This window comes from Robertmurraya dakarensis (assembly GCF_900156875.1).
GTDB lineage: Bacteria > Bacillota > Bacilli > Bacillales > Cytobacillaceae > Robertmurraya > Robertmurraya dakarensis.
In genome coordinates, this window is sequence record NZ_LT707409.1 from 2979758 (window position 1) to 3037428 (window position 57671).

Annotated in this window: 53 protein-coding genes, 1 pseudogene and 2 riboswitches; of the genes and pseudogenes, 4 read left to right on the forward strand and 50 right to left on the reverse strand. The window is 39.8% G+C overall.

The window, feature by feature from the left end; translation table 11 throughout:
* The first annotated feature begins 608 nt into the window (after positions 1-608).
* Positions 609-1844: an IS110 family RNA-guided transposase gene (locus tag CZ487_RS23375; RefSeq protein WP_077210804.1), complete on the forward strand. Its 1236-nt coding sequence runs from the start codon at positions 609-611 to the stop codon at positions 1842-1844.
* A 489-nt stretch (positions 1845-2333) separates the two neighbouring features.
* Here CZ487_RS23375 and CZ487_RS23380 read toward each other — a convergent pair whose 3' ends face one another.
* Entirely contained in the window at positions 2334-3530 is a 1197-nt protein-coding gene (locus tag CZ487_RS23380; RefSeq protein ID WP_077215441.1) for a PDZ domain-containing protein, read from the reverse strand.
* Between the two features lie 307 nt (positions 3531-3837).
* Between CZ487_RS23380 and CZ487_RS23385 the strand changes: the two genes are divergently transcribed.
* Positions 3838-5934, forward strand: a complete 2097-nt coding sequence (locus tag CZ487_RS23385; protein WP_077214779.1) for a transglycosylase domain-containing protein — start codon at positions 3838-3840, stop codon at positions 5932-5934.
* 110 nt (positions 5935-6044) lie between these two features.
* On the opposite strand, the gene CZ487_RS23390 is transcribed toward CZ487_RS23385, so the two are convergent.
* The 16 genes from CZ487_RS23390 to CZ487_RS23465 form a co-directional block, all read right to left on the reverse strand.
* The gene (locus tag CZ487_RS23390; protein ID WP_077214780.1) at positions 6045-7499 is read right to left on the reverse strand and encodes a S41 family peptidase; all 1455 of its coding nucleotides are present in this window, start codon (positions 7497-7499) and stop codon (positions 6045-6047) included.
* A gap of 205 nt (positions 7500-7704) precedes the next feature.
* Positions 7705-8961 (reverse strand): murein hydrolase activator EnvC family protein, encoded by a 1257-nt coding sequence (locus CZ487_RS23395; RefSeq protein ID WP_077214781.1) that lies wholly within the window; start codon positions 8959-8961, stop codon positions 7705-7707.
* 124 nt (positions 8962-9085) lie between these two features.
* Positions 9086-9979: a permease-like cell division protein FtsX gene (gene ftsX, locus CZ487_RS23400; protein ID WP_077214782.1), complete on the reverse strand. Its 894-nt coding sequence runs from the start codon at positions 9977-9979 to the stop codon at positions 9086-9088.
* Complete coding sequence (gene ftsE, locus CZ487_RS23405) at positions 9969-10655, reverse strand: cell division ATP-binding protein FtsE (RefSeq protein ID WP_077214783.1); 687 nt, start codon at positions 10653-10655, stop codon at positions 9969-9971. Before ftsE ends, ftsX begins: the two co-directional genes overlap by 11 nt.
* Positions 10656-11103: 448 nt before the next feature.
* The gene (locus tag CZ487_RS23410) at positions 11104-11523 is read right to left on the reverse strand and encodes a c-type cytochrome (protein WP_077214784.1); all 420 of its coding nucleotides are present in this window, start codon (positions 11521-11523) and stop codon (positions 11104-11106) included.
* A gap of 255 nt (positions 11524-11778) precedes the next feature.
* Positions 11779-12645, reverse strand: coding sequence for a YitT family protein (locus tag CZ487_RS23415; protein WP_077214785.1), 867 nt, complete (start codon positions 12643-12645; stop codon positions 11779-11781).
* Between the two features lie 343 nt (positions 12646-12988).
* Positions 12989-14096 (reverse strand): peptide chain release factor 2 gene (prfB, locus tag CZ487_RS23420; protein ID WP_139339604.1). Its coding sequence is split into 2 segments (ribosomal slippage): positions 12989-14023 and positions 14025-14096, totalling 1107 coding nucleotides; the frame shifts between segments, so codons are not numbered across the junction.
* Positions 14097-14302: 206 nt separating this feature from the next.
* A complete protein-coding gene (secA, locus tag CZ487_RS23425) occupies positions 14303-16816 on the reverse strand; it encodes a preprotein translocase subunit SecA (protein WP_077214787.1) in 2514 nt (837 codons plus the stop codon).
* Positions 16817-17017: 201 nt separating this feature from the next.
* Positions 17018-18205, reverse strand: coding sequence for a YecA family protein (locus tag CZ487_RS23430; protein WP_077214788.1), 1188 nt, complete (start codon positions 18203-18205; stop codon positions 17018-17020).
* A gap of 158 nt (positions 18206-18363) precedes the next feature.
* Complete coding sequence (locus CZ487_RS23435) at positions 18364-18894, reverse strand: chromate transporter (protein WP_077214789.1); 531 nt, start codon at positions 18892-18894, stop codon at positions 18364-18366.
* A complete protein-coding gene (locus CZ487_RS23440; RefSeq protein WP_077214790.1) occupies positions 18891-19457 on the reverse strand; it encodes a chromate transporter in 567 nt (188 codons plus the stop codon). The genes CZ487_RS23435 and CZ487_RS23440 overlap by 4 nt, the downstream gene beginning before the upstream one ends.
* Positions 19458-19562: 105 nt before the next feature.
* A complete protein-coding gene (locus CZ487_RS23445; RefSeq protein ID WP_077214791.1) occupies positions 19563-21035 on the reverse strand; it encodes a GGDEF domain-containing protein in 1473 nt (490 codons plus the stop codon).
* Positions 21036-21275: 240 nt separating this feature from the next.
* The gene (locus CZ487_RS23450; protein ID WP_337189779.1) at positions 21276-22259 is read right to left on the reverse strand and encodes an HD-GYP domain-containing protein; all 984 of its coding nucleotides are present in this window, start codon (positions 22257-22259) and stop codon (positions 21276-21278) included.
* A 33-nt stretch (positions 22260-22292) separates the two neighbouring features.
* Entirely contained in the window at positions 22293-22700 is a 408-nt protein-coding gene (locus CZ487_RS23455; RefSeq protein ID WP_077214793.1) for a hypothetical protein, read from the reverse strand.
* Between the two features lie 105 nt (positions 22701-22805).
* A riboswitch (cyclic di-GMP riboswitch) is annotated at positions 22806-22906 on the reverse strand.
* A gap of 134 nt (positions 22907-23040) precedes the next feature.
* Complete coding sequence (gene hpf, locus CZ487_RS23460) at positions 23041-23589, reverse strand: ribosome hibernation-promoting factor, HPF/YfiA family (RefSeq protein ID WP_077214794.1); 549 nt, start codon at positions 23587-23589, stop codon at positions 23041-23043.
* Between the two features lie 216 nt (positions 23590-23805).
* A complete protein-coding gene (locus tag CZ487_RS23465; RefSeq protein ID WP_077214795.1) occupies positions 23806-25005 on the reverse strand; it encodes a CynX/NimT family MFS transporter in 1200 nt (399 codons plus the stop codon).
* Positions 25006-25278: 273 nt separating this feature from the next.
* A riboswitch (cyclic di-GMP riboswitch) is annotated at positions 25279-25362 on the forward strand.
* A gap of 146 nt (positions 25363-25508) precedes the next feature.
* Between CZ487_RS23465 and CZ487_RS23470 the strand changes: the two genes are divergently transcribed.
* Positions 25509-25724 (forward strand): hypothetical protein, encoded by a 216-nt coding sequence (locus CZ487_RS23470; RefSeq protein ID WP_077214796.1) that lies wholly within the window; start codon positions 25509-25511, stop codon positions 25722-25724.
* A gap of 191 nt (positions 25725-25915) precedes the next feature.
* On the opposite strand, the gene CZ487_RS23475 is transcribed toward CZ487_RS23470, so the two are convergent.
* A complete protein-coding gene (locus tag CZ487_RS23475; protein ID WP_077214797.1) occupies positions 25916-26791 on the reverse strand; it encodes a LysR family transcriptional regulator in 876 nt (291 codons plus the stop codon).
* Between the two features lie 236 nt (positions 26792-27027).
* On the opposite strand from CZ487_RS23475, the gene CZ487_RS27335 reads away from it, so the two are divergent.
* Positions 27028-27186 (forward strand): hypothetical protein, encoded by a 159-nt coding sequence (locus CZ487_RS27335; RefSeq protein WP_202617868.1) that lies wholly within the window; start codon positions 27028-27030, stop codon positions 27184-27186.
* A 165-nt stretch (positions 27187-27351) separates the two neighbouring features.
* Here CZ487_RS27335 and CZ487_RS26410 read toward each other — a convergent pair whose 3' ends face one another.
* The 32 genes and pseudogenes from CZ487_RS26410 to sda form a co-directional block, all read right to left on the reverse strand.
* On the reverse strand, positions 27352-27522 hold the full coding sequence (locus CZ487_RS26410; protein ID WP_139339605.1) for an MFS transporter: 171 nt from the start codon (positions 27520-27522) through the stop codon (positions 27352-27354).
* A 128-nt stretch (positions 27523-27650) separates the two neighbouring features.
* Complete coding sequence (locus tag CZ487_RS27790; RefSeq protein WP_139339606.1) at positions 27651-27782, reverse strand: MFS transporter; 132 nt, start codon at positions 27780-27782, stop codon at positions 27651-27653.
* 441 nt (positions 27783-28223) lie between these two features.
* Entirely contained in the window at positions 28224-28571 is a 348-nt protein-coding gene (fliT, locus tag CZ487_RS23480) for a flagellar protein FliT (protein WP_077214798.1), read from the reverse strand.
* Complete coding sequence (gene fliS, locus CZ487_RS23485; protein WP_077214799.1) at positions 28571-28972, reverse strand: flagellar export chaperone FliS; 402 nt, start codon at positions 28970-28972, stop codon at positions 28571-28573. The genes fliT and fliS (CZ487_RS23485) overlap by 1 nt, the downstream gene beginning before the upstream one ends.
* Positions 28973-28988: 16 nt before the next feature.
* A complete protein-coding gene (gene fliD, locus CZ487_RS23490; RefSeq protein ID WP_077214800.1) occupies positions 28989-31196 on the reverse strand; it encodes a flagellar filament capping protein FliD in 2208 nt (735 codons plus the stop codon).
* Between the two features lie 116 nt (positions 31197-31312).
* A complete protein-coding gene (locus CZ487_RS23495; protein WP_077214801.1) occupies positions 31313-31684 on the reverse strand; it encodes a flagellar protein FlaG in 372 nt (123 codons plus the stop codon).
* Between the two features lie 453 nt (positions 31685-32137).
* Positions 32138-32380: a hypothetical protein gene (locus tag CZ487_RS23500; RefSeq protein WP_077214802.1), complete on the reverse strand. Its 243-nt coding sequence runs from the start codon at positions 32378-32380 to the stop codon at positions 32138-32140.
* A 107-nt stretch (positions 32381-32487) separates the two neighbouring features.
* Complete coding sequence (locus CZ487_RS23505; protein ID WP_077214803.1) at positions 32488-33363, reverse strand: tyrosine-type recombinase/integrase; 876 nt, start codon at positions 33361-33363, stop codon at positions 32488-32490.
* Positions 33364-33611: 248 nt separating this feature from the next.
* Positions 33612-33878: a hypothetical protein gene (locus CZ487_RS23510; RefSeq protein ID WP_077214804.1), complete on the reverse strand. Its 267-nt coding sequence runs from the start codon at positions 33876-33878 to the stop codon at positions 33612-33614.
* 15 nt (positions 33879-33893) lie between these two features.
* The gene (locus CZ487_RS23515) at positions 33894-34304 is read right to left on the reverse strand and encodes a JAB domain-containing protein (RefSeq protein WP_237562930.1); all 411 of its coding nucleotides are present in this window, start codon (positions 34302-34304) and stop codon (positions 33894-33896) included.
* A gap of 385 nt (positions 34305-34689) precedes the next feature.
* A complete protein-coding gene (locus tag CZ487_RS23520; RefSeq protein WP_077214805.1) occupies positions 34690-34890 on the reverse strand; it encodes a YjfB family protein in 201 nt (66 codons plus the stop codon).
* Positions 34891-34920: 30 nt separating this feature from the next.
* Positions 34921-35289 carry a DUF8042 domain-containing protein gene (locus CZ487_RS23525; RefSeq protein ID WP_077214806.1) on the reverse strand — a complete coding sequence of 123 codons (369 nt, stop codon included), beginning with the start codon at positions 35287-35289 and terminating at the stop codon, positions 34921-34923.
* A gap of 21 nt (positions 35290-35310) precedes the next feature.
* The gene (locus CZ487_RS23530; RefSeq protein ID WP_077214807.1) at positions 35311-35589 is read right to left on the reverse strand and encodes a hypothetical protein; all 279 of its coding nucleotides are present in this window, start codon (positions 35587-35589) and stop codon (positions 35311-35313) included.
* Between the two features lie 91 nt (positions 35590-35680).
* Entirely contained in the window at positions 35681-37423 is a 1743-nt protein-coding gene (locus CZ487_RS28205) for a flagellin N-terminal helical domain-containing protein (RefSeq protein ID WP_077214808.1), read from the reverse strand.
* A gap of 130 nt (positions 37424-37553) precedes the next feature.
* On the reverse strand, positions 37554-37796 hold the full coding sequence (csrA, locus tag CZ487_RS23540) for a carbon storage regulator CsrA (protein ID WP_077214809.1): 243 nt from the start codon (positions 37794-37796) through the stop codon (positions 37554-37556).
* A gap of 1 nt (position 37797) precedes the next feature.
* On the reverse strand, positions 37798-38247 hold the full coding sequence (gene fliW / locus CZ487_RS23545; protein WP_077214810.1) for a flagellar assembly protein FliW: 450 nt from the start codon (positions 38245-38247) through the stop codon (positions 37798-37800).
* A gap of 18 nt (positions 38248-38265) precedes the next feature.
* Positions 38266-38847: a DUF6470 family protein gene (locus tag CZ487_RS23550; RefSeq protein WP_077214811.1), complete on the reverse strand. Its 582-nt coding sequence runs from the start codon at positions 38845-38847 to the stop codon at positions 38266-38268.
* A 72-nt stretch (positions 38848-38919) separates the two neighbouring features.
* On the reverse strand, positions 38920-40701 hold the full coding sequence (flgL, locus tag CZ487_RS23555) for a flagellar hook-associated protein FlgL (protein ID WP_077214812.1): 1782 nt from the start codon (positions 40699-40701) through the stop codon (positions 38920-38922).
* A gap of 19 nt (positions 40702-40720) precedes the next feature.
* Entirely contained in the window at positions 40721-42310 is a 1590-nt protein-coding gene (flgK, locus tag CZ487_RS23560; protein ID WP_077214813.1) for a flagellar hook-associated protein FlgK, read from the reverse strand.
* A gap of 15 nt (positions 42311-42325) precedes the next feature.
* Positions 42326-42820 carry a flagellar protein FlgN gene (locus tag CZ487_RS23565; protein WP_077214814.1) on the reverse strand — a complete coding sequence of 165 codons (495 nt, stop codon included), beginning with the start codon at positions 42818-42820 and terminating at the stop codon, positions 42326-42328.
* Positions 42821-42843: 23 nt separating this feature from the next.
* Positions 42844-43101 (reverse strand): flagellar biosynthesis anti-sigma factor FlgM, encoded by a 258-nt coding sequence (gene flgM / locus CZ487_RS23570; RefSeq protein ID WP_077214815.1) that lies wholly within the window; start codon positions 43099-43101, stop codon positions 42844-42846.
* A 196-nt stretch (positions 43102-43297) separates the two neighbouring features.
* The gene (locus CZ487_RS23575; protein WP_077214816.1) at positions 43298-43735 is read right to left on the reverse strand and encodes a YaaR family protein; all 438 of its coding nucleotides are present in this window, start codon (positions 43733-43735) and stop codon (positions 43298-43300) included.
* A gap of 93 nt (positions 43736-43828) precedes the next feature.
* Entirely contained in the window at positions 43829-46255 is a 2427-nt protein-coding gene (locus tag CZ487_RS27590; protein ID WP_337189780.1) for a flagellin, read from the reverse strand.
* 471 nt (positions 46256-46726) lie between these two features.
* A pseudogene (locus tag CZ487_RS28210) lies at positions 46727-47146 on the reverse strand (flagellin N-terminal helical domain-containing protein); the annotation flags it as partial.
* A gap of 13 nt (positions 47147-47159) precedes the next feature.
* Entirely contained in the window at positions 47160-47594 is a 435-nt protein-coding gene (gene fliS, locus CZ487_RS23590) for a flagellar export chaperone FliS (RefSeq protein WP_237562932.1), read from the reverse strand.
* Positions 47595-47652: 58 nt separating this feature from the next.
* Positions 47653-47952, reverse strand: coding sequence for an EscU/YscU/HrcU family type III secretion system export apparatus switch protein (locus CZ487_RS23595; RefSeq protein ID WP_202617869.1), 300 nt, complete (start codon positions 47950-47952; stop codon positions 47653-47655).
* Positions 47949-52928, reverse strand: coding sequence for a hypothetical protein (locus CZ487_RS23600; protein ID WP_077214817.1), 4980 nt, complete (start codon positions 52926-52928; stop codon positions 47949-47951). The genes CZ487_RS23595 and CZ487_RS23600 overlap by 4 nt, the downstream gene beginning before the upstream one ends.
* 133 nt (positions 52929-53061) lie before the next feature.
* Positions 53062-53496, reverse strand: a complete 435-nt coding sequence (locus CZ487_RS23605) for a TIGR03826 family flagellar region protein (RefSeq protein ID WP_077214818.1) — start codon at positions 53494-53496, stop codon at positions 53062-53064.
* Between the two features lie 136 nt (positions 53497-53632).
* Positions 53633-54337, reverse strand: a complete 705-nt coding sequence (locus tag CZ487_RS23610) for a ComF family protein (RefSeq protein WP_077214819.1) — start codon at positions 54335-54337, stop codon at positions 53633-53635.
* On the reverse strand, positions 54334-55827 hold the full coding sequence (locus CZ487_RS23615; RefSeq protein ID WP_077214820.1) for an ATP-dependent helicase ComFA: 1494 nt from the start codon (positions 55825-55827) through the stop codon (positions 54334-54336). The genes CZ487_RS23610 and CZ487_RS23615 overlap by 4 nt, the downstream gene beginning before the upstream one ends.
* Before the next feature lie 638 nt (positions 55828-56465).
* Positions 56466-57305 (reverse strand): DegV family protein, encoded by an 840-nt coding sequence (locus CZ487_RS23620; protein ID WP_084783358.1) that lies wholly within the window; start codon positions 57303-57305, stop codon positions 56466-56468.
* Between the two features lie 164 nt (positions 57306-57469).
* A complete protein-coding gene (gene sda, locus CZ487_RS23625; protein ID WP_237562933.1) occupies positions 57470-57619 on the reverse strand; it encodes a sporulation histidine kinase inhibitor Sda in 150 nt (49 codons plus the stop codon).
* Between the last annotated feature and the right edge of the window lie 52 nt (positions 57620-57671).

Sequence of the window (57671 nt, forward strand, 5' to 3'; positions counted from 1 at the left end):
TCCCCCTCGTATAGTACTAGTAAGAGCTCTTTCTAGAAGAATTTCCAGTTGATCCGGATCCTCTAAAATTCACTCTAGATTCCTATAGGTTATCAAGGTTAGCCTTTCGGCTTCCCCATCTTAAATATTTTAGTTTTACCCTTGTTTCACCCACCTGATGGGGAAGCCGAGGTAAAGTTCAAACTATCAATAATAGATTAATGTGTTGTTCTTATTTCGCAGGGGGATAGTTTCCCTACTGCTTCTTTGAAATGCCTTTAACTGAATATCGAGAAATGGCGGAGAATGGAGGAAGCTCCAGCGTTTTACTCCGTCATTTTTTTATAGCGTTCATAGACCTGCTCATGGGACAATGGAACCGACAGGATCGTATCAGGATATTGCTTCTCCCCCTTGCGGACACTTTGGTGTACTGCTTCATAAGCCTGCTACCCATGGTTCATTATTGAAGGTCTAACCACTGGTTGCGCCGCCGTAAAAGAAGTGAGTGTAGCGCTCATGATGGACTTCTTTTCTTTGAGTGCTGATGACGAGGAAGACATCGATGATTCCCGTGGGCACCCAGGTCTGAACGTTCTTGATTAACTTACATACTGGAGGTGATTGGTATGTCACAAATGCTTGTTGGTGTAGATGTAAGCTTGAAGTCCCATCATGTCCATTTCATGAAGGAGGACGGGTCCACACTCGCCGACTTTTCTGTTTCTAATGATCAAACCGGGGCCGAAACCCTGATCAAACGAATGCTAGAAACTGCGGAAAAAAGTCAGGCCAACCAATTGAAGATTGGGATGGAAGCCACTGATCTTTACAGTTGGCACCTTGCCCATTATCTACAAGACCAAATGAAAGGCTATGAACCTAAGTTTCAAGCCTCTATCTACGTACTAAATGCGAGAAAAGTCGCTCGTTTCAAAAAAGGGTATGATTCTCTTGTAAAAAACGATCGCATAGATGCCTGGGTCATCGCTGACCACTTGCGCTTTGGCCGACTGCCAGCCCAAATGAAAGATGCCATACAATATGAAGCTCTTCAGCGCTTAACGCGAACAAGGTTTCATTTTATGCGGGAGATTGCCCGAAATAAAACGTATTTCCTTAACCAGCTCTTTTTAAAGTTCAGTGGACTGAGACAGGATAATCCATTTTCAGATAAATTCGGAGCTACGAGTATGGCTGTCATGGAGGAACTAGAGCCCGAAACGATCGCTGAAATGAGCCTCGAGGAACTCGTCGAGTTCCTGCAAGATAAAGGAAAAAACCGATTTGAAAAGCCAGAGGAAATCGCAAAATACCTTCAAAAGTTGGCTAGATCATCTTACCGGCTGAATAAGGCTATGCAGGACCCCGTAAATATTTCGATGTCTGTTACTTTAAGTACCATTCAACATATCGAGTCACAGGTAAAGCGTCTGGATAAAGAAATTGCCAAGTTAATGAAAGGCATACCGCAAACCCTAACGTCTGTAAAAGGAATTGGAGACGTTTATGCGGCAGGGTTGATAGCTGAAATTAGCGATATAAAGCGATTTAAAGATCATCATGCCTTAGCGAAATATGCAGGTTTGGTATGGAACCAGAACCAATCAGGCGAATTCGAATCCCAGGAAACGGCTAGAATGAGGACAGGTAATAAATACCTGCGTTACTACCTTATTCAAGCTGCCGATAAGATCCGAAAGTACGACTCTGAATATAAAGCTTTTTACACAAAGAAGTACGATGAAGTTCCAAAACATAAACACAAACGCGCTCTCGTCTTAACCGCAAGAAAACTGGTACGATTGGTGTTTTCGCTACTACGCACCAATCAGTTGTACACACCACCCGAAAGGAGAGATTAAAACTTCTCATTCACACCCTTTCAAACACCCAGCTTCACACTTGAAAGTATTGGTAAAAAATTGAAAATAGTGTGAGGTTTATTAGGTATACTCTTTTTTAAACACTTTTCAATGAAAGACAATATTAATTTCCAATTCATTGAATTTTAGTGCTTGACATATTACCACTGGGCTTATTCACTAGTTTCTGTAAATTGAAACTTTAATAGTATGTCTATAGGGAAAATAACCCAAGTTAGGAATGAAATGTTGCTATAAACACTCTTATATCTGTTGGTTGCTAATAAGATATTGTAGCAGGTTCTGCGGTCGAATCCTACTATTATAATAACAGTGGTGAAATCTACCACACGGGTGATAGGAACTATTTTTACAATCATAGCCACGGGTAATTCTGCCCAAAAGAAAAAGATTCATAACCAAGCTGCTAATAATAGAAGCTTAATATGAATCTTCATGCTATTATGGGCTTTTGAAGAATAGGCATCGTCAAACCGCTTCATTTCCCCATTTTTTCTCGTCTTGTACAAAAAGAACTCCCAATTGATGGTGATCTCCTTCATATAATGCACCTTGGACAAAACGGACTTGTCCATGCACATCCAACACTTCTAATTTACAATAAGCAGCGCCATTTTGTTGGATCGCTTTATAAAAAGCGTCTTCATCATGCACCTTTGTGCCATTAACCTTAGTAATCAATTCACCGACCCCAAGGGCCATTTTATGAGCTGGCGAATTTGGGATAACGCCTAGGATCATCAACCCGTTGTTTCTTCTTGAAAAGTAGAATGGCAGATTTTCTTCTGCTAAACGCTGACTTAAGGTTAATGCTTCTCTTCCGATAATCGCCAGGGCGACAACGGCAATAGACAGAAGCGGAATCCAGTAACTGCCGATTGCTACTAGTGTAAGACAAATTCCTAAAACAACCACCCTTTTTCCAAGAGTTCCAATCGCCTCTTTCGGAAGCATGCCTTGGATCTGCTGATGAAAACCAATCGCAAATGGGACGAGTAGCAGCGAATAGGTTTCCCCTCCCATGGAAAACACCGGCCACCATTCAAACGGAATCTGTAAGGCGTTACCTGGAATCACCAAGAACACGGGCACCATCCAGAGACGCTTTGCTTCATGAACGCCGACAGATAAACCGCGCTTACTTTTAATCAGTTTTGGAGAGGTCCCTTTTACTCCGTTTTTCAGAATGAGAATTCCTTCACCAATGAGTAAAAGTGCTAGCAGCGCTGCAACAGATGGATAAATTTTTTCATCTAATTGACTAAAAGCATCCGGAAAGAAAGGAATAGAGAGTTTGGATCCTCCAGCAAATATCAGTAAGAAAAATGAGAATCCCACTGTAAACACAGGAGATAACAACCTGACTCTTAAGCTAATCCCGATAACAATCGTAAATAATGCGATAAATAGAATCGCTTCAAACGGAATGACCAATCCAGCACCAACGGTCAAAATGGATATTCCTAATCCAATGACCAGTCCAAGCGGTAAAAGCTGGCGCAATTCAAAAAAAGCATTTTCAGCACGCACATGGAAGTTTTTCCGTTCCCTTTTCACACGGGAAACTCCTAGATATGCCGCTAATAAAACCGAAACATAGAACACCGGATGAAGAAATATCTTCAACGTTCCCATTAACAGATGTATCAGCCAATCCTGGACCACTTCTTTCACCACCATACAAAAAGTCTCTTACTCTATATTCTACCAAATATTAGAGTTATCTGGCACTTTTAATCTATTAAGATAAAGTTGGTAGTTTTTTACTACGGTGAGTAAAAGGGGAGGGGGCAATGCCTCGTTCTATCCCTTACGTTCAAGAATGTTATATAATAAGTCCAAATTGACGTTCTATCTGCTTGCTAGCAGGCAGATATACTTTTTTTCAACTTGTTAGATCAATGATAGAAGAATGATATCACGCGCTATCACTGTGTTAGCTTTTCATTATGGATAAAGGATAGGAGACAAAATGAACAGAGGAAAGCTTATTTGGGAAGCTGTTATTGCTTTTTGGAGGAAAAACCATTTTACGCAAATACTCTTGTTACTACTGTTAAGTATTGTGCTTCTGACGATTATTTACTTTGCCTTTCTTGCCAGTCAAGCGAATGTAGAAACATTACAAGCGGGCTTGAGGCAGGCGACCATCATTTATGATAAAGACGGCGATGTTGCCACCGAGATCACCACGAACCGGACATCCGGAGTCGATGTAGACGAAATTCCCGACCATGTCGCAGATGCAGTCGTAGCGATTGAGGACCATCGTTTTTATGAACATAATGGCTTTGATTTGCAAGGAATCACGAGAGCCTTTTTTAAAAATTTATTTGCCGGCAGAATTACGGGCGGCGGTAGTACACTTACCCAGCAGCTGGCCAAGAATGCCTTACTATCACCTGAAAAAACGTATAAACGGAAAGCAGAGGAACTATTTTTAGCCATTGAAATTGAGAAAAACTATTCCAAAGATGAAATTCTGCAGATGTATTTAAATCAAGTTTTTTTTGGAAATGGCGCGTGGGGAATCGGATCAGCGGCCAAGCAATATTTTAATAAAAACATTGATGACGTCACCATCAGTGAAGCCGCTTTACTGGCAGGTCTGCTGCAATCACCATCGGCACTTGACCCTTTCAAATATTATGACCGTGCCATACAGCGCAGAGATGTTGTTCTCAGCAGAATGAAAGAAACGGGGATGATTTCTGAAGCAGAATATAATGAAGCGAAGGCAGAAGTCATTGAATTGAAAGATGGCGGCGGAAGCTTTATTGAGCGGGACTATCCTTACTATGTGGATGCTGTCCTGGATGAAGCCGTTTCGAAATACGGACTGACTCAAGAGGAGATTTTGACGAGGGGCTATCAAATTCATACCGAAATGGATCAAGATATCCAAAGGACGCTTGAAAAAGTCTATAATCGGGATGCGCTGTTTCCAAGAAGCCGTGATAACGTGCTTGTGCAGAGTGGTTCGGTGCTGCTAAATCCGAAAAATGGCGGTGTTCTCGGACTGGTTGGCGGCCGGGGCGATTATGTATTCCGAGGCTTTAACAGGGCTACCCACTTGAAAGCACAGCCAGGCTCGACATTGAAGCCATTAGCGGTCTACACACCAGCACTTGAGGAGGGCTACCTTCCTACTTCCATGCTTGTTGACGAACCGCTATCATATGGAAAATACTCACCAACGAATCCTTCTGGCAAATATAGAGGGGAAGTTTCGATGTATGAGGCTGTTCAAGATTCTCTTAACGCCCCAACCGTCTGGCTGCTGAACGAAATTGGACTGGAAAAAGGAATCGATGCCCTCACCCGCTTCGGCATCCCGGTTCACGATGAAGACCGCTACTTAGGAATTGCCCTGGGCGGCATGCATAAAGGGATTTCTCCCCTTACATTGGCCGAAGCGTATGCGGCTTTTCCAAATGGGGGCGTGCGGAATGATGGCCATCTGATTACAAAAATTGTAGGGCCTACCGGCAATGTGATTGCCGAGCATGAAGACAAAACGGTAAAGGTGACATCCAAAACGGTTGCAAGGGAAATGACCTCCATGCTGCTGAATGTGGTTGAGTCAGGGACAGGTGAAAAAGCAAAGATTCCCGGCGTTGATATTGCCGGGAAAACAGGTTCCACTCAATTGCCATTCGCGGATATTAACGGAACGAAGGATCAATGGTTTGCCGGCTACACACCAAACCTCGTCGGCGCCGTGTGGATCGGCTATGATCAAACCGATCGCGAGCATTATTTATCCAATAACAGCTCCGCCGTACCCATTTTCCGTGCGATCATGGAGGAAGTCATCCAGTATGTTGATCCGGGAGAATTTGAAGTATCGTCTGTTAACGCAAGGCTTTCCGAGAACGAAGAAAAACAGCAGGAAAGTGCTGAACTGAAGGGACGGTTAAAAGAAAAGACAGATGAACTACGAGAAAAAACTGGAGAACTGAAAGAGATCATCATAGAAGAAAGCCCTAAATGGAAAAGAGTGCTGCAAGAAATGAAGGAAGATGTGAAGGCCTTGATTAATGTGGTGCGTGATCGTTTAGGGCAGTGAGGAGTGAGGGGTCCATGAACGGGTCATGAGGCCGTCAAATAAATAAACAATACAAGGGACTATCCAAAAAGTCGATGCAAAATGACTTTTCGGACAGCCCCTTTCTTCTGTTACTGCTTTGATAGATATCTTATCGCCGTTTGTAGCTGGAGGTCATTTTTTTCTTTTTTCATTTCTTCAATGACCGCTGCTTCGAGGGCTGAAGCTGTTTCCGCATCAATTTTCCCGCTGGCATTCAGCCCCTTCTGATTTTGAAAGGCCATAACCGATGTTTCGGTGTCAGCGCTAAAATAACCATCTGTTCTTCCTGGAGCGAAGCCTAAGCCTTCGAGCATTTGCTGTGCATTTTGCACCTGCTCGTTGTTCATTTCTTTTTCAAGCGGCTTCTCGATCTGTAATGGGTGCGTATGGAAAATGGTCGGCTGTGTTACTTCCAGATCCGGTTTGATGCCTTCATTATGAATCCAGTTGCCGTCTGGTGTCAGCCATTTAAACAACGTAAGCTTGATATTGCTGCCGTCCCCCATCGGAACTGGCTGCTGCACCGTGCCTTTTCCAAATGTTTTTTCACCGATCAATGGGTAGCCTTCTGCTTCTTTCAGTGCACCTGCTAGTATTTCAGACGCAGACGCACTGCCTTTATCGATCAATACAGCTACAGGGTATGGCTTATCTTTATTCAATGTGGAAAAATAACGAAGCTTCTCTCCGTTCCGTTTTTGGATTTGCACGTAAGGCTTTTCCTTCGAAACAAACTCTTTTAAAATTTCCTCCACGCTTGTTAACAGACCGCCTGGATTGCCGCGGACATCGATGATAAGTCCATCTACATCTTGGTTTTCCATGTCAGCAAGCTTCACCTTGAACTCTTTAGCCGTCTCTTCGGAGAATGAGGTAATCTCTAAATAACCAATTTCTTTGCCGCCAAATTTTTTGACCTCTCCATAGACAGTAATCTGAGGAATTTCATCTCGTTTTACTTCCACAGTAATCGGATTTCTAAGATTCTGCCTTGCAATTTCAAGCTTCACGACCGTCCCTTTTTCACCGCGGATTTTTAGCGTGGCTTCAAAAAGATCCAGCCCTTCCACACTTTCTCCGTCAATAGAAAGAATTTGATCATTTGGTTTTATGCCTGCTTTTTCAGCTGGAGAATCCTTAAACGGAGCTACAATCACCACTTTTCCGTCGACCATGCTGACTTCGGCTCCAATTCCTTCAAACGTTGATTCCAGCGTCTCATTAAACTGCTTCATCGTTTCCTCATCCATGTATACGGAATAGGGATCCTCCAATTTTGACAGCATGCCTTGAATGGCTCCCTCTACAAGCTCCTCACCCTCAACCTCTTCCACATAACTGCTTAAAATTAAATCATATGCTCTTCCTACTTTATCTAAAGAATCTAAATCAACTTCATCCGCCGGACTTCCCTCGTTTCCTTCTGCTTCTTCATGCTGAGCTTTTTGATTATCTGCATCATTCCATTCTAATACGGCATATGTACCTCCCGCTCCGGCGGCTATGGACCCTGCCATAAGTAAGGCAATCATTTTCTGCTTCATGCAAATCCTCCTCATGTCCTGTTCGAAAAAACGCTGCTTTTTTTAAAAATACAAGAAAAAACCGGCTGACCATGGTTCAATATATGACATAGATGGACGAGTTATGAAAACTTAAGAAGGTTTTTCGGGCGTGTTTCGAACACTGCATCCCTCATTCACTATTAAAAAGGAAAAATGGAAGAAGCATCGCTTCTTCCATTTTATTTTATAGCGGAACAATTCCCACTGGATTAATAGCATTAGATTTTGATAGATTCCAAGGTCCTCTGTGAAGTTCAAAGTGTAAATGCTGTCCGTATGAACGGCCTGTGTTCCCCATGTAGCCAATTTGCTGGCCTTTTGAGACAACTTCGCCGGCCGAAACATGACGGCTGCTCATATGTGCATAAACAGTCGTATAAATTTGACCATTGATCGAGTGAGAAATAAAGATTGCATTTCCATAACTAGATGAATAGTATGAACGAATGACAACCCCATCTGCAGCAGCTACAATCGGAACTGTGCCGCTCGCAGCAATATCGACCCCATGATGGTTTCCAAGTGAACGGTTTCCGTAGCCGGAAGAAAGATACCCTGCTGCCGGTTTTGTAAAGGTACCTCCAGAAACAGGCGGAGCAGATGCTGCACTAGCTGTGCTTCCTCCGCTGCTTGTCTTTGCAGCTGCAGCAGCACGCTTAGCTGCTTCTATACGCTGCTTCTCTAATTGAATCGCTTTTTGCATTGCTTTTTCTTGAGCGGCAAGAATACCTTTCTCCTCTTCTAAATCCAGCATCACAGCATGCATATGCTCTTCTTCTTCTTTCAGTTGTGCCATCAGCTTCTCTTTTTCAGCCTTCTGTCCCTGTAAGGTCTTGTTCATATTTTCAAGATCAGCTTTCATGTTTTCAAGGTTTGCTAATTTTTCTTTAAGGGCATTTTGTGCTTTTTCTAAGGCTTCCTTGTCTTCCTTATGTTCACGAAGAATACCCTGGTCCGCTTCAACGATCGTCGCAACAGCCCCAACACGGTCAATCAGATCACCAAAGCTTTGCGCACCTAGAACAACATCGAGATAACTAACGGTCCCAAATTCCTGAAAATTACGGGCGCGGTCTTTTAATAGCTCATTTCTCTTCTCAATGCGTTCGATTAGAACCTTTATTTCTTGCTCAAGCTTCGTAATTTCAGACTTGGTGCTTTTAATTTCTCCTTCTTTTTGACGAATGTTTTGAAGTGTTTCTTCTACTTGCAAATCAAGTCGTTTAATTTCTTCATTTACATTTTTCTGTTCTGTTTGAATTTCATTAATAGTATCACTCGTTTTATCTATCTCCGAGCTGACAGCCGATTTTTTTTCTCTAAGCTGACTCTCTTGTGCTTTTAAACTATCAATCTTTGAATTTGCCAAAACCGTATTCAACGACAAACTAGACAAACCCAAGGTAAATGCTACGGAAATGGTCAATATCGTCTTTTTCAATCCCGATTTCTCCTTCCCAAATATAATGCTATGTACCTTTTTTGTTTATCTTAGAGGAATTATGTTTAAAGGAATCTGAAAGGTCTTTCATGTCAAAGACCTTTCATTCCTCTTCGTTCAACTATTAAACCTTTAAGAACTTTCTTACTGACATCAAGCTTCCCCAAACGCCAATCAATGCTCCTAAGAGAATCAATACGGCCGCCACTTGATAAATAAACGGATTAAACTCTAAAATTTGAATGAAATGTCCCTCAAGTCTTGGAGCAATATAGCCGTATGCATAGTGGTATAAAAAGCTAATCAGAACGATTGGGATAATGGCTCCCAAGACGCCAAGCATAAGCCCTTCGAGGAAAAATGGCCAGCGAATAAAGGAGTTTGTGGCCCCCACTAATCTCATAATTTCAATTTCTCGTTTTCTAGCAATAATGGTAATTTTAATGGTATTAGAAATAAGGAACATCGCTGTGAATAACAACCCAATAATGAGGACAATTCCTACGTTCCGGCTGACATTAATAAAATCAAATAAATTCTCAACCATATCTTGTCCGTATTTCACTTTTGATGCATATTCCATTTTTTCAATTTCCTTAGCAACGGTCATCGTATCCTGTGGATTCTTTGTCTTTACGATGAATACATCGTTTAGCGGGTTGTCCTGTTCGAACAGTTTAAACGCTTCTCCCTCTTCACCTAAGCTGTCAATCAGGCCGTCTAATTCAGCTTCTTTTGGTGAAAATTCGACTGACTCGACCCGGGCAAGCTTTTCAATCTTTTCTTTCATGACTTTCTGATCTTCTTCTGTTGCTGCTAAATCGATATGAACGCGTATTTCCACGTCCTCTTCAATCGTCGTTGCTACTTGGTTGAGATTCATCATAATGACAAAAAATACACCCACTAGGATCAAGGTAACGGTGACGGCACTGACTGAAGCAAACGTCATCCAACCGTTTCTCCCAAGGTTCTTCATACTTTCCTTCATATGACGGCGCAGAGTTCTAGCTTTCATATCCGTATTCACCTCGCTGCTCGTCACGAATGATCTGCCCGCCTTCAATGGCAATCACTCGGTGTCTCATCGTGTTGACGATATCTCGATTGTGAGTTGCCATCACAATCGTTGTGCCTCTGTTGTTGATTTCATCAAATAGATTCATAATATCCCATGATGTTTCTGGATCAAGGTTCCCTGTCGGCTCATCGGCAATCATTACTTTCGGTGAGTTGACAATCGACCGTGCAATCGAAACTCTCTGCTGTTCCCCGCCGGACAATTCTGTTGGCAGCATTCTCGCTTTATGCTTTAAATTCACGAGATCCAGCGTTTCCATGACCCGTTTCTTGATCTTTTTCGGCTCTTCCTCAATAACCTCAAGAGCAAATGCAACATTTTCATAGACAGTTAAAGTCGGAAGCAATTTAAAGTCTTGGAAGACGACGCCGATATTTCTTCTTAAAAGCGGGACCTTGCTGTCTTTTAATTTTCCAAGATCGATTCCATTGATGGTAATCGTCCCTTGGGTTGGTTTTTCTTCTCTGTACATCATTTTTATAAAAGTAGATTTCCCGGCACCGCTTGGCCCGACAACATACACAAACTCACCTTGAGCAATATGCACATTAATCCCATTCGCCGCAACGACACCGTTCGGGTACTTTTTAAAAACATCTTGCATATCTATCATAAATATCACCTATATCTTATGGTTGGTAAAAAAATTAAAAATCCTAGTTTCATCATTTTTCGACAAATTTCGTCATAACCTTAACTAAATGAGTTTTTTTCTCACATCAACCATTATAACATCATAATTTGTCGATATAACTTTAAAATTATTACAGTTTCATTTCAATGATGGAAGATTCGCCGTTTTTTTCCAAAATCCATATTTTTTAATACTACAAACCGGCAAGATTTTCCTGCTTATAATCGCTTTTTGTCGTAAAAAAAATAGGACTTTTTACCGAAGAAGGGTTTTGGGCAGAAAGGTAATTGTCATAATTAGGAGTTGAATAGATTACATCATCCGACAAGTGTGTTTGAGAAGATAGTTTGAAGAAAAGGAAGTACTTATATGAAGGGGCTTTTAGAGAAAGCGTTCTGCCAAACATGACAGAACGCCTAACAAACAATTATTTCTTTTCAGCTAACCATGCAGCTACTGTAGAAGCTTCGTCGCCTTGTAAAAGTCCGCCAGGCATTGCACCTTGACCGTTAGCAATTACACTTTCAATATCTTCTTGAGATAATTTACCACCAACTGCTGTTAGATCTGGTCCAACTCCACCTGTAAGATCGCCGCCGTGACAGCTAGAGCATTTTTGTTGGTAAAGCTTTTCAGCATCGCCTGCGCTAGCAGTTGCGCCATCTCCAGCATCTTCTGTTGCAGCATCGTCGCCGCCAGCATCAGTACCAGCGTCATCGCCGCCAGCATCTTCAGTCGCAGTTTCACCGCCAGTGTCAGCAGCATCTTCGTCTCCGCCGCCGCCACAAGCAGCAAGAAGCAGCACTAGGGCAAGACCCATTAGTAATGCAAGAAGTTTTTTGTTCAACTGTGTCTCCTCCTCAGGAAAAATATACATGTACGACTATATTATACCAATTAGGATTGTCTAATAGGAAGTGATCCAGCTCACTGTCTTCTTTTAAAAACCGTGCAAACCCTTGATAAATCAAAGGTTTAAGCATTTGTTTCAATTTTGTGAACGGACGAAACTCCCTATTGTCTTGGTATTAGCCATATAATTCTAGTTTGGCTAAAAAATAAAAATTTATGTTTTTATTCTTCTTTTTTATAAAAAATATCACTACACCCTCTTGAAGCCCTCGCCAAGAACTTCGGCGGCATCCATCACGACAACAAACGCATCAGGGTCAATCCCTTTTACAAGCTGCTTTAACTTAGTAAACTCCGTCTGATCCACGACACACATGAGAACGGGGCGTTCATGGTCCGTGTAGCCGCCAAAAGCCGATAATTTTGTCACCCCTCGGTCGATCTTTTCCAAAATCCCCTTTTGTACATCCTCCTGCATCGTGGTGATAATCATCGCCATTTTCGAACGACCCATTCCTACCTGAACAAGGTCAATCGTTTTGCTTGTCACATAAAGACTGATGAGCGCATAGAGACCGAGCTCGATATCAAAGACAATCGCTGCTAATAAAACGATCAAGCCGTCAATGATCGCAACGCATGTTCCAAGCGAAAGGCCAGTGTATTTATTAATAATTTGCGCCGCTAAATCGGTTCCTCCCGTTGACGCTTTTCCCCTAAAAACAATTCCCAGTCCAAGCCCGACACCTATTCCTCCGAACAATGATGCCAGAAAAGGATCAGTCGTCCAAGGCTCAAGGTCATTAGTCAAAAAGACTACAAACGGAAGAAAGATCGTTCCCACTAACGTCTTAATGCCAAACTGCTTTCCGAGCAAAATGACACCGGCAATGAACAGCGGAATGTTAAAAGCCCATTGTACATAGGCCGGCTCCCAGCCAAATACCGCATCCGTAATTGTACTGATTCCACTAACCCCTCCGGAAGCGACTCGATTAGGAAGCAAAAATACATTGAAGGCCAGAGCCACAAAAGCCGACCCGACCAAAATATACAAATACTCTATGATTTTCTCCATATGAGGATGCTTTTGCTTTGTTCTTTTCCGTTTCACCATGCTGATTTCTCCCTTTACTGCCAAAATTTTCACGCCCTCGAGTATAGCATGTGCAAAATATATTGTGAATACCAATAAAGTGAAACTTCCATCAGTGGGGGTTTTCCTTCATCCCCCACTGATGGTTAGTTGAACCAATCGGGCTTTTAGGGGCAGTTGATCTCCCACTTATCCTTCTTCAATTCCTCTAAGTCTTGAAGTGGGAGTCTTACTGCCCCTTAACCTGCGATAAACTGCCGTGGTAAAGGAGTGAAACGCATTTCTCCTATTTTAAACCTTCCCCTTTTAAGAAAATAAAAAGCCTCCACCAAGACAATCCTTGATGAAGGCTATTAAATAAAAGTTACTCCATGATTAATTTCGAACGTAAATATGCATTGATAAACGGATCGATGTCTCCGTCCATCACTCCTTGAACATTCCCGCTTTCGGTGTTTGTTCTGTGATCCTTCACCATAGAATACGGGTGGAAGACGTAAGAACGGATTTGGCTTCCCCAGCCGATATCCTTTTGTTCACCGCGGATTTCCGCTAATTCAGCTTCCTGCTCTTCAATTTTCTTTTGATAAAGCTTTGCTTGAAGCATTTTCATCGCCGCTTCACGGTTTTTGATCTGAGAACGTTCATTTTGACATTGAACAACGACTCCCGTTGGGATATGGGTAATCCTTACAGCAGAGTCAGTCGTATTAATATGCTGACCGCCCGCGCCGCTTGCACGGTACGTATCTATTTTCAAATCCTCTGAACGGATATCAATTTCAATTTCATCATTAAATTCAGGCATAACCTCACAAGAAACAAATGAGGTATGACGGCGGCCTGAAGAGTCAAATGGCGAAATCCTCACCAAACGGTGGACGCCTTTTTCCGCTTTTAAATAGCCGTAAGCGTTATGGCCTTTAATGGAAAGTGTCACACTTTTAATCCCCGCTTCGTCACCTGGCAGGTAATCAAGCGTTTCTACCTTAAAGCCGCGTTTTTCAGCCCAGCGTGTGTACATACGAAGAAGCATGGAGCCCCAGTCCTGTGACTCAGTACCGCCTGCACCTGGGTGAAGCTCAAGAATCGCATTATTTTTATCATATGGTTCACTTAAAAGCAGCTGTAATTCATATTCATTCATGCGCTGCAATAAATCTTTCAGCTCAGTTTCCAGGTCAGATTGAAGTTCAGCGTCGCTTTCCTCTTTCACCAGCTCATAAGTCAGCTCAAGATTTTCAAACGTTTCACTTAAATCATGAAATTCATCCACCTGGCTCTTCAACCCGTTAGATTCATTAATCACCGCTTGAGCACCCTGCTGATCATTCCAAAAGTCAGGATGAAGCATCTCATCTTCAAGCTCAGCGATGCGCGCCTCTTTGTTTTCTAAGTCAAAGAGACCCCCTAAAGTCCGCTAATTTCTTAGCTGTTTTCTCTAATTCATTACGTATTTCTGCTAATTCCATTCATGTCACCTCTATTAAATTTTAGGCTTGCTAATATTAAATGTTAATGAAACCGCGGTGCGGGATTCCTTCCACATGCTGGTATTACTATCGTAATAATAAAGGCACGTTCCAGGAATTCCCGCCCTGCTTAGTATCATTTATCAACAACGAACCTTAACTCAGCCAAATTTTAAAAAGGGCCGGTCAAGCCGACCCCCTAATTATTACTGTGCTTTCCCACAGCAGTTTTTATATTTCTTGCCGCTTCCGCAAATACATGGGTCATTGCGGCCGACATCCATTTGCTTCACAACTGGCTTTTTCTTAAGCTTCTCGCCGTCTTCCTTCGGGTTGACCGCCTGCCCTTTCGCTACTTCCTGACGCTCAAGGTTGTTGCGGATTTCAGCCTTCATGATATATTTCGCGGCATCATCTTCAATCGCCATGACCATTTCTTCGAACATCGCGAAGCCTTCTTTATTGTATTCGCGCAGCGGATCAATTTGACCGTATGCACGAAGATGAATTCCCTGGCGAAGCTGATCCATCGCATCAATATGATCAATCCATTTCGTATCAACCGCACGCAGAAGGACAACCTTTTCAAACTCGCGCATTTGCTCTTCAGAAAGCTGCTCTTCTTTTTCATCATAGCGTTCTTTCACTTTAGCGTAAATCAGATCAATGATTTGCTGCGAATCTTTGCCATGTAAGTCATCAACAGTGACCATGCCTTCTTGAAGAAGATTTCCGTTCACATAATCGATAATCCCTTGCAGATTCCATTGCTCTTGATCTGAGCTTCCAGCTGTATGGGCTTCGATATTGCGGGTTAATGACGAGATAATCATGCTTTCTAGAATCTCGCGAAGTGATTCCGCTTCAAGCACTTCATTACGCTGCTTGTAGATGATTTCACGCTGCTGGCGCAATACATCATCATATGATAAAAGCTGCTTACGAGCATCAAAGTTATTACCTTCTACTCGTTTTTGCGCAGATTCAACGGCCTTTGAAACCATTTTACTTTGGATTGGCTGTGTGTCATCCATTCCAAGCTTTGACATCATGTTTTTCATATTATCTGAACCGAAGCGGCGCATCAATTCATCTTCCATTGATAGATAGAACTGAGTGATACCAGGATCGCCCTGACGTCCGGAACGACCGCGAAGCTGATTATCAATCCGTCTCGATTCGTGGCGCTCTGTGCCAATAACGGCCAATCCGCCGAGATCCTTCACACCTTCACCTAATTTAATATCGGTTCCGCGTCCCGCCATATTGGTTGCGATCGTCACAGCCCCTTTTTCCCCAGCATGGAGAATGATTTCAGCCTCGCGACCATGGTTTTTCGCATTCAAGACATTGTGGTGAACGCCTTTTTTCGTGAGATATTTGGAAATAATCTCTGACGTTTCAATCGCTACCGTCCCGACTAGAACAGGCTGCCCCTTTTGATTACGTTCAGCGATATCGTCGACAACAGCACGGAACTTGCCATCCATTGTGGCATAAATCAGATCCGGACGGTCATCACGGGCAATCGGCTTGTTCGTTGGGATGACGATAACATTCATATTATAAATGTTACGGAATTCCTCTTCCTCGGTTTTCGCTGTACCGGTCATACCGGAAAGCTTCTTGTACATCCGGAAGAAGTTCTGGAACGTAATCGATGCCAGCGTCATGCTTTCATTTTGTATTTCAAGGCCTTCTTTTGCTTCAATCGCCTGGTGAAGACCATCGCTGTAGCGGCGGCCCTTCATCAAACGGCCGGTAAACTGGTCAACGATGACGATTTCGCCTTCCTGAACCACATAATCGACATCAAGATGCATGCTGACATGTGCCTTTAGAGCTTGGCCAATATGATGGTTTAACGCAACATGCTTAATGTCAAAGAGGTTCTCGATTCCAAAAGCTTTCTCAGCCTTGGTAATTCCACTTTCCGTTAATTGCACACCTTTTGTTTTTTCATCATACGTAAAATCATCTTCTTTTGTTAACGTACGGACGAATGCGTTGGCTTGAATGTACAAAGCGGTTGACTTTTGAGCAGATCCAGAAATAATCAATGGTGTACGCGCTTCGTCGATTAAGATGGAGTCGACCTCATCGATGATCGCAAAATTAAGCGGGCGCTGTACCTTTTGTTCCTTATATAGCACCATGTTATCACGAAGATAATCAAAGCCGAGCTCGTTGTTTGTGCTATACGTTATGTCACAGGCATAGGCGGCCTGCTTTTCTTCTTTTGAGATCCCGTTGGTATTGAGTCCAACACTTAATCCTAAAAACTCATAAAGCTGGCCCATTTCACCGGCATCACGGCTTGCCAAGTATTCGTTCACCGTCACCACATGAACGCCTTCTCCAGACAAGGCATTTAAGTAAACCGGCATCGTTGCTGTTAGCGTTTTTCCTTCCCCTGTCTTCATCTCAGCGATGTTGCCTTCATGCAGGGCAATACCACCCATGAGCTGAACAGGATATGGGAACATGCCAAGCACCCGCTTTGCGCCTTCACGCACTACGGCAAATGCTTCTACTAAAAGATCATCCAAGGTCTCGCCTTTTTGATAACGCGCCTTGAACTCCTCCGTTTTTCCCCGGAGCTCATCATCCGTCAATGATTCCATCTTTGACGCAAGTGCTTCAATTTGCGCACTCATCTTCATGAGCTTTTTGATCTCACGCTTATTCGGGTCAAACACTTTATTTAACATTCCAAGCATCCGTTTTACGCTCCTTTTATCATAGAAATCCACTTTTATGAATAAGAAAAGAAAGGCATGATCCTTTCTTTGAATTCGTTAAAAAACTATCTAATCATACGTTTTTTTATTAAAAAAGTTTCAATTATCATCTTATTAATATTACCACTTCCCCGAAGGAGTGACAACTGATCACGAACAATAGGGAGAACGACCCTTGCTTTACTTTTTCCGGTCACCTTTCGCGTCAATGATGTCGAGGTTGAAGGGAACGATATTGTTCGGGACATCCTCATCCCCCTCGATAACTTCGTCAATCAGCCGACCTCCTTCCTCGTCCAACAGCTCTCTTAAACCTTTATGAGCCACATCTCGCAACTCGTTAAGGTCAGCAGATGCGACCTCTTCAATTTCTTTGATCGCTGCACTCATATTCGCAGCCGACACACCGTAAATAGAGGCTATTTCTTTCTTCAACAAGTTTAAAAGCGGATTCAACGTCATAATTAAATAATGAAGAGCCGCCGCATAAGCTTCAGGCTTTTCTTTTTGAATCCGCTGCACCTCACAGAATTTGTACCATAGGATCAAGCCTGACATAATATTCTCAAAAGGAGAGCCATCTTCCTCTTGCATATTTTCGTGATAAAGTTCCGCGACTTCCTTATGCATCGGGTCCGACCACTCAAAATCCTCTGGACTAAATTCAAGACCAACAAACGGAATGTCACACATAATCTCAAGGAAAGCATGATTTAAATATTCCTGATGGTCTTCATAGGACGATTTAGAAAAAGCAGCCTGCAGATACTCTTCCTCTTTTCTCTTTTCGTCACCTTCAATATCATACGGAGCTAGAAAAAACACCTGCTCCTGTCGAAACGGAACGACGAAACCGAATACGAAGGCATCATTCAATGGTTCCATCGGGTCTAGCAATTTTATTTCATGGAGTTCACCGGTAAAAGCATCTTTTAAAACCATCTTTTCAGGTGAGAAAGAAATCATTCTTCCCGCTATTGCTTGCGGGTTTCTCCACGAGTCCAAGATATCCTTCATTCCCGGACGCTTGATCATTTTAGACCTTTCTTCCATGAATTTATGAAGAATGGTCTTTTCACCATCAATCGGGACAAATAAGATGTACCAAATACTATGAACGAACATCAGAAAATCCGTTTCCTCTTCATTAATCATCGTAAGTTCTTCGACGGCCTCTTCAAAATCCCTTTGAATATGATCATCGTATTTAGTCAGCGCATAATCGAGGATGAGCGTTTGCAGATCGGTCACTTCTTTTTCAATGATCGAAGTAATTGACACCGTCTCATTCGCACCACAGCACACTCTATATATTTTCCCGCTGCCGCATGGACATGGGTCATTTCGGTTGGTTTTTGTCGCGATCATTTGTTTGACCTCTCCTTAGTTGTAACCTATTCTATTATTCTTGTACATTAGTTACAGTCTAAACATATTAGCTCAAAATTAAAACAGCTACCAAGTGAATTTTGATAGCTGTTTTAAAACTGTAATGAATTTTTCAAATTAGCACAGGACGACGAAACCTATGCCAGCACCAATCCGCCGTAAATTAACGCACCAACAATCACGTAGGCCGGATGGACTTTTAATTTTTCCATTAAAATAAAACTGACAACCCCAATAAATAGCGTTTGCCAAAGGCCGACACTGTCATAAGCAGAAAAGAAGAAATCGTAGGTCATCACACCAAGGAGCACAGCAATGACCGGGCGAATTAACGTCGTCATTCTTTTCACCCTTGGAGATTCCTTATATTTCATCAACAAGCCTAGCAGCGCAATCATGAGGATTAAAGACGGCCCCACGACAGCAAATACCCCGACGATTGCACCCAGGATACCGCCTTGCTGAAAACCGATATAACCCGCCATTTTCGTCGCAATCGGCCCTGGCAGCGCATTCCCAAGCGCTAAGACTTCACTGAATTCATTAACAGTCAGCCAGCCGTAGCGGTCAACCACTTCATTTTCAATCAGCGGAATGGAAGCTGGCCCTCCACCGTAGCCAAGAATACCCGGTATGAAAAAAGCTAGAAATATTTGCCAATAAATCATGAGACCCTCGTCTCCTTTTTCTTCTTTGCGCCATCTTTTTTAAGCAATGCTGAAAGCAATAATACGACAATAATAATGGCAGGATGGATCGAAAGCAGCTCCAGCAGAATTAAACTGATGACAACAAAGGCAAGTGTCCAGCCCCAGCCTAGTGTGGACTTCGTTGATTTTTTTACAAAATCCCATGTTAATGTCGCAAGCATCACCGCGACCACCGGTACGACTGCAGCCGCCATGCCGTTGACCCACGGCTGATCTTTATAATTATTTAACACGGTTAATAGAATAATCATCAACGCAATCGTTGGAATAATATTCGCAATAAGTGCATTGAGCATTCCGAGATAGCCGCCAACCCGGTAGCCGATATAGCCCGCCATTTTCGTGGCAATCGGACCAGGAAGCGCGTTCCCCAGCGCTAAAACATCGCCAAACTCATCCGTATTCATCCATTTATATTTCTCGACAACCTCTTTATGAACAAGCGGAATGGATGAAGGGCCGCCGCCATAACCCAAAATCCCGACGCGAAAAAACGCTAAAAATAATTGCAGCTGCTTCATCTGTTGGAGTTCACCCTTTCCCTAGGATGTTATTTTTTTCAATTATAACATCCCCTGATTGGGTTTGATTTACAAACTTTTAAAAAAGATACAGGTTATATCCTATTATATAGTGGTGTTTGACCCTTCATGATAAATATGAACCGTATTCTTCCCTCTTTCTTTTGAAGCGTAAAGTGCAAGGTCAGCCTTTTTATAAAGAACCTCCGGATCATTTCCATGTTCCAGTGAAAGTGCAATGCCAACACTCGCCGTAACCTGTCCTGTTGGGAGCTGCAAGTCTTCCGCTACCCCCTTAATCACTTGAATTATTTCTTCAGCCACTTCTCCCGCTAGTTGCTTTGTGGCAGACGGCATGATCAGCACAAATTCGTCACCGCCAAGCCTGATCGTGATATCTTCTTTGCGAACGATGCGTTGAATTTTTTCAGCAACGGTTTTTAAAAAATGATCGCCCGCATCATGTCCTAACGTATCATTAATACATTTGAAGTTGTCAATATCAATGATCACCAGGGCAATGCCTTCCTTGTTTTCTGCGAGTTGTTTTTGGAGAATGTCGTCAAAGGCCGCCCTGTTCTTCAGTCCAGTTAAGCTGTCATGAAAAGCTAAGTACATCGGCCGCGAAACCCATTTTGATATAATTAGAGAGATAAAGATGGTTGCAATCAGGACAATAACGAGCTGAACCAAAAAGGTTTGCAGGTTTTTGCCTAGTATAGACTGCAGCTCATTCTGATTGTAAGTAATTTCTATGACTTTGTTCTTTGTTGAGCTTTGGTCGAAATCCGAGACATAAGGAACGTAGCGATAAATGGTATTATCTACTTTTAATTCACTCGTCCTCTGCGTTTTTAAAGTCTTTTCAAACGCTTCTCTTCGTTCCATTGTTAAATTCTTCTCTTTCACTGGTGTTCCTAAGGAATAGCCCCCCATATTCAACACGTTGATTTCGTCAATCGCATGATAGCGCTGCTCCAGCTCATTAATCACATTTAAAAAATTAAACTCATGAAAAATAACACCATCTTGCAAGGTGTATCCAAGTTCAACTAGGAACTTTTTATCAGGCGTGGCCATATAACTATATTTCTTAATCTTTCCGGTCTGCTGCTCAATGTCCATTCCGTCCGCAAAAAATTCCCCTGACATTCTTCTCTCATCGAGAACCTTCGCTAACTTTGCACAGCAGCTGGAAAAGTCCAGGCCAATATCTTCATCAAAACTGCTATGTGTAATGACATTTTGCTCATTGATGATATAAATATCCACCCCGAGCATCTCTTTTAAATCGTTAAAATCCCATTCTTCAAAACTAGGATTACTTTCATATAAAGCTAGTAAATGCTGTGTGCTAGCTTTCATCCTTGATTCTGTATTCTCATCAAAAATGAAATAGGCCTTCTCAATACTTCTTAAGGAATAATTAATCGTCTCCTCAATTTGATGCACTTGAAACTGATTGTTTTTTAACACCTCGTCCTTCAGCCTTATGTAGTCAATGATGGAATTCCCAAAAGCAATCACAACAGCAAAAATAATCATAATGATGGCCAATTTCATCCTAAAACGGTCCAAGTTCGATCACACCTTTCTTGCTGGATGAATCCATTTATTAAACAGGTATAATTAACTATCCTATCAATCTTTTATAGGTTTTTAGTCCTATATAATTAAATTATAATAGCGTGTCGCTAAAAGCAACTCTATTTGCTTGAACTCAATATTTACACTGTGGTTGTAGTGTTAATGGATTCTAAGTTCAACAAAAAAACACCCTCCGATGGGGAGGATGCTAATTAAGATTATTTATGAGTTTTAACTGCTAGCTATTTTCTCAATGATTATGGTTGGCTTTTCTGCTAAGGCTATTTCCTCATGAGTTGGAAAAACTCGTACGGTAGGGCGGTGCAGGTTTTTGTCAATTTTATAAACAATACCTTCCGATCCAGTATTAAGAACCACCTTCGTTCCAGGCGGGTATGTAGGCACACCGTTGTAAAACGCTTGGATCACGGGGTGACTATAAGTATTATCACTTTTTGTCATGATGAGTTCCATCGCTTCATGCGGAGAAAGCATGTCCTTTGAGATACTATTTTCATACAAATTAGCGACCCCGCATATTTGCGCCATCTCATGAAATTGTTTTCCCTCTATGCTTCGAGGAAAGCCAGTTCCATTCAGTGACTCATGATGCTGGAACGCCACATGCGCCGCTAAGATACTCAATTCACTTACATTTCGTAATAGTTCAAACCCGTGAACTGGATGCTTTTCGACATCCTTATTGATTGCCTTACCGATATCATGCAGAAGCGCACCGGTTGCTAACGTTTTTAGTTGAAGCATGTTGTAGCCCATTTTCCTGCCGATCTGCAAACTCAACAGCGCCACATTCACTCCATGAGCAAAAGGCTTTAATTCCTCTGCAATCGAAGTTGAAGGTATTAGCACAAGCAACGGTCGTTTTTGAACCTCCGTCACAAGTCTATCAATCGTTTTCTGAACCTTCCTTAAGGTAGGCTGCGTGATATTCTTTATTTTACCTGCTTCATTAAATACTTCTTGGGTGATATCAATCGTATCCATCCATGTTGGCATATCGAGCATTTCATCCAAAGTAATCCCTGCAGATTCAGCATCCTCAATAAATAGATAGCGAACGTTCAGTTTTTTGATTCTCTTTAAATATTCAGGATGAATACTTCTTCCTGCAGCTAATAAAATTCGCTTATGTGAATCATAAATGGGTTTAGCCAGCTGCATCGTGCTAGGGTTGTATTCATCAATTTCAATCATTCGCACTGCTAAAACCCCTTTCTTTTACTTCCTTTAACTCCCACTGACACTTTTACGCGGCAAAAGCTGCGTCCATAAATTAAAGTTACTGATCGATAAATCGATACTAAGATCCTCTCTTGTATAACCTTTTAATGCAAATTGCAAAAGAATCACTTCATTTTTCAGTTCTTTTATGGAGAGTTCTAAATAACTTACCTCTATGGAGTGCTTCATATATTTTATAACATGCTCCAATTTAATTTCAGTGACTTTTTTAATATCCGTGTAGTTCATGAAGTAATTTATAATCCTTTTTAATTCCAACTCTACTTTCTTACATTCACTCTTTTTATATCCCTTTTGGTTCAGTACCTCATGAAGCTGTTTTAGAAAATAATTCTTTCGTTCAATCCTCGAAACGCTTTTTGGTTTTTGAACAGTTTTTGTAACCTGATGCAAAATTTCCATCTCCTTCCCAACATTAACAAACTGCTGATTGAAGAAAATAAAAAAACTATTCTATTAATTTATAAGAATAGCAGCCAAATCGTTCTTGTGAAAAAATTCGGTAACCAGGCGATCATAGCTGACTGGAGTTATTCCCCTTCAACCTTAGACCCTAAGCTTTGCGTCCTACCCTTTCGAGAAGTTTGCCTTTATCTCATTATTCTCTTAACAATAGTTTCCATTATAGTGGTAGTGTTTTGAAATATCAATGGATATTTCTACAATTTTCGACACTTTTTACATAAAAGAAAAGCCGCAGCTCCCGTATAGGGCTGGGCTCTTCTCCTAGTGCTTATTGTGCTTCAATTAATCCATAACGGCCGTCTTTACGCTTGTAAACGACATTTGTTTGGTTTGTTTCAGCATTTGTAAAAACGTAGAAACTATGACCAAGCATGTTCATTTGAAGAATCGCTTCCTCACTGTCCATTGGCTTTAGATCAAAGCTCTTTTGACGAACAACCTCAAGATCGTTATCATCTTCAACAGGTGTTTCTACTGGTTCAGATACAACGAAAAGGTCATTTAAGCTTCCCTTCTCACGGAACTTTCGATTAACCTTTGTTTTGTGCTTACGAATTTGACGTTCTAACTTATCAGTAATCAAGTCAATTGCTGCATACATATCATCATGATCTTCCTCTGCACGTAATACTAGATTCGTCATCGGAATGGTTACTTCTACTTTAGATCGTTTATCATTGTAAGTTTTTAAATTTACATGTACATTAGCATTCGGAGTTTCTGTGAAGTACCTTTCTAATTTCGCAATTTTCTTCTCTACGTAATCTCTTATCGCTGGAGTTACCTCAATGTTTTCTCCTCGAACGTTGTATTTCATAAGTGAACTCCTCCTTTTCCTTAGTACAATACATACAGTCTCTTTTCCCTCGTTTCAAGTCACCATCACGGCTCTATCACTACTAGAAAATGACTATGTATTATACTTCTATTTTACCCCATAATATTCCTGCTATAACAGTGGAAAAGTTGCAAAAATTTTGTCGAATTGGTGACGAACTGATTTACATGAGTTCAAAAAGAGTAAATTAAGAGTTTAAACAAACCGGTCTCGGCCCGCACTAATGCCGAATAAAGTAACAATGATTGAGACAATGATCAAGGTTAAAATCGGGATGTCCCAGACATGCGTTACGTCATATAAAGTGCCTATCAGCAATGGCCCTGCAGCTGCCAAAATATAACCGATTGACTGTGCCATCCCTGATAATTCTGATGCTTGTTTGGCATTTCTTGAGCGCATTCCTAAAAAAGCTAACGCTAATGGAAAAGTTCCTCCTAGTCCAATTCCGATGAAAATAATACTGATCACGAGAATGGAATAAGTTGATCCAAACCACAGTCCTAAATACCCGATGAGAGAACAACTCCCTAACACTGCAGCAATCCACTGCTGTGAACGCATTCGTCCAGCTAAAACCGGCGCGATAAATCCAGCAGGCAGTCCGATTAACTGGGTGAACGATAACATCCAGCCTGCGGTCTCAATACTCAGCCCCTGATCATGTAGAATTTGCGGGAGCCAAGCAACAGTGACATAAAACATGAAGGACTGAAAGCCCATGTATAAGGCAACCTGCCAGGCAAGAGGTGATCGCCACATCTGATGATCTCCAGTCTTAACCCCTTTTAATTGACTACTGCCATTTTGACCATTTTTAACAAGGTATGTCCAAATGATGATCGCTAGAACAGTTGGAATTCCCCAAACAATGAGAGCTCCCTGCCAGCCCAGCTGTAAACCTTGTGCTAAAGGGACACTTAGTCCCGATGCTAATGAGGCAAACAGGCCCATTGATGTCGAATATACACTGGTCATCAGACCAAACTTCTGTGGGAATTTATCTTTGATGACAACTGGAAGTAAGACATTTCCGATCGCGATGCCGATACCGATTAGAAGCGTACCCCCGAATAAAGTAGGTGTCATTGAAATTGAGCGAATGCAAAAACCGGCTAATAAGACCACCATTCCGAGGAGCAATGTCCGTTCGTTGTTCAGCTTATTAGCTATTTTGGGAACGACTGGCGAGACGACGGCAAATGCGATTAGTGGCAGACTTGTTAGTAGACCTGCGCTCCAATGGGCAAGGCCGACTTCAGCTTGAATCATGCCGATTAACGGACCTACAGAAGTAATACCAGGTCTCAAGTTAAAGGCGACGAGGACAATGCCCGCTGCGAGCCAAAATAAGTACCACGATTTTATTTTTGGTTGAGCTAAGTTGTGTTCCATCTGTATGTTCTCCTTGTAACTAGAATCCTTAGTAACTATATCATAATTGTTTTAAGTGTTACCTAGTTCGCCAAAAAAAGGATAAGTAAACCTCAAACGGCTACTTATCCTAAAACTTTCTCATAACTTTTTGTAAAGAACTTTCATTCGCCAAATATCGGGTCGTCACAGTGACAAAGCTTTAGGTATAAATAACCATTTAGTAAATTTTTTGTAAATATTTGTCGGATTATATTGGAATATTCCTACTAAAGTTTTATTATTAAAGTATGAATTTGATAAAGGCAAACTTATTGAAAGATAAGGACGCAAAGCCACGAGTCTAAGGTGTTATGCTATGATCGTCGGGTTGCCAAATGGTTGGAAACTACTACTTATGATATGCATATAAAAGCATGGCCTTTATCATACAGTCTACCAATCTTTGGTTAGGCTTTTTTGTTGTCTATAAAGTATTAAAGACTGATAGATCAGTCAATAAACTAGGAAGGAGAATCAAGAGAATGACTGTGTTTTTTGGCAGTGTAGAATTTTTTGAAAGGGAAATCATTAACTTTCTTCAGGAGAATCAAACAAGCGTTAATGAAATCCCGGTATCAATGATTACTACAAGGATTGAGAGTGAAGTGTTAGATGACTTCGTTTGTGATGAAAGAATCCGAGTGGAGTGTTTGAAAAATTTGAGATGTGCGATTGATTTGATGATGAAGAATAACTAATAAACCTATGTCAAAATAAGTTAACTTAACATAAAAGGAGAGCATTCATTAGTTGAAAATTTGATGCTCTCCTTTTTAAATATTAGAATCAATTTGTTAACATTAGCGAAGCAAGATTATTCATTACAAGAAATAATAGATATTTTGCCGCTTCCGTCTTTTTCTAGGAGTGAGAGGCACATCCCCCTGCTTCACCATGCTTTATTTTCTATAAAATTGACAAAAGTCTTTACGACTTTCCATTCCAAGGATTCCTTATAGTAGTACATCCATGTTTTACGAAGGATAGGATTTCCATTTTGGTCCTTTAAATTAATTTCACATAATTCATCTGTATCCTTAAGCATCCTTCCTGACAAGACGCCATAGCCTAACCCATTTAGAACCATTTCTTTACAAGTATCAGCCTGATCTACTTCTATACTGATATATGGTGGCTGTGTATAGTTTTCGGCCCACCAATTGTCAATTAATGATTTTAATAAGTAATCTCCGCTATAGTCAATTCTAGGGAGATGAGGCAAATCAACAATATCAACCTCTTGCTTTGATGCAATCGAAACGGTTTCTTCAAATAATAAATGTTTCTTTAGTCCTCTGCCACTATAGTCACCTCGTACAAAGCCGACATGTACATCCTTATTATGAATAAGCTGCGTGACATCTTTGCTCCAGCCTGTCGTCACCTTAAATTCCACATGTGGATACTGGTCTTTAAACAATTTTAAAATAGGTGCCAGCTCATAATTAGCAAAGAAGGTGGATACACCCAATTTCAATGTCCCTGCAACTTCATTTTCTTCATGATTACTCATATTCCTGACATGCTCTTTTATTTGATTATATTGATCAAGGATATCTTCCGCACAACGAACTAAATATTCTCCCGCTGGGGTAAAATGCACTCCTCTGCTTTCACGGATTACGATTTTAACACCTAATTCTTCCTGCATGTGCTTCAAACGGTTCGTTAATGCAGGCTGGGTAATAAACAAAAGCCGTGCCGCTTTCGTTAGATTCTTCTGACTATAGAGAACCCTTAGTATTTCCCAATCACGATAATCCACAATTTCCACCCAACTTCTTCGATATAATATTTTTTTATATCTCATTATAACTTTTTAGCATTTTATTTATTTCCATTATTGCATTATGATTAGTCCGTAGCAAACAATAACGGCATTTCAAACATTAGACAGAGACTTCATTAAAGTTAAATCGTCTTAAAGGTATATACAAGAATTTTTTTACCCACCCGGTTGCAGGACAAATAAAAACTTTAAAAAAACAGGAGGATTTTATTATGTGGATTATCACTAGATATTTAGATTCAAATATCTCTCAATATGAATTTAAAACGGAACAAGAGGCAAGAGAGGCTCTAAAAAACATTGAGGGCTGTGCAATTCTTTCCGAAGTGATCTATTTCAATGACCCTTGTTTTACACAGGAAGCAGCTTAATATATCTTCTTTCTATCCTATTACATTCCTGTAAAGACAGCCGCCCCATCCACTGGTTATAATAAACAGACTAAAACAAATAACACTAAAAAAGGCCTGATTGTTAGTTAATTTAGATCCTAACGATCTGGCCTTTATATTTTACGGAAGACACTGTGCTGTATTTTAAAAGGATTCCCGTCCAACTATTACTAGGGCAATAAATCCAGCCTGCAGTCCCATCAATTGGCTAAACGATAACATCCAGCCTGCGGTTTCTAAACTCAACCCTTGATCATGCAAGATTTGCGGTAGCCAAGCAACGGTTACATAAAACAAGAATGACTGAAAGCCCATGTATAAGAGCTACCTGCTAGGCAAGAGTGGATCGCCACATTTAATGGCTAGCAGTTTTAACACCTTTTATCTGCCTTTCTTTTCTCCATCTTGATCCTTTTTGACTAAATATGTCCAAAGGATAATTGCTAGAATAGTGGTATTCCCCAAACAATAAGGGCTCCTTGCCAGCCTAGCTGTAAATCCTGCGCTAAAGGGATACTGAGCCCAGACGCTAAAGAAGCAAACAGCCCCATCGATGTCGAATACACACTTGTCATCAGGCCGAACCTTTGTGGAAATTTATCTTTGCTCAACATTTCTAGCAGCGAGGCACTTTCATTGTAACAATCCCGCACTCCAAATAGGCAAGACCAACATCCGCTTGATCATGCCTATTAACGAGCCGACCTACGTAATTCCCGGCCGCAAATTAAATGCAACCAGAACAATACCCGATACCAGCCAAAAGAGGTATCATGATTTTATTTTTGGTTGAGCTAGGTTGTGTTCCATTTGATTTTTCGCTTATAACTAGAATAAATAATTACTTTTTCATCATAGTCCAATTAGTTTGTCGTATCCAAGTGGAATATTTGTAGACAAGGCAAAAAATGTTTTTGAAGCTTAATTAATTCTCTACACCCTAAAAGACGAAAAATAAAGCAACCATTATTGATTGCTCCATTTATCAATTATTTGGCATTTTAAAGGTCCCCTCATTAATTCCTTTTATCCAAAAAGACCCCATCATTATATACTCTTGCATATGAATTTTCATATCTATTCTGAGTGCTTTTTCGTTTTTTTAAATTAGTGAGATCACGTTTGATTTCATTCAGAACCATTTTCAGCAATTTATTATTTTCCTGATCTAACTCAGCAATTTTAGTTCCAAGCAATTTTTCTTGATCACTATATGAAGGCTGTAATTGGTCAAGCATTACTTGCCTTTTATTAATTAAGGATGTAACCTCCTCTATTAAGTGATCTCGATCTTTATTTCCAGTGTTCTTTAAAATGTCAGATATGATCAGAGTGAGGTCATAAATTTCCTGAAACTTATTCATTACGCATGATTCCCTTGTTTGAGACCCTTCTGTCGGCTTTGTTGAATCATCTCTTTCCATGTATCCCTAAATTCAACAAAGAAACCTTCCACTTCGTCTAGTAATTTTACATCATTTTGTATATTAGCCTGAATCAATTGACTAAGCATATAATCATACATTCTCATCATATTTTTTGAAATTTCCACGTCAGTATTCAGGGTCACCATTAACTCTTGGAGAATTGCTTGCGTTTTTTGGATATAGAGATTTTTTTGCTCAATATTATTTTCTTGAATTCCTACCTTAGCCTGCTTAATGAACTTCAGTGCTCCATTATAAAGCATTAACGTTAGTTCTGCAGGAGTAGCCTGTGTCACAGAATTTTGCTTGTAGGTTTGGTATGGATTGTTAATGGCCATTCTTGTTCACTCCTTTTTACTGTTGCTGAGACATACCTAGTTGCTGCATCATATATGATGATTGTTGATTCATTTTTTGTATCGCTTGTTCCATCGCTGTAAATTGTTTATAGTAACGCTCTTCTGCTTGTCCGAGTTTTCTTTCGAAATCGCTTATTCTGTCTTCGATATCATCTAAGTTTTTTCCAATTGTAAACTGACTGTTAGTCTTAATATCATTACCTGCCGTTTCCTCGATTGATTGGATAGCGGTGGTCAACGAATCCCGCAGCCTTCTAGCGATTCCCTTTTCCGAATAGTTTTCACTATCGTTAGCAAAAAGCTTATATACAGCATCCGGGTCATTATTAATAGCTTCTTTTAACTTGTCCTCATCAATTTCTAGCTTCCCTTTATTCACATTATAAAGGTTTGTGGTAGTAATCCCAATCGCTGTTAGCTGCTTATACTCACTATCCCCTTCAAAATTAACCGGAGTATAAAAATCATTCCGCATTTTGTCTAAGACACCAGACAGGGTTTGATCTCTGCGAATTAACCCACTTTTCGCCTTTTCCTCCCAAAGCTCGACTTCTTTCTCACTCAAAGCTTCTTTTTGCTCAGAAGTAAGAGGTGCATAATCACGGAATGTCTCTTCACCTATTTTTTTATTAACCTTTTCAATTGTCTCGTTATATTTATCAACAAATTTCTTAATATTTTCATAGACTTTGTCTGTGTCGGTTTTTGTACCGATCTTCACAGATGTATCACTGAACGTTTCTTTTAAGGTAAAAGTAACTCCGTTGACATCAAAGGAGTTGGAGTGACGGCCCGTTTCTAAGCCGTTGATGGTGAATTTGGCGTCTTCTCCGCCTTTTTCATTCCTACCATGAAGCTGCAAAAGGTTTTTCATAAAAGGATCATTCATAAAATTCATTTCTGTATTTCTAGTCTTTAACGTACCGTCTAGATTATACTCGTTTGCATTAAAATCGCCCGTCTCAGTACGAGTTAATGTGACTTTATCAGAGTATTCATCATAAAAGGCACTAACCCCAAAATCAGAATTTGAGATTTTAGACATAATACTATCAAACGAATCTCCACCATTTACTTTTAAGGATTCCTGTACCTTTCCTTTTGAAGTAGAAGTTTCCATCTTGATTTCGAAGTAATTGTAAGAATAATCAGCTTCTATTTTAGCGCCTTGTTCTAATTTAAAATTGTCAGTGTCATTGAATGTAACTTTCCCTGTATGCCCATCAATGGTAACAGCTCCATCATTACTAGTATATGTTTCTTTTGTTGCATCATATACTAGAAACGTACCCGCATCCTTATCCCCAGTTGTTTTATACTCGGAACTCTTTTTAATTATAGGGGCACCATTCGCACCCTTCTTAATTGTTCCATCTGCGTTTTTTTCATATGTTGTTACCTTAAGTGTCTTAACACCATTTTCCCCTGTAATTCCAGCTTGTGTTAGCTGATACTCATTCTTATCAGTACTTGCTGTTAATGAATCCTGTTGGGTGTATTGATAAGTAAGGTTAAAGCTGCTATCTGCCTTAAGATCCTCACCAAAAGTTACAATTCCGGTCTTTTCATCTATAAAAAACTCATTCTCTGCTAAATCATCCTTACTCAATGACCTTGTAAATTCAACATTGCCATCTTCATGCTCAACCAAAATACTATTCGAAACACTTCCACTAATGATTGTACCACCTGATAAATTTGCGAGTTTAAAGGTCTTCCCTGCTCTTGACACCTCTACGGTTTCATCCACCCCTTCATCAGTTCGCTTCCATTCAATAGAAGCGGGGTAACCAGCAAACTTTGACTGCAATGAATAAATACTCGCTTTCGTATCAATCTTTTCACCATCTTTAGAAATCGAGTTTTCACTGGCATTCGTTGCAGCTGATGCTAAACGATCTACTTTTTCGAATGTATAGGTTGAATTACCTGCAGCAGCAGAAGAAACAGCCGTTATTCTCGCTTCATTTGAAGACGTTGACACCTTCGATAAAAAAGACGAAGGCAAACGCATATTCAATGATTCCTCACGAAGAGATAACAAGAGCGTATTCATCTCCCGATAAGCATCCCGCTTCCATTCAAGGGTTTGCTTTTTTTGAGTAATCTTATCGAAAGGTACTCTCTCCGCACGCATCAAATCTTTAACAATACTATCTATATCCATGCCTGTTGCTAAGCCCGAAATTCTTAAACCAGCCATAGTTTCTCTCCTTTATAAGTCCATACTCTCTTAACTATACTATTATTCTTATCGACCTCTTTTCTTTATTTTCAAGTCAAAAAGAAAAAGAAGGAACAATAAATCCTTCTTTTTCATTAAATCTTTTTATCTATTAGTATGCCCGTAAATTCTGTGATGCGCGCCATGAGATCAAGAAATTCCTTAGTGGGAATTTCTTTAATAACTTCTTTTGTTTTTTGATCTTGAATTTCAACATAAAAGCGTTCTGTTTCTTCATGCAAGTTGAATTTTAATGATGTCATATTTACATCAAAAACAGTGTTCATGCTTTCAATTTGAGCAACAACTTTCTCTTTTTCAACATTCTCTTGATTAGGTTTCAACTCAGAATTGGGCTGTTTACCTTCTCCTGTTGGTGTTTCCTTCTGTAGCGGCAGATTTTGTTCAGTCTTTTTTATTGAAAAACTAGATGGATAATCGAAAGGTTGTTTTTTCGTAATCTCCATATCCGTTCGTCCTTTCAGTTTCTTTTACTCTTTATATCGACATCATATCCATTATTTGAACAATAGTTTTTGATAGATTTTAAAAATTTAAAAAATACTTTTTAGTAATTGAATATATGTATTACTTAGTACACATACGACCGTCCATTATAAAATTAGAAATTGCATTCCGACAAAAAGTAAACAAAAAACAAGTAAAAAAGAGCAACTTAAATGTTACTCTGAAAGAATGCTTTAGCCTTTTATGTCAATATTCCACCCTAAAAATAGCTGCGCAGCATGCTGCAGTCATTTTCTCTCTGACTCCCCGGCCATTTTCGTTAGCAGGTCAGAACTCCCTTCGGCCTGATCCATTGCTTTTTTATTACTGACAAAGAAGCTTGTGGCTGAATCTATCCTTGGATAAGCGCCATGGAAAGTAACCTGATATCGATGATTCTTACCCCTGTCTAACTAGTGAAAATCTCCACTATGTAACTTGTTCTCCAGTAAACGTATTTCATTTTTAAGTTCGCTCAACTGTTTATTTAAAGCTTCACATTCCTGTAAAGATAAATTATTTGCCTCCGCATATTCGGCAATCTTCTTCATTTCCCAAAGCTTTTCTTCTATTACTGCAAAAAAGTGGTCTTGTTCCTTGCTCCATTTTAGCTGCTGCTCTAGAAAATTTAATTGTTCTAGTTGATCTTTATCCATTTAGAGTGCCTCCTAGATTACGCAACCGTAATATTCTTGATCGTAACATAACAGATATTTTAAAAATAGTAGTATTTTTAAAGATTTAAGTTAATCTGTTTAATCTCTTATAACAAATTTAACGCATTACGTTTATCATCATCCGAATAACTGATGTAATAATGAATGGTGGTCTGAACAGAGGAGTGACCTGCAAGTTTACTGACTAGCTCAATATCGGCACCCTTTTTTAACAGTCTTGTACAAAAAGTATGACGGAATAAATGTGGATAGAGATGAACATTTACTTTTCTGCCCAACCCTTTGAGGATTTCACAAACTGCATCACGGGAAAGTTGTGGAGAACGTTGACTGAGGAATAAATAAGGGCTACTTGCATGAGGATGATCTATTCTATCTTTTCGAACATAATCTTTAAGGATTTCAAGTACATCGGTCCGAAGCGGAATGCTGCGAATTCTTTTTCCCTTGCCAACGACCGTCAACTCTCCATAAACCCAATTAATATGATCCAATTTTATATTAATACACTCTGTTACACGAACTCCCGTGTATAAAAGAACGAGTACAATGCATTCATTTCTCAATCTAAAGCGATTATCGCTTTTCATATAAAAAAGGATTCTTGTAATCTCTTCTTCCGTTAAGACATTCACTTGTTTCTCTCGAAGATCCTTTAAACAATCTTGCTTTCGATATACAACCCATTCTTTCATGTAACCATTATGGATACAAAAACTGTTAAAGGATAAAATGCTCAATAACTGAATATTAATAGTGGAATACTGTTTCTTTTGCTGAAGCAGCCACTCTTTATATCGAATAACGTATACCCTCTGTAACGGAAAAGAAACTTGTACCTGGCTATGGTCCATGATGAACTTAAAGAATTTCTTCAAATTTTGTACATACGTTTGGATCGTCGCCACTGACTTCCCTTGAACCTTTAGCCAGCCTCTATACTCTTCAATGATTTCATCCATAACTGTTCCCCCTTTTTCTTTAGAATAGTAAATTTTAGACAATATGACTACTATTTAACGATAGAACTATAATTTCTGTCGTAAGATTTTCTATCGCTTAATTAGCAGCATTACATGGTAAGACTAGGTTTTACGCAGTCTTACTCGGATGATAAAGTTTTGTCATGAGTTTACTTGTAGTTTTGTCGTGAGCTACTTCTACTCTCCATAATCAAGTGAAACATTCTCATCAATCAATTCCCCATCTTTCAAACACAATGCGTGAAGCCATTTGGTTGGGAAATACACCTCTGTAGAATGCAAAACATCCACTCTTGTCCCTCTTCGTCTAGATAGCTAGCCGTTAGGAGCAGGAGTGGATCAGGTAATATCTCCAGGATTTCTTTTGGAAACAGGTCCAGGTCGATCTCTTCATGGTACATCTTGATGCCTTCCCAAGCGATTTCATTAGGCTTAGCTTCTACATCATGTTCTTGTCCTAGGTAGTTCATAAACAGTTGTGTAGCTGCGTTCATGTCCTTTCTCCTCCTTCACAGATGCCCTTTTTCTTTGAGAGAAACAAAGTTGTCCTCACACACGATCAAATGATCGAGCAATAATTCAATGCCTAGTATTTTACCTGCTTCATCTATTCTTCTAGTTACTTCCACGTCTTCTCTTGATTCAGTTGGGTCTTGGCTGGGATGGTTATGTGCGATTATTATGGAAGCTGAATTAGCAAGTACGGCAACTTTCATGATTTCTCTAGGGTGAACTAGGCTAGAGTTCAATGTTCCTACACTGAACGTATGAATGGCAGTTGGCTGGTTTTTCGTATCTAGGGTTAGAAGCACGAGCTGTTCACGATCAGAGTCTACTAAGAAAGGCTTGAGTAGTTGGTAGGCATCTTCTGGTGACTTAATCCTGCGGTTCTTGTACAGCACGCTTGACTCTCTTACCATCTAGAGTGAAACAATGTTCACTCGCTTGGCTGGTTTCTGCTTCTCTTCCTTCACACCCTCTACTACTGGCAATTGTAACTGTTTACTGGAATCATACTTTGACATTTCACATTCCTCCTAAAATAGAAATAGCCCCTACTCCCGCAATGGAAGTAGAGGCTTGATTCGCTTATTTATTGAACATCTAGTGCTCATTTAATAAACGCACGTTCTATGATTATAATATATAACTGAATCTTCATTTAATTCGTTTTTAGGGGAATGTCATTGAATGCGGCAAGCAGTACCTTTTCATAGTTGGGCTTTCGGGGCTTAGTTCATCTTTTCCCCATTTGTCCCAAATAGAAAAAGAGCAACCTCATCTGCGGCTACTCCAATTACCTTCTTATCCTTTTAGATCAATGTTTCCGCCTAAATGTGGTTGAGCGGCTTGTTGAAGTGCTTGTACATCAGTTGATGCTATCATTTTTGTTAGTCCGTCTGCGCCTTCTTTAGCTTGATCTAGGACTGTTTTCATGACAGACATGGATGCTTGTTGTTGGACTTGTCCTTGGCTTAGTACCATGGAAAGTAATGCGATATCCATGGGGATACCTCCTTCGTGTCATTATATTGATTAGGAAACAACGAAAGGATTGAATGCTTGTTCTAGTTCTTCTTTTAGCTTTTTGAACTGTGGAACAAGCGTAAATTGAAGAATCTCTTGTACTTTAGCGTAGTTCTTTTCTTCGTAGGCCGTGACAACTAGGTCAGCTGCTTGGCTGAATTCCGCTTGCTTTGCAGAGATACTTTCGTTGTTTAGCTCAGTTACAGCTAAATTGATCGCTTTTGAAATAGTTTCATAAGCCAAAAGTGTATCTTCAAATAGGAATATTGTCTGCTCACTTTTCCCTTCACTAAGAAGCTTTTGAATGTGTTGTAAGCCTTCTAAGATCGTTTCAGACAGCTCTAATGATTGTTTCATGACTTCAATGTGTTTTTCCATTCTATCACACTCTTTCATATATTAATTAATAAACATGCTCTTAAAGTCTATTTTTGACAATCGTTCTGATAATACGTCTACAAGTCTTTCTAGAGATTCCTGAATGTTTCCTTTTAAATTATCATACCAATAAACTTGGCTAAAACGGGAAGTTCCAATCTCAGTAGACCATTTCCATTCTGGAATGCTTATCAGGAAGGCTTCTCTATTTGTACCATTTATATTCATTTCCTTTTTAACATACGTCACGTATACATTTATATGGTAATTTTGCTCCAATTCCATATTAATTACCTTCAAATATTCCATCCACCGATACTTACCTTACATTTACTTATGAAAAAAGAGACCCCAGCATTGCTAGAGCCTCCTTTATAATTGTTAATTAGGATTATCCTAATAATTGTAGTACTGATTGAGGTTTTTGGTTTGCTTGTGCAAGCATTGATTGAGATGCTTGTGCAAGGATGTTTGCACGAGTCATTTCCATTACCTCTTTCGCCATATCTACGTCACGGATACGAGATTCAGCGGCTGTTAAGTTTTCAGATGCATTGTTTAAGTTAGAGATAGTGTGCTCTAAACGGTTTTGAGTAGCACCAAGTTTAGAACGCTCACCAGAAACTTTTTCAATTGCATTATTGATAACTGTAATAGCTTTTGATGCATTTTCATGAGTAGAAATATCTAACGCTTTTTCAGATCCTTTAGCGTTTGTTCCATCAGTAACATCTTTTCCAGAAGTTAACTTAACTGTCTCTTCTTGTCCATCACGATTAACAAATGTTAATTCATTAGCACTACTGCTACTAATTCCTAATGCTTCAGAGCGCATATCGGAGACACTTAAATTTAATGATTGATTTTGGTTTGCACCAATTTGGAAGTTTAAAGAGCTAGCATCTGATTCCTTTGTTTCTGTATATTTTAAGTCTTTCGTAATTTCAAATGAAGCAGTATCATTTGCTGTGAAGGTAAAACTAATACCATGTTGATCATAAGCAATGGATGTAGTAGCAGCAGTATCGTTAGTTACAGTTTCAGTAGCTAATACATTATCGTCTTTATCCATTAAAGTAACTGTATAGCTACCACCAGCAGCATCTAGTCCAGAACCTTCAACTTTCACTTTAGTAAGACCTTCGATGTATCCATCATCTGTATTATCTACTGTAATACCTGCACCAAAACTACCATGTGTTCCTCCAGCAGCCTTTAAAGTATTACTAGTGAAATCAGACTTTGTAGCAACAGTGGCACCTGTAATATCAAACTCACTTTTTGTACCATCTGTATCATATGCAGAGAGGTTAATAGATATATCTGCACCGTCAGTCCACTTTCCAAGTTCAGCTCCACTGATTTTAAAGTCTAGACCGTTCGCTTTATATGAGTACGTATCAGTTCCCTCATCATATGCCATTTTATCAGCGTTAACAGCAAGTGTGTCGCCATCTGAATCTACTGCAGCAATATCTACAGTAAATGAATCTCCATCTCTAGTTACCTTTACAGTATTAGCTTCTGCTGCATCCATTTTAGCCCAATCAAATGAACCTACAGAACCTGAGATATCAATCTTATTTGCAGTACCAGAAGTTCCACCTTTTATTGTTGGTTGCTCGTCACCTGATAACCCATTCCATTGTGTTCCAATTGCAAAGTTAACCGCATTAGCACCATTATCAGCCTTTACTACAGTTTTGCTATCAGATAAATCACCATTCAATAATTTTTTCGTATTAAACTCAGTTGTATTACCAATACGGTTGATTTCAGAAGTTAATTGGTTCATCTCTTTTTGAATTTCGTTACGGTCAACAGCTACGTTAGTATCGTTCGCTGCTTGTGTAGCTAGCTCACGCATACGTTGCAAGATGTTGTGTGATTCTTGAAGAGCACCTTCAGTTGTTTGAATTAAAGAAATTGCATCTTGAGAGTTACGGCTTGCTTGGTCTAAACCACGTACTTGTGCACGCATTTTTTCAGAGATTGCTAGACCTGCAGCGTCATCCCCAGCTTTGTTAATACGAAGACCTGAAGATAATTTCTCCATTGATTTTGCATTGGCATTGTTGTTGATTCCCATCTGACGATAGTTGTTCAACGCAGAAATATTGTGGTTAATAATCATTTTTGTTTCCTCCTTGAAATGTTTGTTGTCCCACGTCCTTGTGGTTTTGTGTGATAAAATAAGCTGCTAGCGGCCGTCTAGCACGCTTATTTTATTTTACATTCTTTATATCGACAAGATTTGAGAGAATTTAACTGTTTTTCTTCATATTTTTTACTTGTTTTGAGAAACTTTCTAAGAATGATAACGGTGTTTGTGCTGCGATTTTGTTTTCTTGTTGAATGGCGAGGTATACTTCTTTCCGGTGAATATCAATGCTCTTTGGTGCATCGATGCCAATTTTGATTTGTTCACCATCGATGGCAAGAATTTTTATTTCAATATCATCACCGATACGAATGGCTTCATTGAGTTTTCTTGTTAACACAAGCATATTACCGCTCCTCTCCGATGGAGGATTTTTGTTGAAAAAGAGGATGCTTTGTATGATAGTTTCCTTCACTAACAACAATCTGTTTTCCACGTTTTTCTTTGCTGTTGATAATAATGGGACCTTGTAGGTTAATCGTTGTTTGTTCAAATGGTTCTTTTACAGTTAAAATCCCGAAAGTGGCGATATCTTCTTTGTTGCCAATCTTAAGCGCTTCTATAACACTATCTGGCAAGGCAAATTGATAAGTTGGGAAAAAGCTGAACGGATCGGCGACAAGGAAGGCTAATTCTGGGGTTGTAACCGATTGTAGGACGAAAAGAGTTGAGTCTTCACCGAGCTCTAACACGATATACTTTTTCTCGTCTTCAAAGCTTGGAATCCCCTGCTCAAATGTAATAATATGTTCAGGATTAATTTCTTTTTCACCATGATACTTCGTTTTAATAATCATCGTTTCACCTGTTCTTTCTTATTTCTTGTAATCAATATTGGCACCGACAATTGAAAAGGAAATAGATGATTTTTGCTTCAGATAAATTTCCGTTGATCCTAAATGGATATTAATCTGCGGTTGATTCGGTATGATATTAATTTCTGGGCTATTTTGGTTGACTTTTACATGGAATTCACCTGGGATATAGTTTATTTTCACACTGGAAGCGGATGATGGAACAAAGCCAATATTAAAATCACGTACAGGGTCTTGGCTATTTTGCTTGGCGATTTGTGGAATCATATTTTTCCCACCCTTCGCAAGATCCATCATCATATCTCCTTGTCTTGCCATTCTCGCCGTTGCTTGCAGTGCTTTTTGTTTTCCTTTCTCCGCCCATTCTTGTATCACACGGCTGACCGGCTTTAAGCCAGCTTCTGCGAATGCTTCGGATTGGTCGATATGAAGCTTGGCATCCTTTTGAATATATTGAATATCCGCTTGTGGTTGTTTTATCGTCATATCTGCCATTGGCTGGCGCATTTTAATCGTTGGCAGTTCGCTTTTTACTGCTAATTGAGCCGTCGTTGTCGAAATTTGGATACTAGGAAGTTGCATCCATTCATCCCCTTCCACATAATAGGTGATAGAAAAATAGCTATCTTACCAAGAAGATAGCCCGGAAAACGATTAACGCAAGAAGTCCATTAAAGTCGGTTGAATAATCCGTGCTCCTACCGCAAGAGCTGCTTGTTGGATCATTTCTTGTATTTTAAGGTTTGTGATCACTTCTTCAAAATCCACATCTTCATTTTCAGACAATGTTTGTTTTGCAATTACATCTTGTCTACTGAGCCTATCTGCAATTAACTCGACGCGATTATATCTGGCTCCAAGATCTGATCGTTCATTCACCACATTATCAATATGCCCCTCTATTTTACTTAGAAACGCATTAACATCACTTCCACTATTGCTTGGGACTTCAAGTACCTTCGCTAGGTCAGATATGTCTTTAAACAACTGAGAGGGAAAGACATTTTGCGGACGAATATTTACACTTATATTAATGCCTTTCATCACTTCAATTTCAAAGTCCTGTTCATTGCTTGAGATCGCATCTTTTGGGGAAATAACGATATCTGCTTGTTCTAAAGTTTTCGATTCATCGAGATTCTCATCCAATGTGATAGTTGGCTGTTTGTTACTGTCGAACTCAATTTTGAGTTCCTGATCCCCGTTCTTAAACACAAAAAACTCGTTTCCTCCAAATTCATCCGCACGATCAAAAGAATATTGTTTGTTTTGATAACTAATCACAAATTCAGATCTGCCGCTTGGAATCAAGTCTGAAAAAATGACTCGAGAAACAACGATGTTTCCGATTAAGTCATCTGGCACTGGAGGATCATCTGGACTACCTGGAGTGTATGTAACCGTCAGTGGTTCTGAGTCATTATCCACTGTGATTTGTTTATTCCCATTTTTAAAGACAAATTGACCATCTTGTTCACGATCAAATACATACTGTTCGTCTTGAAAATGAAGAATATATTCAGAACCTTTTCCTTGAGTGATACTAGATAGATCGGTAGTGGTAATAATGCTCAGATTTGATTCCTCTACTTCTGTTCCAGCACCATCCTTCATCAAAGGTAGTGTACTCGTTCGGTCAATGGTAAGTTGACCGCCATCCCCATTTTTATAGATCACCTCGCCACTTTCTTCATAAGCCTTGTAGAGCTCGCCCTCATAATAAACGGCAAATTCATTTTCTTTTCCCGGATCGATATCAGATAGATTTTTATTAGACATCACAATTTTTTCTGGCGATACACTTTCTCCTGTACTTAATGTTATATCCGATCTCTTTTTATTTATAGCAAGCTCTATATCTCCATTTTTAAATACATAGTCATCCTTTGATTCATACTCAAATGTATACAGGTTGCTTTCATAACGAATATGAAATTCAGATCCGTTGCTAGCGTCACTAGAGATAAAATCCGAAATACTTTTTTTAATATCTTTTATATCAATAGGCTTCTGACTTATATTTGTTCCATTAAAAATAAATTTGTTGTTTACTAACGTATTCCCAAGAGTTTCTAAATGCCCTTGAAGTTGCTTTACTTCTTCTGCAATTCCTTGCCGCTGACTTGAGGTGTACGTTTCATTTGATGCTTGTATCGTTAATTCTTTAATCCGCATCAATACTTGTGTTGTCTCGTCCAAAGCTGCATCTGTATTATCCATCCAGCTTGTGACTTCATTTAAATTACGTTGAAACTGCTCTGTTTCTGTTACTTGTGAACGATAGGCCATTCCTTTAATGGCTACAACAGGATCTTGCGAAGGACGGGTAATTTTTTTCCCAGAATTAATTTGGTCTAGAATTTCGGAATATTGTTTATAGTTATTACTAATATAGCTCAGATTGTTTCGTGCTAACATACCTTGAGTAACTCTCATGTATTTTCACCTACCTGCTTTATCTTCCGCCGACACCCATACCATTAATAATGCGATCCAGCATTTCATCAACCATCGTGATCTGTCTTGCGGCTGCATTATATGCATGTTGATATTGAATCATATTGACCATTTCTTCATCCAGGGATACAGATGACACGGATTCTCTTCTTGTCAGAACGGAATCTCTTAAAATGTTGGTATTATCTGTCATTTGATTTGCCTGAAGAGCTTGTACACCCATGTCGCCAATAAGGGACTGATAAAAACTTGTTACACTTGTATCAGTGCCCGCATAGTTTAACATCTCATCTTTTAAATTAGCGAGTGCTAACGCGTTAGCTCCGCTTCCAGAGTAAGACTCTCCTCCTTGCTCACCTGATGCTGCAATATTATCTACTGAACTTATAATATCTCGATGCAAGCTTATCGCTTTAGATGCACCAATGGAGGCTGGGTCACTTAAGTCAAAAAAAGTCTTACTTTCCTTTACCCCATTTTTCAATTCGGATAGACTCCAACCAGCTTGATGGATTTCATTAAACTTCTTTGCAAATGTAGTTGCCATTGCATCCAAGTTACTAATCATATCCGTATAGATTCCTTTTTCAGTTCCTCCAGTTTGATAACCATAAGCTTCTATATACGCTCGTAAACTTCCATTTGCATTGCCCAGATAGGTTTCAACATCAATGTTTACTTCGTTAGCCATGAACTGTCCATCTGCTTCCATTTCGACTAGTTTAACTCCTTTAACAGAGTTAGCATCATAGTCAATCTGAATTCCACTTACTTTATCATCCCTACTATTTACCAAAAGCAAATCATTTCCTGAGCCATCTTTCATAATGATTCCATTTTGGTCAGCAAGATAAATATCGTATTTTCCTACAGCAGAAGGCACCGATAATCCTCCTGAATCCTGCGGTTTCACAATGATATTGACATAAGAAGAAAGATCATCTACTAACAGATCTCTTTGATCATATAAGTCATTCGGAAGATAACCATGAACTTCTGTTGCCGCAATTTGCTGATTAATTTCATTAATTTGTCCAATAATAGTATTAACAGACTTTTGTGTCACATCTATTTCTGCACGATAATCTTCTCGAACCGCTGACAAACTATTAGAGAGATAATTGAATGTCTCTGCCACAGACTGCCCACTTTGCCTAACAACTGAACGTGTCCCAGAATCTTGCGGAGATACGGATAAATTTTGTAATGATTGCCAAAATTCATCTAATGTATTCGCCAATCCTTGTTCTGTTGGTTCGTTCATAATTACCTCTAATGAACTTAATGCTTGACTTTTTGTTTCCCAGTATCCGAGTTTATTATTTTCTCCACGATACTGACTATCAATAAAGCTGTCTCGTACCCTTTCGATTGCCCCTGCTTCCACACCTGTCCCTAATTGCCCAGGAATTTGCGGACGATTCAAACTAGGTGTTGGAAACGGTGTCGTTGTCTGAAAATCCACCCGTTGTCTCGTATATCCTGGTGTATTGGCATTTGCAACATTATGGCCAACTGTAGAGAGGGCCGTTTGTTGAGCGTACATCCCTCTTTTTGCCACTTCTAACCCATGAAATGTTGATACCATTGAAATTCCTCCATTTTATGCCTTTGAATCAAAAATTGAGCGTTTATCATCGCTGTATTCCTGTACAGTATTCGGACGATCATAATTAAACGAATCCATATTCGGTGAGAGCAAATCTAAAGAAAGATTTACAAATTGTAATGATTGCTCAAGCAACTGCTGATTTAACTCATTTTTTTGTTTTAGCGTTTTAATTTCTTTTTCTAAATCTACCTTTATCTTTTCCATAGAAATGCGATCAGTCTTAGGGGATTGTTCTATACAAAGAGAAAGTGTAATCGAGTTGGTTTCTACTCCTAGTTGGATTAAGTAATCCTTAGCCTTCTTTAGTAGGTCCTTTTCTATTTTTTGCAGGGCTAATATATGTTTTTTTTCATCCGCTATGACCGCGTTTAATTCTTGTATATTTCCCGTTTTAATCATTTCTGTTTTATGTTTGGCTAACACATTTACACTTTTGTATAGGGCTGTTAGCTTTTGTAGTGTTTGAATGATACTCTGAGCAGACAATGTTCAGCCCTCCCTTGGAATCATCAATTATTCCAAAACTCATACATTTTTTTTGCTACTTCTTTTGGATTGATTTCATATTCACCAGATTGAATTTTGTCTCTTAACTTCTCAACTTTTTCTTCGCGTTCTAATTCTAATGAATTTCCTTTTTGTAATTCTATCGCTTCAGAAGAAATTTCAAGTTTATCTCGTTTCGGTTCAGATTGAAGTTTATCTACCTTCTCCATCTGTTTATTATAAGGATTGATATTCATTCGACCAATATGATTAATTTTCACCCAGTTTCACCTCTTTGTACGTCTATTACGATCTAGTGTGCGCGATTTATCAATTTCTCGTCTTATTTATTTTTTATATCGGTTAAAAAATAAATAAGTAAAGAAAAAAATGTTTATTCCAAACAAAAACAGCATGAGTATATTATGAATACCATGCTCTTATAATTGATCTGCTATTATTTTATTACTTTTTGTTTTACGTATATATATTAATAAGCATCCCTTTAATTTCGCCAACCTTGCCTAAAATATCTAGGCTATTTTTTTCTTTATCTAGTACCGTATTGGTTAAATCAACGAGTGCCCTGTCGACTTCTTTTACTATTTTATAGATCTTCGTTCGGCCGCGGCGGTTAAAGCCTCTTTGTTCTTCTAGTCTCAATCCGTTTTGAACGGCTTCATCCATAAATTGTTTGACCATTTTTTTATATTTTCTAAGTTCATCAACGGTTTGATTTTCGGAAAGCTTCTTCCCTTGCTGCTCGATTTCACTGACAAGCTTCGTTAATTTCTCATGAACCATTGATTGACGATTCTTCCCTATTACTTCTTGAAACGAAATGCTTTCCGTTGGGATATTCTGCTTAGCTTTTACTTTATCAAGTCCAGCTTTACCAACCTTGCGTACGTCCATTTTGATGCCACCTTTTGGGTAAGTGTAAATTTATTTTACCATAGAAAAGAAAAAAGAAGAGAGAAGTACATGTTCTCTCTCCTCTACTATAGATTAGCCTTGTAATAATTGAAGAATACCTTGTGGCAATTGGTTCGCTTGAGCTAACATCGCTTGAGCAGATTGGTTCAAGATATTGTTCTTTGTGAAATCTGTCATTTCTTTCGCCATATCGACATCTCTAATACGTGATTCAGAAGATGTTAAGTTTTCATTTGTTACTTGTAAGTTATTGATTGTATGCTCTAAGCGATTTTGTAACGCCCCAAGAGAAGCTCTTTCGCCACTAATTCTTTCGATGGCTGTATCAAATACTTTAATTGCAGCAGAAGCTTTCTCAAATGAAGTCACATCGATAGAATATTCCACGAATCCTTCATTAATGCCATTAGAGACATTTTTAATTACATTGTATGCTGCACCTTCAATGATATCGCCATTTATATCTTTTATAGGCGTTCTTGGATCTGTTGTAGAAATTCCAATTTCCGGTGAACGAATATCATTCAATTCAACTGTCATAATTTGATGTTGGTTCGGTCCAATTTGTAAGTTGGATTTGAATACATCTCCATCACCAGCATTGGAAAGCATAATTTGCGGTAAAACAGACGTTTCATATCCAGGTCTTTGTTGTAATTTAATTTCATTTCCTGTTCCTGTAACTAAATACTTCTTACCTAACTCTGGATTTCTCTCAATCGCATTTCGTAGATTTTCTGCCTGTTCAGACAAACTGCTGCTATGACGCATTGCATAGCCAGTATTAACATCTTCATTATACTTCGTTGAATCATTAACTACATCTATTTCTACACCATCAATTGTAAAAGATTGGCCAACAATAGAACGTTCGATATTGAAGCTATATTCACCAGCAATTGCCGCAGTTAAATCTGTTTCTGGAGGAGTTAATGCACCAGGTCCATTTGCAATAGCTTCTAATGTTAAAGTAGTACCACTTCTTGTTACATTATAAGCAGAACCAAATTTCGCTTCAATAGCTTGCATGAGACTATCAGCTTGATTAATTGCATTTCCATCTACACTAAATTCTGAATCAGATGCTGTAGTTGCTCCAAGAACACCTTTAAAGTCTACCCCACCTAACTTCAATACCTCATTCTCTCTAAAGACATTCGTCACTTCAATGACATATTTAGCTTTTGAAGAAGCATCTCCTGGTGAAAGTTCGTTAAAGTATACAGTACCTTGTGTATTACCAATTCGTTCTATTGTCGGTGCAGTTCCAGTGGCTAGTCCTGTTTTTTCAGTTAATGTAATTTTGTTGTCAACTACATTAACTCCATACGTATCATCTAAATCTGAACTCTCAATCGCCCTTTTAATATTTTCTGCTTGTTCAGAAGGTGTACTACCCACATTAATTTGTCCAGCAGAGTTATCGGCACCTGTTGAAACGAATTCAAAAACTTGATTACCAATTGTAATCTGCTCACCTTTAATAAACATTTCTGAGATTTCTAGTGAATATACTCCAGCAGTTTCAGCTTTAACATTACTATCTGATAAAGTACTCCCAGCTTCTTGTCCAGAATTTTCAGTAAGTACTAATTTATCACCAGATATTGATGATCCAAATCTTGTACTTAAAATCGAATTTCCGTCAACCGCTGTTTTTAAAGATGTAAGTACTGTTGATAGATTTCCAGAGCTAATATCAAATTCACCGCTAGCAAGTGTACCTCCATTTTTCGCTGTGAAGGGTACACTTCCTACATAAACAGTATCCCCGTCTTGTAACCTAGAGAGGAACCCATCAGTAAGTTCAAATTCATAAACGCCTTGCTGTTCAGCCGAATATGCTGCCTCTTCAGTAACAGCAAGTGGTGTATTCACAGTCGAAGAAGAGGTCTTGCTTATGGCAGGCGCAACTGTTGATCCCGTTTTCTCTGTTAAAATGATTTTGGTAGGGTCTGTATCATCAATAGAGGCTGTATATTTTCCTCCGACTTCTCCTGATCCGGTGTTTGAATTTATATAAGTAACGAGAGCATCTGCCTGATCCTCTGGACTAGCATCTATTGAAGGGTTAATATTACCACTTCCGTCATTTGCAAATGTAATTGGTAATCCATCAATTGTTAAAGTATCACCATCGGCAAATAACGTTGAAACAATATAAGTATGCTCATCTTCGTGTATGTTTTCTAGTGTTACTGGACTGCCATTATGGACTAAATTAGGTTCAACTTCTGAACCGGTATTTTCTGTAAGGATTACTTTAGTATTATTGTTTGGATCAACTGAAGCTGTATACTTTTCTCCAACTTGTCCTGGTCCATTTGCTACTGAATTAATATGGTTAACGATAGCATTTGCTTGGTCCTGAGGCAAATCAGTGGTATTTACAACTCCAGTGCCATCATCTTCAAATGTAATCGATGTAAAACTATCGATTGTTAATGTATCACCATCACCTGCGGATAAAGTTGAAACGTCAAATGCATAGGCATCCATTGGTACATTTGATACTGTTTCCGCAGTAGTTATAGTAGAGTTTGTTGTTTTTTCGACAACTGGCGGTGTTAATGATAGAGATCCAGTATTTTGAGTAAGAATAATTTTAGTATCATCTAACGAATCAATTGAGGCTGTATATTTTTCCCCGATTTCACCTGTTGCTGTTTTTGAATTTATATACGTAACAAGAGCTTCGACCTGATCCTCTGGGCTAACATCTACTGAAGGGTCAATATTACCAGTACCACCATTTTCAAATGTAATTGGCAATCCATCAATGTTTAATGTATCACCATCGGCAAAAGCTTGAATACTTATTGAATATTTCCCTGGGACAAGCGTTTTACTTTCTACTATTTCAACAGCATTAAAACTTTCTGCTTTAACACTCTCTGTAAGTTCTGTATATTTCACTTCTCCTGTAGCCAATGCAACCCCAGCTTTGTTAACTTCCGGTGCAACTTTTGTAGATCCGCCATTTAAAAGTTTCTTGCTGTTAAACTCAGTCGCATTTCCAATCCGATTAATTTCTGATGTCAGTTGATCTACTTCTTTTTGGATTTCTTTACGATCTGATTCTGTGTTTGTGTCGTTTGCTGCTTGTACAGCTAGTTCACGCATACGGTGCAACATGCTGTGCACTTCTGTTAGAGCACCCTCTGCTGTTTGAATAAGAGAGATTCCGTCTAAAGAGTTTCTTTCTGCCATTTCTAAGCCGCGAATTTGAGCACGCATTTTTTCAGAGATGGCTAGACCTGCTGCATCATCTGCGGCACGATTAATTCTCATCCCTGAAGATAATTTTTCTAAATTTTTCCCTGTATTTGTTTGATTCATAGATAGATTTCGATACGCATTTAAGGCTTGAATATTATTATTAATTCTCATGTCTTCTTTTCTCCTATTCTATCGTTTGTATATGTTTTTCATAGGCAAGACTTTTTTGACGAAGAAGAAGATTGCCTGCTGGTTTTGCTGTTTTATGTTTTTTCAGTGATTCATTCCAAGATGCACTAATTTCATTTAAAATGTTCAATACTTCTTCGATAGCTGCAATATCTTTATTAATATTGGCTGCAATCACCTTTTCTGACATATAGTCATACAACGCATCGAGTTGGTCTGCGACAATGCCTGCGTTATAGTTTAACCCAGCATCTAAACGATAGATGATATCATGGGCTTTTTTTAATAATCGATTCGAATAAAAGTAATCTTTCTTTCTAATCGCTGATATCGCTTCTTCCAATGTATCTATACATGCTTCATACAGCAGTGCTGTAATTTCTTGCGGTGTTTTTTTAAATATCATTTCTTCCGTTAAGAAGTCGTACACAATATGTGCACCTCCATTTGGTTATCTGTTATTTTTATCGGAAAAAGTCGAAAAGTGTTTAGTAGTTTTTCTCGATTTCTTCGAGTAAAAGTAAAATTTCTGCCATGACCGAGTATAGTTGCGGAGGGATATTATCCCCTAAATCCATATCTAGCAAGTTGGCAACAAGGGAGGAATCCTCCTGCATGTGAATGTTGTTTTTCTTGGCCAACTCAATAATTTGCTGTGCAACCTGCCCTTTTCCCTGGGCGACAACAATCGGTGATTTACTAGATTCCTCGTCGTATTTAATAACTGCTGCAGAAGGGCCGTTTAGTTCTTTACGTCTTTTTTGATTATAAAAATTCGACACCATCATATTTTAAAATCCATTCCCTTCTCGGTAAATATTGGTCTAATTTCCTTTTGTTTAATGGATTCTGATTCCTGGTTTATGCCCTCGCTTGAACCTGCTTGAACTGGAGTCATCCTTGTAATGTGAATGCTGCCAACGTTATATCCGATATCCTTTAATCGTTCTTTTGCCAAACTCGCGATTGGTACCATTTTCTCTTTAAAGCCAGGTTTGTCATTTTTCACCGTAATAGATAGATTCCGATCTGTTGAAGAAAGCATGATACCTACATCACCAAGCTTTTTCGTTTCTAGTAAAAAGTAAAGGTTACAGTTTTCCCAATCAACCTGCTGTCCTTCATTTTGGGAATTCACGTAAACCTGTATATTTTCTGGATTCCCTCCTAATAACATCGGAAGGTTAAACAACATACTTTGCATTGTTCCTGAAGAGTCCGATTTGCTTAATAGCTGTTGTCCGGTCAGATTGTTTAGGGCTTGCTCAGCTTGTTGGGCAACACGAGTTCCAGCTTCTTCATTTTGAAGCTTCATCAACACAGCCTTTATATTATTTTGATGCTGTTGCTGCTCTTGCTGTGATTGATCTCCATTTTTAAAAACTAAAGAATTCGCTAATTCACTATCATGATTCAGCCCCATAGAGCGCACTGTTTCAAACATTTGGCGTGCAGATGGTTCTGTCATCGTGAAACCTCGTGCCGCATTTTCTAAAAGAGCTTGATTCCCCTTATTTTCAAGAGCTAAGCTTTCCTTCCCTACATAATGCATCACTTTTTGATCAGAAGGTTTGAAATTCATTTTATCGATAAGGTCTTTGACTTCTCCTACAATTTTGGATGCCTGCGAAAAATCACCTTTAGCTAGTAATTTTTTCGCGTCGGCTAATTGACTGCTTGCCTGAAGTAGTTCTCTTTCTGTCTTCATATCGGTAAAAAGCATCATATCGCTTTTTAAAATAGTATTATCCAGTTTGCTGATTGCCGTTTCTAACATCTGTTTTGCCTGCGGATAAGCATTCTGCTTATAAGTATCGATTATTCGTTTCACACTATCTAGATTTCTTGTAATCTCTCTTTTTAGCTCCCTGAACTCGCGAGTTACTTCTGCTAGTTTCTGCGTAATCTTGGTGACTAAAATATCCTTCGATTGAATTTGCAAAGACTGCAGCTGCTCATTTAGTTCATATTGGTTAACTGGGTTGGAATTTCCCTCACTTATTCTAGGCTCTGCTTTTGCAACGGTTTGCTGCAAGTCTGATAGTTCTCTAGATATATGCTGCCTCGCAGCCATTTCACGTCCTTTGTCGTTTAGCTGCTCCGCTTGCTCTATTGCCTTTTCTATTTTTCCAACATGGTCGAGATTAATATTTGGATTACTAGAAATCTCTTTTCTTACAAGATTCAATGCCTCATCCAGGTTCGCCTCTGATTGAAGTTGTTTTAAGGCCTGTTTGATCGTTTCACTTGGCAATTTTATTTGCGGCTGTTGAACTTCTTCCTGGTTCTCATTAACCTTTGGCTGCGGTTGATTAGTTATGTTTTGGGCCTGATTGACTTGCTTTTCAGGTTGGCTTACAGTACTTACCTCCTGATTGGAAGCTGGTTGCTTTAAGGATTGTTCCACCTGCTGCAGCATTTTAACCAATCGATCTCGACCTGCCTGATCTAACTGATTGGCTTGCTTAGCGGCCTTCTCTATATCCCTAGCAACCTCAGGTTTTATATTTTTATCATTAATAATTTGGTCATGTACTTTGGGCAAAACCTTTTTGATATCAGCTTCTGTTTGAAGCTGTTCGCGAATTTGTTTGATGGAATCTTTTAGTGTTACTTGCTGAGAATCCCTTTGGGCACTAGACTCCATCTTAGTAAGTTCGGTTTGAGCTTTAGTTAACACTTCTGTTAAACGTTCACGACCAGTTGTCTCTTTACCTGCCCTTTGCAGCACCTCTGCTTCACGCACTGCTTTATCGACACTTTTGGCCACTTCTGGGTTGATTTTTGGATTGTTAACGATTTGGTCGCGCACTTGGTCTGCTGCTTTTTGCAGCCTTGTCTCCTGTTGAACCGATTCTTTTACTTGTTTTACAAATTCGCTTGGTTTCGTTTCCGCAATAGATTTTCGTGATTCTGCCTGACTGAGTTCTACTTCCGCTTGGGTTAATGCCTGGACGAGTTTCTCTCGGCCCAATCCCTCTCGGCCTGCTTGTTGAAGTTGAACTGCTTCTCGTGCAGTTCTTTCCACTTTTTGTGCTACTTCCCGGTCTATTTTCGGATTATTAACGACTTGGTCACGCACTTGGTCTACTGCTTTTTGTAACTTTGGCTCCCGTTGGACAGCTTCTTTTACTTGCTTAATAGCTTCGCTCGGACGTAGTTCTGATGTAGATCGACGAGTTTCCGATTGACTAAGTTCAGCTTCTGCTTGCTTCAACGCCTGAACCAGTTTCTCTCGGCCTACTCCTTCTTTACCTACTTGTTGAAGCTGCACCGTTTCTCGCACAGCTCTTTCTACTTTTTGAGCTACTTCTCTATCAATTCTTGGGTTGTTAACCACTTGGTCGCGTATTTGCTCTACTGCTTTTTGTAACTTCGGTTCCTGTTGGACCGCTTCTTTTACTTGTTTCACTACTTCACTTGGTCGCGCTTCCGCATTAGCTCTTCGTGATTCTGCCTGACTAAGTTCTACTTCCGCTTGATTTAAGGCCTGGACGAGTTTCTCCCGGCCTGCTCCTTCTTTACTTACCTGTTGAAGCTGCACTTCCTCACGGACAGCTTTATCTACCTTTTGTGCTGTTTCACGATCTATTTTCGGATTGTTTAAAACTTGTTCACGAACTTGGTCTACTGCTTTTTGTAACTTCGGTTCCTGTTGGACTGCTTCTTTTACTTGTTTCATTACTTCACTTGGTCGCGCTTCTGCATTAGCTCTTCGTGATTCTGATTGACTAAGTTCGACTTCCGCTTGATTTAAGGCTTGAACGAGCTTTTCTCGGCCTGATCCTTCTCGACCCGCTTGTTGGAGTTGCACTGCTTCTCGCACAGCTCTTTCTACTTTTTGTGCTGTTTCACGATCTATTTTCGGATTGTTTAAAACTTGTTCACGAACTTGGTCTACTGCTTTTTGTAGCTTTGGTTCCTGTTGGACGCCTTCTTTTACTTGTTTCACTACTTCATTTGGTCGCGCTTCTGCATTAGCTCTTCGTGATTCCGCCTGACTGAGTTCTACTTCCGCTTGATTTAGGGCCTGGACTAGTTTCTCTCGGCCTGATCCCTCTTTACCTGCCTGTTGAAGCTGCACTGCTTCATGGACTGCTTTTTCTACTTTTTGTGCTGTTTCACGATCTATTTTCGGATTATTTACGACTTGTTCACGAACTTGGTCTACAGCTTTTTGTAGCTTTGGTTCTTGCTGAACCGTTTCTTTTACTTGTTTTACCACTTCGCTTGGGCGTGGTTCCACATTAGCTTTGCGCGACTCAACTTGAGTCTGTTCCACTTCTGCTTGATTTAAGGCCTGGACGAGTCTTTCACGACCGGCACTTTCTCGACCGATTTGTTGCAGCTGCACAGCTTCACGAACCGCTCTTTCTACCTTTTGTGCTACTTCACGATCCAGTTTTGGATTATTAACGACCTGCTCACGAACTTGCTCCACTGCTTTTTGCAAATTAGGTTCCTGTTTCACCGCTGCAATAACTTGCTTAACTGCCTCAGATTGTTTCGAAGTATTTAGTAGCTGCTTGTTTTCATTAAATCTATTAACATCATTCTCAATTTCTAACAGAGCTCGGCTTAGCACTTCCTTACCCGTTGTAATTCTTCCTTGTCTTAAAAGAGTGCTTGCTTCATTGATTGCCTTTTCGACCTGGCCAGTTTTTTCACTTGGAATTAGGTTATTCTTCAAAATCTCTGTTTGAACTTTTTCAATCGATTTTTGCAAGTTCGGATTGGTACGGACTTCGTTTATTAAGTTTTTTAACGACACTGTTTCACTGCTAGCTTTTACGTTGAATTGCTCACTTTTTTGAACTGGCTCTTTTGCTGCAATTTGTGTTTCTGCCGTTTTTAGAGCCTGAACCAGACGTTCTTTCCCAATTGATTGCAGTTTTTCTGCTTCGTAAGCAGCTTTTTCAATCTGCTTCACATGTTCACGATCTATTTTTGGATTGGCGATGATTTCATCCTTTACTTTTTGAATCGCCTTTTGTAAATCAGGCTCTTGTTCTACCATTTTTCGCACATTTGCAATAATCTCACCGTGTTTCTTATTTTCAATAACATGTTGTGAAGTCTGGGACTTCTCCTGACCTTTTTTCACTTCCACTACAGGAGTAGACACTGGTTCTTTCACGATCTTTTGTTTCGAAAACTCACTGACCGGTTCCTTACTAGGATCAAAGTTAGGATTCACTTCTTTTGCAATATTGGTTAGCACTTCATTCAAAGGCTTGCCGTGCAGAGCTTCATGAATGGAACGCAAATGGGTCTGGGTCACTTCCAGCCCCTTATTGACGAGTGCTTTGATAGTGTCATTCTTCGACTGCGTTGTTCCTTCAGCTTTTTCAAAAAAGGTCTTAAGCTCCTGGACAACCTCTTTTGAAAGAGGCTGCCCTTTGTCGAAAATTAACTTAACAGCTTGTTTCAGTTCAGGACTATCCCCTGCCGTTAAACCTACACTTTTAAAAACCTTCGCTTCACTGGAAACCGCTTGCTTCCCCTTTGGAGCTTCAGGAATAATTTCTTTTACAAGAGCCAGCTGTTCCTGCTTTCCTGTCACTTGTACAGTGGGGCGATCACCTGCAGGGACACCGCCTTCAAACTTCGCTTTGATTTCCCTGCCTCTTATTGAAATAAGTGCTTCGGAATCACTCAATTTTTCTTTTATTTGCGCTTTATAAACTTCCCCCTGCTTCAGTTCAATAGGGGCTTCATTTGATTGTATAGAAGGATTTATTTGATTTTGAACAGTAATTTGCATAAATCTCACTCCGACCGTATAGCATTCTGACTATTATATCGGTTGAAAAGTGTTTATCTTAATTCGTTTAGGGTAATTGCCCCATTGAAAAAATTTCCGCAAAAAAATACCATAGCTCTGAGCCATGGTACCATCAATCATTTCTTCCTCGATATTTCTCGTCAACTGCAAAATAAGTATTATTTTTTGATCTTTCTTCGATTTCTTTTTTCCATTCCACTTGCGCAGTATGAGCTTCCAATTCTTTTCTTAATTCCTCGGCACAGCCAGCACAAAGCTTTCCCGTTTGAATGACCTTCCCACACTTATCACACGGATAACCTAAGTTTGGAAACTGAGCAGTTTGCAAGCGTCCTTTTTTAATAAACTTTAAGATCAATTCCTCTTCCACTTCTGTCGCATCCACCACTTGCTGCATCGTTGCTGCACGGTTTTCTCTTTTTCTAATAAACTTGTAGACCTTTTCGTAAGCCTCTTCTTCTGCCTTCCAACACTTTTGACAGACATCGCGAAATTTATTTTTAACAAAAATGTCGCCGCAATTTGGGCAGCTTGTTATTTCATCCACCTTCAAAACTCCTCTCCAGCCAGTCTTGTTTGATTTCATTATAGCCTTATGCGAGAAAGGTTGAAAATGAATTTTTTAAGACAGATGCTATCACACGCTAGCAATCTATTATCTCAATGCTAGCAGCTGCTATCACTTAGCCTCGAGCCAGAGTTAGGGATGAAACCGATTGGGCCCCCTCCTCTTTTAATAGTTTTGCTGCATGTCTGAGGGTAGACCCTGTTGTGTAAATATCATCGATTAATAGAATTCTTTTATCGCTGAGGTCACTTCCAATACATCGAAACACCTGCTGCACATGTATTCGGTCATGTCGGGATTTCTTTGATTGTTTTTCGCTGTGAATTCGTTGAAGAAAATTTGTCGGTTGAAAGCCAGCCTCTACGATAAGACCTTCTGATTGGTTGAAGCCCCGCTCGTATTGGCGTTCTTTGCTTAGAGGAATCGGAACAAGAATGTCATAGTCGATTGTCTTGATTTTTTTGCGGATATTCTCCGAAAAAGCCTTAGCAATAATATAATCCCCACGGAATTTGTATTGAGAGATGACTTCTTTTAAAAAGTCATTGTAAACGTAGATAGAATGATTTTTTAAGAGAGCACTCTGCCACTCGGGATCCTCTTCCCAACGGACGCAATCGTAGCAGGTAGCACCAATGACGTATTGCGGGTCTAATTTTTCAAGTGGGCGGTCGCAGATTTTACAGGTTGGGCCTCCTACTAGAGTTAGCTGGTTTTCACAGCTTGAACATAAGTATGTCGGAACGGTTTTTGTAAAAAAGATCGACCAGCTGACTTCTGGGATTAGCCCACTGTGGCAGGATAAGCAGTAGTCACTCATACATCCACCAGCCCTTTCTCCACCGCTTCTTTATTCATTGATAAAATTTGTTTTCTAGCGCTAGTCATTGCTTCGGTTCTTCCAAAATGGAAAAAGGTAATGTTTCCCGTTGGATATTGCTTGCTGCGGCCAACCCTGCCGGCGATTTGCACGAGGGCGCTTTCGGTAAAAATTCGGTCTTCGGCACCGAGGACCGCGACATCTAAATTAGGAAACGTCACTCCCCTTTCTAAAATGGTTGTTGTAATGAGGATAGGGATTTCTTTGTTGCGCATCCTTTGAACTTTTTCTTTTCGCTGCGGATCTTCAGCGTGGACGGCTTCTATTTTTGGATGAAGCTTATGGAGTATGGGAAGGATGACTGGAATTAAGTCAATTTTCGGGATAAATAGGAGAGCTTGTGTTTGAGATTGAAGTCTTTGGTGCAGCCACTTCATAAGTATTTGCGGAAGTTTGCCGTTTTTGAGAGGCTTTTGCCATCTGCCGCACCATACAAATTCCGGAACGGGTAAAGGATGACGATGGAATCTTGCCGGGATCGTCACAAAGTTTCTTTTTCCAAGACGGCACTCTTTACGCCATTTCGGGTTTGGTGTAGCTGTAAGGTAGATCATGGATGACTGATCTTTGCGGGCATTTTTGACAGCGTATTGAAGGGTTTCATCGACTGAGTAAGGAAATGCATCGACTTCATCTAAAATAATCGTGTCGAACGCTTTGTAAAACCGAAGCAGCTGGTGGATCGTTGCGATCGTGAGAGGTGATTGCTTGTGGCGGTCTTCGGAACCTCCATAAAGAGAAGCAACCTGGATGTGTGGGAAGACGGCCTGCAATCTCGGTGTTAATTCAAGGACAACATCGGTCCGCGGTGTAGCAATACAGACTCTTTTTTGCTGCTGAAGTGCTCTTTCAATCCCTTCGAAAAGCACCTCAGTTTTTCCAGCACCGCATACGGCCCAGACCAGGAGTACCGAATCATTCGCAACCGATTCGCAAACACGGGTTGAGGCGGTTTGCTGTCCTTGGGATAGAGTGCCTGTCCAGGCGAGCTGTGAATTATTGGTACTAAAACTGTTTACTACGCTCCAGCTGCACAATGGTGTACAAGCACTCACACGGCCCATCATCAGACACCTTCGACAGTAGGTACAAGAAGTACCGCAGCGTGAACATGGGTAAGCCGCAAACCAATTTTGATCAGTATTTCCGCAACGTTCGCATTTCGCTTTTCCTTTTTGAAAAGTAATGCCCTTCCGATAGATAAGGCAGCCATTTTCGTAATGCTGGTGGATTTCATGGATCGAGTATGGGAGTTCATCTAGTGGGAGTTGTTTTCCAGTTAGCAGGTTTTGCAGGTCGTGATTGAAGGAGTAATCTTTGTTAATTGGCGGCTGGGGAATGGTTTCGATGTTTGAGATAGGGTAGGTGGGTTCTTGTTGATGAAGCAGTGGTTCAGGGACTAGCCTTTCGTTGATAATGGCAAATTTCAAGGAATACACCTCTTTTGTGGATGGTTTAGGAGCCGGATTACTTAGCAGCTAATCTGAACTAATTATATCATTCTTGTAATAGAATACTACCAAAAATAGGCTGCTCTCTAGTTAACTTTTTCAGATTTAGGAACTGAGCAAGCGCTCATGACCCCAATTTGATATTATGGGGTTAAAACCGTTCATTAGAATCTGCCTTATTGCCCAAACTGATGAAAATTTTAGTGAGTTGGTTCATTAGAAATCTTCTTAAGGACCATAAATCATATTTTCAACACTTATCGGGTCTTTAGAGCCTCCAAAAACCGGTAATTTCCTATTTCACTGGTAAACCATAACTTGGGGAGAAGAAACTACTTTCTCTCTAAATTCTGTATACCAGGAGAACTCTGCTAATTTTTATGAACCCAGCAAGCGCTCATGACCCCAATTTGTTATATCAGAGTTAAAACCGTTCATTAGAACCTGCCTAATGGCCCAACATGCGATAAATTTTCGTGATTCGGTTCAATAGAAATCCCCTTATCTCCCACAATACGTATTAATAGCACTATTCGGGCCTTTAGCCAATAAAAACATTGGCCTCGATACATAAAAAAGCCACCCGACCATAACAGCCAGATGGCAAAACCAAATCCTTATTTTTTCACCCAGCCCAATCCCATCGATCCTTCACCTAGATGGGTACCGATAACCGGACCAAAGTAGCTAATCATAAATTCCACATTCGGAAGCTTTCCCTCTAGCTCAGCTTTCCATTCCCGTGCTTCTTCCTCGCGATTCGCATGGATAATCACAGCTCGGTAAGCATCGCCGCTTTTTGCGTCTTCTTCCAACAGCTCAACAATGCGCTTCATCGCTTTTTTGCGTGTACGGATTTTTTCAAACGGAACAATGAGTTTATTTTCAAAGTGAAGCAGCGGTTTTACTTGCAGCAAGCTTCCGATTAGCGCCTGTGCACTTGAAAGGCGTCCTCCCCGCTGAAGATGAGATAAATCATCGACCATAAAATAAGCTGTAAGAGAATGCCTCATTTCTTCCAACCGGCCCATAATCTCTTCCAGCTCTTTGCCTGCAGCTGCCATTTCCGCAGCCTCCAGCACGTAAAAACCCTGAACCATCGCGCTAATTTCCGAATCAAACGGGATGACCTTGATTCCTTCCACCATATCGCCGGCCGATACAGCTCCTTGATAGGTGCCGCTAATTCCGCTTGACAGATGAATGCTAATCACCGCATCATAATCTTCCCTTAGCTTTTCGAATAGCGTAACGAACTGCCCAATCGATGGCTGGGAGGTGGTCGGAAGCTCTTTATCCTTTACCATTTCGTAGAAATCGCTTGCTTCAATATCGACTTCTTCCTGGTAGGTTTCATTCCCAAAAATGACGCTTAGCGGGATCATATGTATATTTAACTTTTCTCGCAATTCTTTCGGGATGTACGCGGTACTGTCCGTGACAACTGCCGTTTTCATATAGGGGTTACCATCCTTATCATTCATTTTTTCTACTATTTGTTTAAATTTATTTTATATGAAAACCATCAAAAATGCATGCTTCAAGCAGAATTAACAATATAATCATGTTGTAAACGCCAAAATGACCCTATGAAACCATAGAGTCACCGCTAAATATTTATTTAACTTACTTTTCTCTTTTCCAACCCACGACGCCTAATTTCCTTATCTAATAGCAGGATAAATTCTTTGTCTAAACCGAGACCAACGGCTTTATGATACGTTTCAACTAATGTAATATCCGATAGCATGAATAGTGAAGCTGTCATCATATCCCCCATATGTCATATGTCTTATATACTATCCATTTTATTAGAACCAGCG

Excerpts from the sequence above, each read along its gene's own strand:
- CZ487_RS23595 (WP_202617869.1), bottom strand. The coding sequence starts at position 47,952 with ATGATGGTGTCGAATTTTTATAATCAAAAAAGACGTAAAGAACTAAAC.
- fliD (WP_077214800.1), bottom strand. The coding sequence starts at position 31,196 with ATGGCTGGTTTAAGAATTTCGGGCTTAGCAACAGGCATGGATATAGAT.
- ftsX (WP_077214782.1), bottom strand. The coding sequence starts at position 9,979 with ATGAAAGCTAGAACTCTGCGCCGTCATATGAAGGAAAGTATGAAGAAC.
- CZ487_RS23610 (WP_077214819.1), bottom strand. The coding sequence starts at position 54,337 with ATGAGTGACTACTGCTTATCCTGCCACAGTGGGCTAATCCCAGAAGTC.
- CZ487_RS23415 (WP_077214785.1), bottom strand. The coding sequence starts at position 12,645 with ATGGTGAAACGGAAAAGAACAAAGCAAAAGCATCCTCATATGGAGAAA.
- CZ487_RS23505 (WP_077214803.1), bottom strand. The coding sequence starts at position 33,363 with ATGGATGAAATCATTGAAGAGTATAGAGGCTGGCTAAAGGTTCAAGGG.
- CZ487_RS23465 (WP_077214795.1), bottom strand. The coding sequence starts at position 25,005 with ATGGAACACAACTTAGCTCAACCAAAAATAAAATCGTGGTACTTATTT.
- CZ487_RS23450 (WP_337189779.1), bottom strand. The coding sequence starts at position 22,259 with ATGATTGAAATTGATGAATACAACCCTAGCACGATGCAGCTGGCTAAA.
- CZ487_RS27790 (WP_139339606.1), bottom strand. The coding sequence starts at position 27,782 with ATGACAAGTGTGTATTCGACATCGATGGGGCTGTTTGCTTCTTTAGCG.
- CZ487_RS23470 (WP_077214796.1), top strand. The coding sequence starts at position 25,509 with ATGACTGTGTTTTTTGGCAGTGTAGAATTTTTTGAAAGGGAAATCATT.
- flgL (WP_077214812.1), bottom strand. The coding sequence starts at position 40,701 with ATGAGAGTTACTCAAGGTATGTTAGCACGAAACAATCTGAGCTATATT.
- CZ487_RS27590 (WP_337189780.1), bottom strand. The coding sequence starts at position 46,255 with ATGGATGCCTATGCATTTGACGTTTCAACTTTATCCGCAGGTGATGGT.
- fliW (WP_077214810.1), bottom strand. The coding sequence starts at position 38,247 with ATGATTATTAAAACGAAGTATCATGGTGAAAAAGAAATTAATCCTGAA.
- CZ487_RS27335 (WP_202617868.1), top strand. The coding sequence starts at position 27,028 with ATGTGGATTATCACTAGATATTTAGATTCAAATATCTCTCAATATGAA.
- CZ487_RS23575 (WP_077214816.1), bottom strand. The coding sequence starts at position 43,735 with ATGGACGTACGCAAGGTTGGTAAAGCTGGACTTGATAAAGTAAAAGCT.
- CZ487_RS23440 (WP_077214790.1), bottom strand. The coding sequence starts at position 19,457 with ATGAAGCAGCTGCAATTATTTTTAGCGTTTTTTCGCGTCGGGATTTTG.
- fliT (WP_077214798.1), bottom strand. The coding sequence starts at position 28,571 with ATGAATAAGTTTCAGGAAATTTATGACCTCACTCTGATCATATCTGAC.
- CZ487_RS23520 (WP_077214805.1), bottom strand. The coding sequence starts at position 34,890 with ATGGATATCGCATTACTTTCCATGGTACTAAGCCAAGGACAAGTCCAA.
- CZ487_RS28205 (WP_077214808.1), bottom strand. The coding sequence starts at position 37,423 with ATGATTATTAACCACAATATTTCTGCGTTGAACAACTATCGTCAGATG.
- CZ487_RS23385 (WP_077214779.1), top strand. The coding sequence starts at position 3,838 with ATGAACAGAGGAAAGCTTATTTGGGAAGCTGTTATTGCTTTTTGGAGG.
- CZ487_RS23620 (WP_084783358.1), bottom strand. The coding sequence starts at position 57,305 with ATGAAAACGGCAGTTGTCACGGACAGTACCGCGTACATCCCGAAAGAA.
- csrA (WP_077214809.1), bottom strand. The coding sequence starts at position 37,796 with ATGCTTGTGTTAACAAGAAAACTCAATGAAGCCATTCGTATCGGTGAT.
- ftsE (WP_077214783.1), bottom strand. The coding sequence starts at position 10,655 with ATGATAGATATGCAAGATGTTTTTAAAAAGTACCCGAACGGTGTCGTT.
- CZ487_RS23550 (WP_077214811.1), bottom strand. The coding sequence starts at position 38,847 with ATGCAACTTCCTAGTATCCAAATTTCGACAACGACGGCTCAATTAGCA.
- fliS (WP_077214799.1), bottom strand. The coding sequence starts at position 28,972 with ATGGCCATTAACAATCCATACCAAACCTACAAGCAAAATTCTGTGACA.
- CZ487_RS23390 (WP_077214780.1), bottom strand. The coding sequence starts at position 7,499 with ATGAAGCAGAAAATGATTGCCTTACTTATGGCAGGGTCCATAGCCGCC.
- CZ487_RS23525 (WP_077214806.1), bottom strand. The coding sequence starts at position 35,289 with ATGGAAAAACACATTGAAGTCATGAAACAATCATTAGAGCTGTCTGAA.
- flgK (WP_077214813.1), bottom strand. The coding sequence starts at position 42,310 with ATGGTATCAACATTTCATGGGTTAGAAGTGGCAAAAAGAGGGATGTAC.
- CZ487_RS23600 (WP_077214817.1), bottom strand. The coding sequence starts at position 52,928 with ATGCAAATTACTGTTCAAAATCAAATAAATCCTTCTATACAATCAAAT.
- CZ487_RS23500 (WP_077214802.1), bottom strand. The coding sequence starts at position 32,380 with ATGGATAAAGATCAACTAGAACAATTAAATTTTCTAGAGCAGCAGCTA.
- sda (WP_237562933.1), bottom strand. The coding sequence starts at position 57,619 with ATGATGACAGCTTCACTATTCATGCTATCGGATATTACATTAGTTGAA.
- CZ487_RS23510 (WP_077214804.1), bottom strand. The coding sequence starts at position 33,878 with ATGAACGCAGCTACACAACTGTTTATGAACTACCTAGGACAAGAACAT.
- CZ487_RS23430 (WP_077214788.1), bottom strand. The coding sequence starts at position 18,205 with ATGATCGCGACAAAAACCAACCGAAATGACCCATGTCCATGCGGCAGC.
- CZ487_RS23515 (WP_237562930.1), bottom strand. The coding sequence starts at position 34,304 with ATGGTAAGAGAGTCAAGCGTGCTGTACAAGAACCGCAGGATTAAGTCA.
- hpf (WP_077214794.1), bottom strand. The coding sequence starts at position 23,589 with ATGAAATACAACGTTCGAGGAGAAAACATTGAGGTAACTCCAGCGATA.
- CZ487_RS26410 (WP_139339605.1), bottom strand. The coding sequence starts at position 27,522 with ATGGGCTTTCAGTCATTCTTGTTTTATGTAACCGTTGCTTGGCTACCG.
- CZ487_RS23495 (WP_077214801.1), bottom strand. The coding sequence starts at position 31,684 with ATGGAGATTACGAAAAAACAACCTTTCGATTATCCATCTAGTTTTTCA.
- secA (WP_077214787.1), bottom strand. The coding sequence starts at position 16,816 with ATGCTTGGAATGTTAAATAAAGTGTTTGACCCGAATAAGCGTGAGATC.
- CZ487_RS23435 (WP_077214789.1), bottom strand. The coding sequence starts at position 18,894 with ATGATTTATTGGCAAATATTTCTAGCTTTTTTCATACCGGGTATTCTT.
- CZ487_RS23375 (WP_077210804.1), top strand. The coding sequence starts at position 609 with ATGTCACAAATGCTTGTTGGTGTAGATGTAAGCTTGAAGTCCCATCAT.